The organism is Thermogemmatispora aurantia (genome assembly GCF_008974285.1).
GTDB lineage: Bacteria > Chloroflexota > Ktedonobacteria > Ktedonobacterales > Ktedonobacteraceae > Thermogemmatispora > Thermogemmatispora aurantia.
The window spans coordinates 401,961-459,631 of the sequence record NZ_BKZV01000003.1; the positions used below are offsets into that span (position 1 = coordinate 401,961).

At 60.8% G+C, this 57,671-nt stretch carries 40 protein-coding genes and 3 pseudogenes (1 of these 43 only partly in view); 17 read left to right on the forward strand and 26 right to left on the reverse strand.

Annotation, left to right across the window (positions count from 1 at the left end; genetic code table 11):
* Positions 1-81: 81 nt before the first annotated feature.
* The 7 genes from KTAU_RS11370 to KTAU_RS11400 form a co-directional block, all read right to left on the reverse strand.
* A complete protein-coding gene (locus KTAU_RS11370; protein WP_151728489.1) occupies positions 82-861 on the reverse strand; it encodes an SDR family NAD(P)-dependent oxidoreductase in 780 nt (259 codons plus the stop codon).
* A gap of 326 nt (positions 862-1,187) precedes the next feature.
* Positions 1,188-2,072: an ROK family protein gene (locus KTAU_RS11375; protein ID WP_151728490.1), complete on the reverse strand. Its 885-nt coding sequence runs from the start codon at positions 2,070-2,072 to the stop codon at positions 1,188-1,190.
* Between the two features lie 50 nt (positions 2,073-2,122).
* Entirely contained in the window at positions 2,123-2,989 is an 867-nt protein-coding gene (locus KTAU_RS11380) for a carbohydrate ABC transporter permease (protein WP_151728491.1), read from the reverse strand.
* Between the two features lie 108 nt (positions 2,990-3,097).
* Positions 3,098-3,988: a carbohydrate ABC transporter permease gene (locus KTAU_RS11385; protein WP_151728492.1), complete on the reverse strand. Its 891-nt coding sequence runs from the start codon at positions 3,986-3,988 to the stop codon at positions 3,098-3,100.
* Between the two features lie 255 nt (positions 3,989-4,243).
* Entirely contained in the window at positions 4,244-5,590 is a 1,347-nt protein-coding gene (locus KTAU_RS11390) for an ABC transporter substrate-binding protein (protein WP_151728493.1), read from the reverse strand.
* Positions 5,591-5,754: 164 nt separating this feature from the next.
* Complete coding sequence (locus KTAU_RS11395; protein ID WP_151728494.1) at positions 5,755-6,507, reverse strand: sugar isomerase domain-containing protein; 753 nt, start codon at positions 6,505-6,507, stop codon at positions 5,755-5,757.
* A 127-nt stretch (positions 6,508-6,634) separates the two neighbouring features.
* Entirely contained in the window at positions 6,635-7,348 is a 714-nt protein-coding gene (locus KTAU_RS11400) for a GntR family transcriptional regulator (RefSeq protein WP_170293229.1), read from the reverse strand.
* A gap of 138 nt (positions 7,349-7,486) precedes the next feature.
* Between KTAU_RS11400 and KTAU_RS11405 the strand changes: the two genes are divergently transcribed.
* On the forward strand, positions 7,487-7,669 hold the full coding sequence (locus KTAU_RS11405) for a hypothetical protein (protein ID WP_151728496.1): 183 nt from the start codon (positions 7,487-7,489) through the stop codon (positions 7,667-7,669).
* Positions 7,670-8,051: 382 nt separating this feature from the next.
* Here the strand turns inward: KTAU_RS11405 and KTAU_RS11410 are convergent, their stop codons facing one another.
* The 3 genes and pseudogenes from KTAU_RS11410 to KTAU_RS22370 all read right to left on the reverse strand — a co-directional run bounded on the left by KTAU_RS11410 (position 8,052) and on the right by KTAU_RS22370 (position 10,359).
* Positions 8,052-9,092, reverse strand: coding sequence for a zinc-dependent alcohol dehydrogenase family protein (locus KTAU_RS11410; RefSeq protein ID WP_151728497.1), 1,041 nt, complete (start codon positions 9,090-9,092; stop codon positions 8,052-8,054).
* A 296-nt stretch (positions 9,093-9,388) separates the two neighbouring features.
* Positions 9,389-9,951, reverse strand: a pseudogene (locus KTAU_RS22365) (SDR family oxidoreductase); the annotation flags it as partial.
* Between the two features lie 186 nt (positions 9,952-10,137).
* Positions 10,138-10,359, reverse strand: a complete 222-nt coding sequence (locus tag KTAU_RS22370) for a zinc ribbon domain-containing protein (RefSeq protein ID WP_151728731.1) — start codon at positions 10,357-10,359, stop codon at positions 10,138-10,140.
* Between the two features lie 412 nt (positions 10,360-10,771).
* Here KTAU_RS22370 and KTAU_RS11425 point away from each other — a divergent pair, with 412 nt between their 5' ends.
* From KTAU_RS11425 to KTAU_RS11450, 6 genes are all read left to right on the forward strand, one after another.
* Complete coding sequence (locus KTAU_RS11425) at positions 10,772-11,956, forward strand: TRM11 family methyltransferase (RefSeq protein WP_151728498.1); 1,185 nt, start codon at positions 10,772-10,774, stop codon at positions 11,954-11,956.
* A 115-nt stretch (positions 11,957-12,071) separates the two neighbouring features.
* Positions 12,072-12,722 (forward strand): RNA polymerase sigma factor, encoded by a 651-nt coding sequence (locus KTAU_RS11430; protein WP_151728499.1) that lies wholly within the window; start codon positions 12,072-12,074, stop codon positions 12,720-12,722.
* A complete protein-coding gene (locus KTAU_RS11435; RefSeq protein WP_151728500.1) occupies positions 12,712-13,089 on the forward strand; it encodes a hypothetical protein in 378 nt (125 codons plus the stop codon). Before KTAU_RS11430 ends, KTAU_RS11435 begins: the two co-directional genes overlap by 11 nt.
* A complete protein-coding gene (locus tag KTAU_RS11440; protein WP_151728501.1) occupies positions 13,086-13,847 on the forward strand; it encodes an ImmA/IrrE family metallo-endopeptidase in 762 nt (253 codons plus the stop codon). Before KTAU_RS11435 ends, KTAU_RS11440 begins: the two co-directional genes overlap by 4 nt.
* Before the next feature lie 98 nt (positions 13,848-13,945).
* Positions 13,946-15,130 (forward strand): hypothetical protein, encoded by a 1,185-nt coding sequence (locus tag KTAU_RS11445; protein ID WP_151728502.1) that lies wholly within the window; start codon positions 13,946-13,948, stop codon positions 15,128-15,130.
* Between the two features lie 11 nt (positions 15,131-15,141).
* On the forward strand, positions 15,142-17,181 hold the full coding sequence (locus KTAU_RS11450) for an ATP-binding protein (protein ID WP_151728503.1): 2,040 nt from the start codon (positions 15,142-15,144) through the stop codon (positions 17,179-17,181).
* A 400-nt stretch (positions 17,182-17,581) separates the two neighbouring features.
* On the opposite strand, the gene KTAU_RS11455 is transcribed toward KTAU_RS11450, so the two are convergent.
* The 9 genes from KTAU_RS11455 to KTAU_RS11490 form a co-directional block, all read right to left on the reverse strand.
* On the reverse strand, positions 17,582-18,526 hold the full coding sequence (locus KTAU_RS11455) for a class I SAM-dependent methyltransferase (protein ID WP_151728504.1): 945 nt from the start codon (positions 18,524-18,526) through the stop codon (positions 17,582-17,584).
* Positions 18,527-18,761: 235 nt separating this feature from the next.
* Entirely contained in the window at positions 18,762-20,375 is a 1,614-nt protein-coding gene (locus tag KTAU_RS11460; protein ID WP_151728505.1) for a prenyltransferase/squalene oxidase repeat-containing protein, read from the reverse strand.
* A 21-nt stretch (positions 20,376-20,396) separates the two neighbouring features.
* Positions 20,397-21,635 (reverse strand): zinc metalloprotease, encoded by a 1,239-nt coding sequence (locus tag KTAU_RS11465; RefSeq protein WP_151728506.1) that lies wholly within the window; start codon positions 21,633-21,635, stop codon positions 20,397-20,399.
* Positions 21,636-21,850: 215 nt separating this feature from the next.
* Entirely contained in the window at positions 21,851-22,006 is a 156-nt protein-coding gene (locus KTAU_RS21560; RefSeq protein ID WP_170293231.1) for a hypothetical protein, read from the reverse strand.
* Between the two features lie 341 nt (positions 22,007-22,347).
* Entirely contained in the window at positions 22,348-23,838 is a 1,491-nt protein-coding gene (locus tag KTAU_RS11470) for a radical SAM/SPASM domain-containing protein (protein ID WP_151728507.1), read from the reverse strand.
* A 90-nt stretch (positions 23,839-23,928) separates the two neighbouring features.
* Entirely contained in the window at positions 23,929-26,301 is a 2,373-nt protein-coding gene (locus tag KTAU_RS11475; protein WP_151728508.1) for a hypothetical protein, read from the reverse strand.
* A 281-nt stretch (positions 26,302-26,582) separates the two neighbouring features.
* On the reverse strand, positions 26,583-28,925 hold the full coding sequence (locus KTAU_RS11480) for an ABC transporter permease (RefSeq protein WP_151728509.1): 2,343 nt from the start codon (positions 28,923-28,925) through the stop codon (positions 26,583-26,585).
* A gap of 16 nt (positions 28,926-28,941) precedes the next feature.
* On the reverse strand, positions 28,942-29,679 hold the full coding sequence (locus KTAU_RS11485; RefSeq protein ID WP_151728510.1) for an ABC transporter ATP-binding protein: 738 nt from the start codon (positions 29,677-29,679) through the stop codon (positions 28,942-28,944).
* Positions 29,680-29,941: 262 nt separating this feature from the next.
* On the reverse strand, positions 29,942-31,057 hold the full coding sequence (locus tag KTAU_RS11490; protein WP_228026414.1) for an RNA polymerase subunit sigma-70: 1,116 nt from the start codon (positions 31,055-31,057) through the stop codon (positions 29,942-29,944).
* A 334-nt stretch (positions 31,058-31,391) separates the two neighbouring features.
* Here KTAU_RS11490 and KTAU_RS11495 point away from each other — a divergent pair, with 334 nt between their 5' ends.
* Positions 31,392-31,805 (forward strand): VOC family protein, encoded by a 414-nt coding sequence (locus KTAU_RS11495; RefSeq protein WP_151728511.1) that lies wholly within the window; start codon positions 31,392-31,394, stop codon positions 31,803-31,805.
* 368 nt (positions 31,806-32,173) lie between these two features.
* Here KTAU_RS11495 and KTAU_RS11500 read toward each other — a convergent pair whose 3' ends face one another.
* The 3 genes from KTAU_RS11500 to KTAU_RS11510 all read right to left on the reverse strand — a co-directional run bounded on the left by KTAU_RS11500 (position 32,174) and on the right by KTAU_RS11510 (position 44,517).
* A complete protein-coding gene (locus KTAU_RS11500) occupies positions 32,174-36,187 on the reverse strand; it encodes an Eco57I restriction-modification methylase domain-containing protein (RefSeq protein WP_151728512.1) in 4,014 nt (1,337 codons plus the stop codon).
* A gap of 96 nt (positions 36,188-36,283) precedes the next feature.
* Positions 36,284-39,223 carry a DUF8741 domain-containing protein gene (locus KTAU_RS11505; protein ID WP_228026415.1) on the reverse strand — a complete coding sequence of 980 codons (2,940 nt, stop codon included), beginning with the start codon at positions 39,221-39,223 and terminating at the stop codon, positions 36,284-36,286.
* On the reverse strand, positions 39,184-44,517 hold the full coding sequence (locus tag KTAU_RS11510; protein WP_151728513.1) for a DEAD/DEAH box helicase family protein: 5,334 nt from the start codon (positions 44,515-44,517) through the stop codon (positions 39,184-39,186). The genes KTAU_RS11505 and KTAU_RS11510 overlap by 40 nt, the downstream gene beginning before the upstream one ends.
* A gap of 187 nt (positions 44,518-44,704) precedes the next feature.
* On the opposite strand from KTAU_RS11510, the gene KTAU_RS11515 reads away from it, so the two are divergent.
* On the forward strand, positions 44,705-46,150 hold the full coding sequence (locus KTAU_RS11515; RefSeq protein ID WP_069802618.1) for an McrB family protein: 1,446 nt from the start codon (positions 44,705-44,707) through the stop codon (positions 46,148-46,150).
* Entirely contained in the window at positions 46,125-47,834 is a 1,710-nt protein-coding gene (locus KTAU_RS11520) for a DUF2357 domain-containing protein (RefSeq protein WP_069802616.1), read from the forward strand. Before KTAU_RS11515 ends, KTAU_RS11520 begins: the two co-directional genes overlap by 26 nt.
* Here the strand turns inward: KTAU_RS11520 and KTAU_RS11525 are convergent.
* Both KTAU_RS11525 and KTAU_RS11530 read right to left on the reverse strand, forming a co-directional pair.
* The gene (locus KTAU_RS11525) at positions 47,803-48,309 is read right to left on the reverse strand and encodes an alpha/beta hydrolase (protein WP_151728514.1); all 507 of its coding nucleotides are present in this window, start codon (positions 48,307-48,309) and stop codon (positions 47,803-47,805) included. The genes KTAU_RS11520 and KTAU_RS11525 overlap by 32 nt on opposite strands.
* 268 nt (positions 48,310-48,577) lie before the next feature.
* A complete protein-coding gene (locus KTAU_RS11530; RefSeq protein WP_151728515.1) occupies positions 48,578-48,829 on the reverse strand; it encodes a hypothetical protein in 252 nt (83 codons plus the stop codon).
* A 413-nt stretch (positions 48,830-49,242) separates the two neighbouring features.
* On the opposite strand from KTAU_RS11530, the gene KTAU_RS11535 reads away from it, so the two are divergent.
* Both KTAU_RS11535 and KTAU_RS11540 read left to right on the forward strand, forming a co-directional pair.
* Complete coding sequence (locus tag KTAU_RS11535; protein ID WP_151728516.1) at positions 49,243-50,415, forward strand: outer membrane protein assembly factor BamB family protein; 1,173 nt, start codon at positions 49,243-49,245, stop codon at positions 50,413-50,415.
* Positions 50,416-50,581: 166 nt separating this feature from the next.
* Positions 50,582-51,463, forward strand: coding sequence for a hypothetical protein (locus KTAU_RS11540; protein ID WP_151728517.1), 882 nt, complete (start codon positions 50,582-50,584; stop codon positions 51,461-51,463).
* Here KTAU_RS11540 and KTAU_RS11545 read toward each other — a convergent pair.
* Positions 51,460-52,155 (reverse strand): hypothetical protein, encoded by a 696-nt coding sequence (locus KTAU_RS11545; protein ID WP_151728518.1) that lies wholly within the window; start codon positions 52,153-52,155, stop codon positions 51,460-51,462. The two genes, KTAU_RS11540 and KTAU_RS11545, sit on opposite strands and share 4 nt — an antisense overlap.
* 10 nt (positions 52,156-52,165) lie before the next feature.
* Here KTAU_RS11545 and KTAU_RS11550 point away from each other — a divergent pair, with 10 nt between their 5' ends.
* Positions 52,166-52,369 carry a hypothetical protein gene (locus KTAU_RS11550; protein WP_151728519.1) on the forward strand — a complete coding sequence of 68 codons (204 nt, stop codon included), beginning with the start codon at positions 52,166-52,168 and terminating at the stop codon, positions 52,367-52,369.
* Between the two features lie 53 nt (positions 52,370-52,422).
* Entirely contained in the window at positions 52,423-53,778 is a 1,356-nt protein-coding gene (locus KTAU_RS11555) for an acyl-CoA thioesterase/bile acid-CoA:amino acid N-acyltransferase family protein (RefSeq protein ID WP_151728520.1), read from the forward strand.
* A gap of 287 nt (positions 53,779-54,065) precedes the next feature.
* Here KTAU_RS11555 and KTAU_RS11560 read toward each other — a convergent pair.
* Positions 54,066-54,884, reverse strand: a pseudogene (locus KTAU_RS11560) (zinc-binding dehydrogenase); the annotation flags it as partial.
* Positions 54,885-55,144: 260 nt separating this feature from the next.
* Here KTAU_RS11560 and KTAU_RS11565 point away from each other — a divergent pair.
* The 3 genes and pseudogenes from KTAU_RS11565 to KTAU_RS11575 all read left to right on the forward strand — a co-directional run.
* Positions 55,145-56,035, forward strand: a pseudogene (locus KTAU_RS11565) (sigma-70 family RNA polymerase sigma factor).
* A gap of 229 nt (positions 56,036-56,264) precedes the next feature.
* Complete coding sequence (locus KTAU_RS11570) at positions 56,265-56,993, forward strand: MarR family winged helix-turn-helix transcriptional regulator (RefSeq protein WP_170293232.1); 729 nt, start codon at positions 56,265-56,267, stop codon at positions 56,991-56,993.
* 30 nt (positions 56,994-57,023) lie between these two features.
* Positions 57,024-57,671 carry the start of an alpha-amylase family glycosyl hydrolase gene (locus tag KTAU_RS11575; protein WP_151728522.1) on the forward strand. 1,296 nt of this gene lie beyond the right edge of the window, so the window shows 648 of its 1,944 coding nt (coding positions 1-648); the start codon lies at positions 57,024-57,026; its stop codon lies beyond the right edge, outside the window.

A 57,671-nucleotide genomic window follows, 5' to 3' on the forward strand; every position in this document is an offset into this window, starting at 1 on the left:
GATGGCCGTCCACCTGGGCCAGGCAGCCACGACAATGCCCAAAGGAGAGCAGCCTTGATTAGGGGTCCTCACAGGCAGGCATTAGCCAGCAAGCGCACCGGCATCCACCAGCAGCGTGCTGCCGGTCATCAAGATTGACAAATCACTGGCGCAGAAGAGCGCCACCCGTGCCACGTCATCGGGCACGCCCGCCCGCCCCAGCGGCAGACTTTCGCCGAATGAGTCGCCGAGCACATCGGGCGCTCCGGCGACCGTCATCTCCTGACGCAGCTCGGAGATCCCCGGCGTGCGGATCAGGGTCGGAGCCAGGGCCAGCACGCGAATATTGTAGGGGCCAAACTCAATGGCCAGGCTCTTCGTCAGGCCCCGAACGGCATGCTTGGAGGCGACATAGTGCGCCAGGCCAGCCCCTCCCTGGTAGCCAGCAGTCGAGGCCAGATTGATAATTACGCCGCCACGTTGGGCCTGGATCATGCAACGCGCCGCCTCGCGCGCTCCCAGAAAGGTCCCGCGCAGATTGATCGCCAGCACCCGGTCCCATTGCTCATCGGACATCTCCAGCGCCGGACTGCTCGGATAGATGCCGGCGTTATTGACCCAGATATCCAGGCTGCCCAGCTCCTGCACGGCCCTCTGGGCCAGCTTGCGCACTGAATCGCTGTCTGTGACATCAACAGAGGCAAATAATGCCTGCACCTGATAGCGCGCGGCAAGGCGCTCAGCCGCAGCCTGACCCTCATCGGTCCGCACATCACCTAACAGCACCCCCGCTCCGGCCTCCGCCAGGCGCTGAGCGATGGCCAGGCCAATGCCACGAGCGCCACCGGTAATGACCGCATTGCGCCCGCGCAGCGAGATCAGCTCGCCAGCGTCTTTTGACTCACATCAGGAATCGCCATTGTTTCCGCTCCTTTCGACGGCTGTTTGTCTGGCCAGACAATAGGAACATAGTGAGACAACCTCGTCGTGCCCCGTCAGGAGAGAGGCTCACAGACAGCATATACCGAAGGAAAGGTCTGTTGCCAGCCTGCAAGCGCGCGCTCAGGTGCTCTCTCTTGCACTGGGCGCAGCAGTCTGGTCCTCCACCCTCGCTGGCGCTGGCGGTGAATTCCGTGCCGCAGCCTCTCGCTCGCTGAGCAGCAACCACCCCCATCAGCAGGCAAGCAGGCAAAGGGAAGACCAGGCCATCAGAGGAAATCAGCACCTGAGAGAGCGGCGCGCAGGGCGCCGTAGGCGGCGGCCTTGTCCCCAAGAAGCGCAGAGACAATCGGCGTCTCGCGCACCGCTGGCGCCCCATAGCGCGCGAGATCCTCGCGCCACCAGGGGGAGAAGAGATCAAACGCCTCACAAAGGCCACCCGTGATGATAATCAGCTCAGGATCAAACAGGCTCGCAATGCTTGCCAGGGCCAGCCCTAGCAGGTGGCCCATCTCTTTGACAAGGGCCAGACAGGCTGGCTGCCCTTGCCGGGCCTGAGCAATTACTTCATACGAGGTCAGAGGAGGATCAAGCTGCTGGCCGCGAGCAGCCAGGGCGCTGCCCGAAGCCACTAACTCCAGAAAGCCATGATCGGGATCAGGGAGATGAGTGCGATCGAGAGTGAGCCAGCCAAAGGCGCCGGCGCTCCCATGTGCCCCCCTGACCAGCCGCCCCCCCAGCATCAAGGCCCCGCCGACCCCCGTGCCGACACTCACCAGGGCGACCTGCTGGCGTCCGCGCGCCGCTCCCCGCCAGGCTTCACCCAGGAGCGCCAGCTGCGCATCATTGCTCAAGACCACCGCCGCCCCCAGGCGCTGCTCCAACTCCGCAGCCAGCTCGCGCTCATGCAAAAAGGGGAGATTCGGCACCCAGAGCGAGCGGCGCCGGGTGCAGGTACCTGGCAGCCCCAGACCAATGCGCATCACCGGCTCTCCCTGCTGCTGAGCCACCGTTTCAACCAGCTCTACCAGCGTGCTCAGAAACTCCTCATAGCTCGCCGGAGTTCTCATACGGGGCGTCAGAACCACCTCGTCGGTCCCGGTGAGGTAGGCACCCTGGATCTTCGTACCGCCGACATCGATGCCCAGCTCCATTGTCTCTGCAGACCTCCTGCTGCCATTGCGATGCTCAAAGCCAGACCAGCTTAGCCTTTAATGCCGGTCAGTGAGATCCCTTCGATAAAGTAGCGCTGCGCCCACAGCGTCAGCAGCACACTGGGCAGAATGCCGATCGCCGTGCCGGCCATGACAATATTGGTGAAGGTGACGCTCGATGTATAGGTCCGCAGCCCATTCAGCGAGAGGACCACCGTGCTCATCTCCGGCGAGTAGACCATCGAGAGAGGCCAGAGGAAATTGTTCCACTGGAAGACGAAGGCGAATAAGACCAGCGCCGCCGCCGCCGGACGCAGCAAAGGCACCACAACGCGCCAGAGGAGCGTCCACTCCGAGGCTCCATCCAGACGGGCGGCCTCCAGCAGCTCATCGGGAATCCCGGCAATAAACTGACGCATCAAGAAGATGCCGAAGCCGTTGGCCAGATTGGGCAGAATCAGGCCCGGATAGGTATTATCGAGATGCAGGGCCACCATCATGCGATAGAGGGGGATCAACATGACAAATTGGGGCACCATCATGGTCGCCAGGACGCCGACGAAGAGCGTATTTTTCCCCCGAAACTGATGTTTCGCAAAGACATAGCCGGCCATGATACTGGTGAGCAGAATGCCCGTCGTTGAGCAGACAGTCACGATCAGCGAATTAAGAATAGCGCGCGCAAAAGGCGTGACCTCGAAGACGGTCCGATACGAAGAAAAAGCCGGGTGCGCAGGCCACCAGACCGGCGGCAGCGCCTCCAGGTCCTCTGGTGACTTCAAACTGGAAGCAAGCAACCAGAAGAAGGGGAACAGCATCACCGCCAGGATGAGCGCCACACAGAGATACTGCAGCGCCAGCGAGAGCCAGCGCCGTGCCCGACCGTGGCGCCGATAGCTCTTGACATAGACCGACATCTTTGCTCTCCTTCGTCGTCTGGATTCATTCAAGCCCCTGGAGGGGTCCCGCGCGTCAGGTTGCCCCCGCCCTCGCGCGGTTGCTCCCCATCCCTTCCTTGCTGGCCGTCACAGGGAGCGGAAGAGACGCAGCTGGAGCAGGGAGAGCACCAGCACAATGGCCAGCATGACCATCGCCATCGCGCTCGCCAGTCCCGCCTGCCCATAGTTAAAGGCTGTGATGTACATCTCATAGGCAGCGACATCGGTTGAATTGACCGGCGAGCCTTGCGTCAGCACATAGACAGGATCGAAGACCTGCAGCGTATTGATGGTCAGAATCACAAAGACAAAGGCCAGCGTGCGCCGTAGCAGGGGAAGGGTAATAGACCAGTGACGGCGCCACCAGCCGGCCCCATCAAGAGCAGCGGCCTCGTAATACTCCTGGGGAATCTCTGTCAGGCCCGCCACCACCATGACCACATAGTAGCCCAGCGTCTGCCAGACATTCAAAATGACCAGCGAGAGCATGGCTTCATGGACGGAGCCTAGCCAGCCCTGCGCAGGCAAATGCAGCCAGCTCAGGATCTCATTGAGGGGGCCATACTGAGGCTCATAGAGATAGCCCCAAACAATGGCTACCGCCACCGTCGGTATCATATAGGGCAGAAAGAGTACCGTGCGCAAGACATTGCGCCCGTAAACCTGGGCCTGGTAGAGAAAAAGGCCGAGCAGAATAGAGAGCGGCAGAATGATTACGAGATTGGCCAGCGAATAGAGAAAGACATTGAGCAGAGCCGTGCGAAAAATCGGCTGTTCAAAGATGGTCGCGTAGTTACTGAAGCCGACCCAGCGCATGCGCGAGTAAGGAATGGCCATCGAGCCTTGATGCAAGCTGATCCAGGCCGTTAAGAGAATCGGCACTGCGACAAAGACGATCAGTAAGCCCAGGCCCGGGCTGAGAAAACCGAGCGTGGTCAGCGACCTGGAGCGGATCAGCGAGCGCTGCCGCTGTATCAATTGCAGACCCTCCCTTCACAGGAAGCTTTCAGCTCCCCCATTGGCAACCCTGGAGAACGCAAGAGAAAGGAGGTGCAGCCCTCCCGGGAGAGATGGAGCGTTCTCACTCTCTCCCGGGTATGCGCCGCCTGGGCGGCCTACACGAGGCCAGCGCGGCTGAGATCGAAGCGTCTGCCAGCAGCCCCGCAGGACCTCCTTTCTCAGGCTCTCCTTCCCCCAGTATCAGGAATCCTGTTCCGTCCCACCTACACCATATCAGGCATAGTAGCGACTGAGAATCTGGCTGAGGTTGTTCTGCGCCTGGGTCATCGCCTGCTGAGGCGAACTCTGGCCGTACATGAGCGCCTCCAGCGACTTCTGCAGGCTGGTCGTGAGTTCATCGCCACCCAGCACCGTCGGGAACGGAACGCTGTTCTTGAGCTGCTGGACATAGGTGCTGATGAACGGCTCGCTCAAGTCGGCCTGATGGGCCGTCAGATCCGAGGTGCGACTTGGCAGAATCCCCATCCCCATCAGGATATCACCCATTGCCGAGGAGCCATTTTTGCCACTCTGAGGGCCGTTGAGCCACTGCAAGAACTGCCAGGCCGCCTCTTGCTGGGACGGGTCAGCATTGGCGTTGACGACCGTGCTCCAGGAATACGACACGCTATGGGAGCCGCTGCCGTGCGGTCCCACCGGAATAGGAGCCGTGCCAACATCGCTAAAGCGCGCTCCCATGCCGGCCTTGAGGTTGCTCTCCCACCAGTTGGCCATAATAATCATCGCCGTCTTGCCCGCGACGAAATTCTCAAGATAGGGTCCGGTTGTCGAGGCGTTGGCCTGGCCCATCGCCGGATCGGTGACCTTCTTCTGGAAAATCAGCTGATAGTAGAGGTTCGCCGTATCAAGGGCCGCCTGGCTGGTCAGGAGGGGCTTGTGATCGGCAGACAGGAGCTGGCCGCCGTCCGAATCCACGAGCGAGAGCCACGGGTGGACGACGCCGCTATTCCAGCTGGTGATGACCCCAAAACCCTGTTGGAGAATTTTGCCGGAACTGTCGCGCTTGGTCAGTTTCACGGCATCGCTTACCAGTTCGTCCCAGGTGGCCGGAGGGTTGGCTATACCGGCTTCGCGGAAGAGGGCTTTGTTGTAATTGAGGGCGTAGAGATCAACTTCGTTGGGATAGCCATAGGTCTTGCCGTCGGCCTGAACGGCGGAAACGACGTTCTGTGGATAGGCCCGCTGGATATCCTGGACAAAGGTGGTCGGGGCCTGGGCTACCAGGCCGTCCTGCACGAGCTGAGGCAGCCAGAGATTGTAGATGCCCATGATCGTCGGCCCGCTGGCGCTGCTTCCCTGGGTGGTGATGGTTGTCAGCAGGTTGCCAAAGGGCACAGTGCGCACCTGGATCGTTACCTCAGGATGCAGCTTTTCGTAGGCGCTGATAGCCTGATTGAGCTGGTCAACCTGGGGACCCGACCAGTGGGTCAGATAGGTGATGGTTACCTTACCGGAGGACGAGCCGGTACTGCTACCGCCGCAGGCAGCAAGCAGGAGGGAGAACAAGACCAGCACGAGGGTGACTCTCAGTGTTGGGCGCGTAAGTGAAAAGCGTAGCATAGCTACCTCCAGAGAAGTATCTCATGCACGAGTTGGGCCGGGGGACAGCCTCCTTCGCAGGCCAGGCGGGCCAGGAGAGTGCTGGCCTCTGCCGTCGATCGCATGAGTGGGCGCTGTTGGGGATCAGCCAGAGAAGGCGGCAACAGCGCTGGCAGATAGCGCTTTCAAGCGCCATACAAACGACGACGGAACTCCTCGTAGACCTCCTCATTGTTGTTGGGGCTAACGCCCTCAGTGTTGGGAGAGGCAAAGGGACGGACCAGGTAGCCGCGACGGGCGAGGGCCAGGGCCGTTTCTGAGACGATGGCCTGCACCAGGGCGATCGCGGCCAGCGTCGAGACGCCGCCTACCTTGCCCGCTACTCCCGGGACAGCGACGACGGCATCCTCCGCGGGAACGCCGTTGAAGAGGATGACATCGGCAATGTCCCCCAGCTTCTTCCCGCTGGAGTGGGTGGCAGGCCGATGGCGATGGTTTTCTTCGGAGGTGATCGCCACCACGTAGAGACCGGCGGCTTTGGCAGCCAGGGCCATTTCTACGGGTGCGGCATTCTGCCCACCGTGCGAGATGACGATCAGCATGTCGGCAGGGTCCCAGCGCGTATGGCGCAAGAAGATGCGTATGTAGTCCTCCTGGCGCTCCAGCCAGAGCAGCTCTTCTGCTCCTCCTGGCCCGCTGACAGTGGTCCACATCAGGCGCGGGTCCATCATTGGGTAGAACCCAACATAGCCGCCATAGCGTGGGAAACAGTCCTGGACCGGGAGGACAGAATGCCCGCTGCCGAATAAACGCACCCAGTGATGAGCGGCAATCACGTCGGCGGCGCGTTCGGCGACCAGGCGGATCTGTTCGCTTTGCTCTTGAAGCTTGTCAATGGTGTGGGCGACTGCTGACAGATAGGTCACTTCGCGTTGCATGCTTACTCCTTGACTAGGGAAGAGATGGCCCGGAGCCTGGCTACGCTTGCCAAGTCTGGCAGAATCAGCTCGAAATAGAGAGGCTTGTCTGCGTTTGCTCTGGCACGGACACGGACGCAGCACGGATCTAGCGCTGCCGCCGCGAGGCGCGCAGGAAGAGCTGGACGCGGTAGCGGTCACCGCGCAGGATCGAGACGACAAATTCAAATGGTTGTTTGGCCTCATCAAAAGTCAGGCGCTCGACGTGGAAGCCACAGGTTCCTTCGCCAACTTGTAGGAGCTGGGCTTGCTGGCCACTAATGGAGGTCATCGAGAAAATTTCTACCGCCTCAGCCGGCACAACGCCGTAGCGTTCCTCCAGATACTGGTAGAGCGAGCGATCGTTGAGGTCAGCTCGCTCTAGTTCAGGGAAGCGGGCTGCCGGTAGATAGGCCGTCTGAATGCCGATCGGGGTGTCGTTGGCGTAACGCACGCGGCGAACGACCACCAGGGCTTCGCCAGCAGCCAGGCGCAGGCGCTGGGCCATTTCTGGCGTGGAGGGTTCGAGGCCAATGCTAAGAATGCGAGCACCAGCGTGCATACCTCGGGCGGCCATTTCATCGCTAAAAGAGGTCAGTCCTCGGGCGCCCGCGGTAATGGTGAGATCACGAACGAATGAGCCGCGTCCTCGCTCGCGCACGATCAGTCCCTCGTCGACGAGAACCGCCAGGGCCTGACGCACCGTCGTGCGGCTGACCCCGTAGAGGTTGCACAGTTCCATCTCTCCTGGAAGCTGTTGCCCCGGTTTCCAGGTGCCGTTAAGAATGCGTTCACGCATGTCCCGCTCAACCTGGAAGTGCATGGGAACCGGGCTGCTTTTGGATGCCGCTCGATAGCGGGGCTCGGCCATCTCTCTCTTTCCTCCACGCTCACTGAAATGTCATAACATAATGACATTTTACTGCCCCGGTCCGCCAAAATCAAGAGGGCCACCAAGACAGTGATCCCTCCGGAGGAAAATGTGGGCTGCGCGGGCAGTGATCTGGCCCGCGCTGGTCGGCTGGTCGCCAGTCAGGCCAGAACGGTCCAGGCAGCTAGCCAGACGATCGGACAAGAGAATTACGATCAGGGAACCGTTCCCTCCCGCACGCTCGCGGCGGAAACGTCCCTAGCCCTGCTATAGAGCGAGCGCTCCGGTCACCCCAGACGGTGCCCATCCCTATCTCGACAGCTACGCTCACAGGGCGCTCCTCCAGTCCCGCCCAGCACGATCATCTGGATAGAGAAGACTCTTTATCTCCCCCTGAACGAAGGCAGACAGCTGGCCCCCACGGCTATACAGGCAGTACCTACGATCGCCATGTCGTCAGCGACGGTCTGAACTACCCAGAAAGACAGACGGAGGATGGGGCAACAGCTTCCTTCTGCTGCCCCATCCTCTCGCTCAGGGGAAGATAGTTGGTTCATCATCTTAGACGCCCTCTTGTGGCCGGCCCGGACCCGGACCCGGCAAGATCAGGTTAGCACGCGATAATGCGGCTATCCTGAGACAAGGAGCACCTTCCTTAGTGGCCCACGATCAGCAGAGACTTGATGGCACGGCGCTGATCCATCGCGGCGTAGGCCTCAGCAGTATGATCGAGATCGGTCGTAAAATCAAAGACACGACCCGGATTGATCTTGCCGCTGAGAACAGCCTCTAACAGCTCGGGCAGGTAGGCCCGCACGGGCGCGGGACCGCCACGCATACCCACGTTGCGATAAAAGGTGGCCTCAGCCGGGATTTCGACCTCGTGCGGGACACCGACGCGCCCAACAATAGCGCCGGGGCGGGCACTGGCAAAGGCAGTCTGGTTGGCTTCGTTGGTGCCCACACATTCAAGAACAGCATCGGCGCCGATGCCGTCGGTCAGTTGCATGATCGCCTGCACCGCCGCCTCGCCACGCTCGGCCACGATATCTGTGGCCCCGAATTCGCGAGCCAGCTCCTGACGCCTGGGATGACGGCTGAGAATGATAACACGCTCAGCGCCCAGCAGTCGCGCAGAGAGCACGGCACAGAGGCCCACAGCACCATCGCCAACCACTGCCACGGTCTGGCCAGGCTTCACCCCCGCCGAGATAGCGGCATGATAGCCGGTCCCCATGACATCGGTCAGGGTCAGCAGCGAGGCCAAGACCTCGTCGGGAAACTGGCGCCCAGGAACAGCAACAAGGGTACCGTCGGCCAGTGGGACCCGCGCCAATTCGGCCTGTCCGGCAACGCCCTCAACGCCCTGACCAAAGAAGCCCCCTCGGACGCAGGCCGTATGGAAGCCAGCACGGCAGTGTGGACAGGTACCGTCGCTAATGGCAAATGGGGCAATGACGAAGTCGCCCCGCTTGATAGTCGTGACCTCGGGGCCAACCTCCTCGACGACACCGATGAATTCGTGACCAATGGACCCCTCAGAGTGGGGCGCAATGCCGCGATAATACCAGAGATCAGAACCGCAGACACAGGCCCGAACGATGCGGACGATCGCGTCCGTCGGCTCTTGAATAACTGGGTCTGGACGCTCTTCTACCGTGATATTGCCAGCTCCACGAAAGATCGCTGCTTTCATCTATTTTGCTCCATCTTCTGACTAGAAGGACTAACTGATCACCTTCCAAGGAGTGAGTCTTTCTTTGCTTTTTCATCCGCCGGGTATTATAGAGACGTTCGCAGGCAGGGCGATAGAATATTCTTCCTTAATAATTGGCCGATTCTGCAGAATGCCGCCGGCAGGCGCGCTGAAACGAGACGCAGCATGAGGCAAGCAGCATCTTTTTGCCGGAGCGCCACCTCAATGACTATAAGCAAGTAAAATTGCCAGGGGAAGGATACTACGGCGGCGAGGGATAGACTCCCTTGTGGTCGCTAGAGCGTTTGGCCCCCTTCGACGACCAGGGCGTGACCTGTGACAAAGGCAGCAGCGATTTCTTCGGGCGTGCCCATCCGTCCGATCGGTTCCTGGGCGAGGACCCTGGCCCGCTCCTCGGGAGTATCGCCGAAGACCCGCAGCCTCATGGGAGTATCGATGCTTCCCGGACAGACGGCATTGGCCCGGATATTCGAGCGTGCATAGTCGAGAGCCGCCACTTTCGTGAGGCCAATGGCGCCGTGCTTGGCAGCGCTATAGGCGGCTCCCCCCGGAAAGCCTTTGATTTGACGCCCGCTCCCGAAGAGATATTTACAATGACGCCTCCTCCATATTGGAGCAGCAACGGGATTTCATACTTCATGCAGAGAAAGACGCCTCGCAGATTGACGCTGAGAACGCGCTCCCTTTCCTCTTCTGGGATGTCGGCCAGGGCCGCCGTAGCCTGCTCAATACCAGCATTATTGAAAGCATAGCCCAGCTGCCCGAAAGCTTCGACAGCCTTGTCCAGGGCAGCCTTGACGTCCCCGGACCGGGTGACGTCGCACTTGAGGGCAAAGGAGGCTGGCCAGTCCCCTTCCTCCCTTTCTCAACCAGAACGCCCGACCCGTTCGCTAACTCTCTCGTGGAGAAGGGAGCGGAGGATACCCCTTTGGGGATCACTAGCTAGTCATGAGTCCCCCGGCTAAAGCACGGGGGCCTGCCCGGCCCGTGGCTTGACGTGCCAGAAGGGCGGTCTTCCTTCTGACTACCGGCCTAGAAGCAGAGGCTCCATGACCGAAGCCCTAGAGATCGTGATAGCAGCGTTGATGCCAGCGTTTATCAACATGCCGCACTTGACGCAACAAAAGGCAACCTGACTTTTGCGGTTCTCTTTGGCGCAGTGCCCGTAAGCAGAACACGTACGGCTCCTGTTGCGCGGGTCCACAAAGCGCAACGGCACGTCTGCAAGAGCAGCCTTGTAGGACAGGCAGCGTTGAAGGCATGCCTGGTGTCAAGCAGAGCTTGATATGGCTCAGCGATGAGGAAAAGCACCAAAGAGCATCGTTTGTTTCATGTTCCATTGTACATCCATTGAGGGAAGTTGTCAGTGCTTTCGTAGGACAGGTTGAGGAATGCACTCACTTCTGTGAGATTGAGAAGAACACTGAGCATTGAGTATGAGGATAGGATAAAGGCAACAAAGCTAGTCTAACGATCGGTAGATATTGTGATATAATACCATCAAGCGATCGATTCATCTTACTGCAATACATCAGCCAAGCGCGCCCGTTCTTCGCTATGGCAGGGCAGGAGATGACCTGAGACAGAGTCTTATGCGCTGCCTCTAGCTGGCGGACGATCATTCAGTGCCCCTACGACAAGGAAAGTCAGGAAGAGCGATGACAGACCTGAAGCCCGTGCATCCCTTTCCAGCGCGGATGGCCCCCGAGGTCGCGCTGAGCGAGCTGGCCCAGGTCCCGGCGGGCAGCACCGTCCTCGATCCCATGATGGGGTCGGGCACCGTCCTGAGAGCGGCCCTCAACCACGGCCTGCGCGCCATTGGCCGCGACATCGACCCGTTGGCCGTCCTGATGGCCCGGGTCTGGACCACCCCCCTGGATACAGATCAGCTGCGTCAACGGGCCCACCAGCTGGTGGCGCGCCTCAGCGGCGCTGCGACGCCGGTCCCGCTGCCCTGGATCGACGACGATCCCGAGACCGCCGCTTTCGTCCATTACTGGTTTGCCGAGCCGCAACAAGGAGCACTCCGCCTCCTCAGCGCCGCCCTGCGCGAGGAGGACGGCCCCCTCGGCGATGCCCTCCGGCTGGCCCTGAGCCGCATCATTATCACCAAAGATCTGGGCGCCTCCCTGGCTCGCGATGTCTCCCACAGCCGCCCGCACCGCACGCGCCTGAACACGCCCTTCTCCGTTCGGGACGGCTTCCTTCGCGCCGTGGAACTGATCGCCAGCCGATTGGAAGCGCAGCCACCCCAGGCCGGCGCAGCGGAGATCGCTTTAGAGGACGCCCGCCACCTGGCCTCGCTGGCCGATCACAGCGTCGACGTCGTGCTGACCTCTCCGCCCTATCTCAATGCCATCGACTATCTGCGCGGGCACCGTCTGGCCCTGGTCTGGCTCGGCTACCGCTTGCGGGAGCTGCGCGCCATCCGGGCGAACAGTATCGGGGCCGAGCGTGGGCCGCTCCCAGGCGCAGACCTGACGGCCCTGCAGGAGATCCCCGCTTGCCAGGAGACGCTCCTGCAGCTGCCCAGCCGCGAGCAGGGGATGCTGCTGCGCTACTTGCTGGATCTGGCGGCGCTGCTCGCAGAGATGCGGCGCGTGCTGCGCCCGGGCGGACGCGCTATCGTGGTGCTGGGCAATTCCTGCCTGCGAGGCGTCTTCCTGCAGAACGCCCGCTTGTTCTGGCTGCTGGCGCAGCGGCAGGGGTTCCGGCTAGAGCGCTGGGAAGAGCGGGAACTGCCTCCCAACCGTCGCTACCTGCCACCACCACGTACCGCTCGCCAGGCATTGCTGAAGAGGCGCATGCATACCGAAACGATCGTTACCCTTTACTCCCTCTGAGGCTGATAGCCGAGAGCAGCAGGAAGGAGGACAGGCCAGAAGTCACTCTTTCGCCCTCCCTGGCGAACGGGTGCGCTTCGTTTGTCCGGCGTTGTTCCCACCAAAGGAGGCCCCGATGGGTCTGCCAGTGTCACCCCCATCAACCCAGGAACTAGAGGCTGTCTATCAGCGTTTGCTCGCTCAAGATCCCACTGCACCGGACGATTTTGCGGAGCTGGTTCTTGATCCATTAACCGCTCAGCTGCGCCTGCGCTATGCCTCCGTTCCAGATCCTCAGTTGATTCAGGATGCCGTTACAGACTCAGTGCTGACGTTCCTTGAACACCCGAAGCGTTATCGGCCAGAGCGCGGCAGCCTGTGGCACTACCTCATGATGAATGCCGAAGGCGATCTTCGTAACGCCCTCAGCCGCTACCAACGCGAGCAGCAACGCCAGCTTCCTCTTTCTTCTGTCGCACTTCCCCTCTCAGCAGGGAATAGTTCCTTAGAAGAGGTGAGGCCCTGGCAGGAAGCGGAAGCAAGGCTTGCGCTGAGTGCCCCACCGCTGCAGGAGCTGCTTCAGCGCCTGCGCAGCGAGACATTTACACCCATCGAATGGCGCATTGTCGTCCTCATGCTCCAGGGGGAGAGGCGGACAAGTGCCTACGCGGCGGAACTGGGACTGACATACTTGTCCATTGAGGAGCAGCGCAAGCAAGTCAAGCGAGTGAAGGATCGCTTGCGTTCACGACTCAAGAGGCACGGAGTACGCTTTGATGAGAAGTAACCCTTCACCGGCGCTGGTCTATGCGGCCCAGCGGGCGGCTCAGAGAAGCTTTTTCCTGGCCAGCGCCCTGCGCCAGTATCAGGATCTGCATCAGCTTGATGAGCAAGGGCTGGCTCATGACCTTGGCTGTGCGCCAGAGGATCTGCCGCGTCTTGCCCTGTGTCGCCGGCCCGTGGGGACCTCAGCAACTTTCCTGGACGATGTAGAGCAACTGACTCGACACTTTCAGCTGAAGGATGGGCGCCTGCTGGCCTTGCTTCGCCAGGTCGAGGCGATGACGGCTTTGCAGACCCACATGGCGCGCGCTTCTCAGAGAGATAGCCTGCTGCAGGCAGCGCGCGATCGCGAGGAGGAGCAAGGGCCATGATGATTTCCCTGCCGGCCTGGGTAACGGAGGAGGCCGCCGCTTTCTGGCGCTCCGTTGCCTGCGCGCCAACCTATCCCTGTGATCTGGCCCCGATCGCTGGACGCGCCTATCCGGTCGCGATCTTCTCGCTCACGCGCTTGAGCGTGGAGCGGGTTGAGCGCTGGCTGCAGCAGCGGGGAATCGCTTACTGCTCCAGCTGTGCCGAACGCCCGCTTCACGGTTGCCTCATCGCAGTGCGAGGACATGGATTGATCTTTGTGGATCGCAGCGATCCGCCCGAAGAGCAGCGCTATACCCTGGCCCACGAGCTAGCTCATTTTCTGCACGACTACCTCCAGCCCCGGCAATGCGCTATCCGGCGCCTGGGACCTTCGATTCTTCCTGTGCTCGATGGCGAGCGCCCTCCTACCTTCGAGGAGCGGCTTAATGCCATCCTGGCCAGCTGCAAGCTCGGCTTCTATCTGAACCTGTTACCGCGGACAACCGAAGATATGGAGCGGATTAGTGCCCTGCTGCGCGCCGAGCGAGAGGCCGATCGCCTGGCCCTCGAACTGCTCGCACCCGCCAGGCGGCTGCTCTCGCAGGTCGACCAGCAGCTCCAGAAAGGCGCAGACCCGGCAGAGAGGAGGCACATCGCCCGGCGCCTGCTGGTTGTCACCTATGGCCTGCCGCCGGCCATTGCTCAGGGCTATGCCACGCTGCTCTTTCCGGCGACAACCCAGCGCTCTATCGCTCATCTACTCGGCTTTTATGATTGACGCCGGCTATTTGCAGAACCTGTCGCACTTTTCCGGGAGGAAGGGAATATGTAGTAGAAACGCCGCCGGATTGGTTGTTCAATGAAGGAGTGGATGAGATGCCTCCAGAAGATGAGCCATCGCTGGTGGATGCCCGTACCTATAAGGAGGCATATGGGGAGTCGCTTGAGGAAACGCTGGACATTGAGAGGTGGCAGGGAGGTAGTGATCTAGAGGCTCTCTATCGCAAACTAGAGGCCGAAATCGCGGAGGCGGTGGTCTTTGAGCGGGCTCAGCGCGAACCGATTCGCCGCGAGGTCTTTCCGCGCCTTGCCAGGCGCCCTGGCGCTGCGCGGGGCGCCGGGTGCTATCGGGTCTCGCTTGATGACCTGCGTTACGCTCACCGCGCCCTGCTCTTTAACGGAGCGGTCGAGGCCTGTGATGGCACGAGCCAGCGCTACGATAGCCTGCCCATCACGATCACGCAGTTAGGGGTCTGCCTGGTCTCCTATCAGGGTGACCAGGGGTCCTGGTCGCAGCGTCTCTTTCGCCGCGACCTGCGAGCGACGACCGGTAAGCCACTGGAGGATCTGCTGGCGCTGCTGGAAAAGCGTAGCCAGCGCGGCAGTATCGAGGTCGAGGAACAGAGCCGCTTGAGCATGCTGGCCCGCCGCGGCATCATGAGCTATGCTGAACGGGCGGTGCTCACCTGGAAGGCTCAGGCGCCCTGGCGCCTGGGCCACGGCCCTCCCGTCCCCTATGAGCTGCTTACTGGCTCGGGCAGCATGGAGCTGTTCACGCGCAGCCTGGCCATGCTGGAGGAGCTGCTCCTTGGTCACCGCAAGGTGGTCTTTGTCCAGAGCGACACTCAGCGGCGCCATTGGCTGACCATCGGCCAGGCCCTTGAGCCCCTGGAGTTTCTCGTTCTGGAGACCATCGAGGACCAGCTGCTTGAGATCGCCACCAGGGGACACTATCCCGCTCAATTCAAACAGCAGGCAGAGCACTTCAGCCACGAGGTCGGCTCGCAGGTGGTGATGGGTGTCTACCGCGCTTCGGCCTATGCCCAGCCTTACATCTTCTATAGTCACATCGACCATATCTTTGAGGCCGCGCTGATCGCTCTGGCAGATAGTGTCTTGCACAAGCACCGGGGCTTTCCCTTGCTCATCGATCTGGCAGACGCCATCTGCCGCGTGGTCTTCGGCAACGACATCTTTGAAGATGCCATTCACACGGCCTACGTCCATGCAGGTGAACCATTCCGCTTTGTGAGTGAGCGCCGGACACGCGCCAGAAAGTAGCAGGCCGCACAATGAAGAAGCAGCACGATGATTCCAACAATTCCCTCTGGCCCTTTGAGGAGCTGCCCCCGGCAAAACCCGCGCAGACGCAGCGTCATCGCAACGGCGCACCAGCAGAGGGCGCCGCGAAGCGGATTGAGGAGAAGGAAGACGGGAGAGGAGGAGGAGAAGAGACTATCAAGCCCTTCCCTCGCGAGGTCTTCGCGCGCCTCGCAAAGGATGCAGAGCACGCCGGCGGTGAATGGCAGGAGCGAGATTACGGCCCTGGCTATGTGGGTCAAACCCTGTTCGACACCCCGGCCAGCGAAGATAATACCGTGACTGTTGTCCTCCCGCAGGCCAATATCGGGAAAGTGCCTGCGCAGGCACCGGTCCGCATCGAGAGCACTGACGGGCGCTCCTACCTGGGGATCGTTGTCCGCGGGCCATTTGCCGAACCGGATGGCATCCGCGGCGACTCGCCAATCGTGGTCACGACTTCCGTCTACGGCACTGTTTTCCTGCCAGACTATCACGGGCGCGTCCAGGTCCTGCTCCTGGGCGAGGAGCTAGGAGGCAAAGGCGGCCAGCTGGTCCCGCAGCGCTTCCGCCCATTGCCCAAGAGTCCCGTCTACGTGCTCACCAGCGAAGAAATGGCCCGTGTGCTCAAATTGGACGGAGAAATCGAGCTGGGCCTGGCCATTGGCCATGAGGAGCTGGTCGTGCGCGTCCCCGCCAGGCGCAAGTCGCTCTGGTGTCGCCATGTCGGCATCCTCGGGACAACTGGCGGCGGCAAGTCAACAACCGTTTCCGGCCTGGTGAGTCAGCTCCAGCGCCAGGGCTTCGCCACGATACTCATCGATATCGAAGGAGAATATACCACCATCAACGAACCGACGGACGATGCAACGATGCTCGCCGCTCTGGAGCGGCGCCGAAAGGAGCCTGCTGGCGTGGGGCAGGTCACCATCTATCATCTGGTAGGGCGCCGCACCGCCAATCCGCAGACGAAGCAGGCCGCCGTCCAGCCCTTCTGTCTCCTGTTTGAGCAGCTCTCTCCGTATCTTGTGTGCGAGCTGCTGGAGATGACAGAGGCCCAGCAAGAACGCTATCTACGCGCCTACGATATTACTAAGCAAATTTTGCATGAATTAAAAATCTCGCCCAGAGCTGGAGAAGATGCCAGCTGGCTGTTGGAGCTGGATGAGCTAGAGGAGGGATATCGAGGCATGCGCCTGGAGCACATCTATGATGTGGTCCGCGCCTGCACTTCCCTCGTCGAGAAGGTCGAGGGGAACATCGAGTTCAGTAGCCCAGACTTGAAAGCAGCCTCCCAGACTGTCATTCAGAAGATTAAGTCTGCAGCCAAGGGACTGCCAGGAGCGCCCTCGAGCTGGCGAGCCCTGCAGGGGAAGCTCAGGCGCCTGCTGAATCTGCGCATTTTCGATAATCGCGAGGCCCAGCCGCTGCGGTATGACCAGATGCTGCGCCAAGGACAGGTTGCGATTATTGACCTCAGCGATACCGACTCGCCACAGATCAATAATCTGGTGATCGCCGAGCTGCTACGCGGAGTGCATCTCCATCAGGATGAGCGCTATGCCCAGCTCGAGCGACAGCCAGAGCGGCAGGCGACACCGTCGTCAGGAGCCGGTCAGACGCAGGCCGTCAAAGAGGGCAAGGGATTGGTCCCTGTCATGGTGATCATCGAAGAGGCGCACGAGTTCTTGTCGGCGGAGCGTGTACGCCAGATGCCAACCCTGTTCGAGCAGGTAGCTCGCATGGCCCGGCGTGGGCGTAAGCGCTGGCTGGGATTGGTCTTTGTGACTCAGCTACCGCAGCATCTGCCCGACGAGGTGCTGGGTCTCATTAACAATGTGATTCTCCATAAGATCACCGATGCCAACGTGATCAGCCGTCTGAAGCGGAGCATCGGCGGCATCGATGAAGGACTCTGGACACGGCTACCCAATCTGGCCCCAGGTCAGGCGATTGTTGCTCTGGATGGGATGATACAGCCTTTCCTGGTGGCCATCGATCCCACCCCTTGCAAGCTACGGATGGTCGATTAGCTTGCCCTGCGGCCAGCGAGCGGTCTCCTACTGGGGTGATGGGCTGATTGCTGGCGCTATGGCGCTGTCCGATTGGGCCTTATGCTGGGGCTCACGCCCCACATGCTCAGCCTGCTTTCTTGTATCACAGGAGAGGAAAAGCAGCGGCCTTCTTTCACTTTCTTGCGGAACGCTGTTACCAATCACAAGGTGAACGCGGGAGGATCAGGGGCGCGTGCCGGGAGAGCCGTTAACTCTGCCTGGAGAAGCCCGGCACGCGCCTGCAGTGAAGGAAGATAGCCAGGCGACCGGGTCCAGACCCAGATGACCTATCAGATGTCGATCAGATGCCACCATTGTCACAGGCGCATAGGCAAAGCACAGGGCAGGGTAGCTTCCAGGCTCGAAGCCGGCGCTCAGCTCAGGGCTTCTGCCCATAGGCCGCTACGAAGCGGTACATCGTCTTCAGCTGATTGCACTCCTGAAAGACGGCATCCAGTAGTGCCTGATACTCCGATGGCTCCATACGAAAGCGCATCGCGACCGCCCCACTCAGCGCTGCGCAGGCTTCACGAATATCCAGCGCCAACAGAGAGCCGATGCGTCCCCCCCAGTCTCCCAGAGGTACCTCGATTTCATGTCGTTGCACCTGTACCAGCCCGGCCTCCTTCAAATAGCGATCCAGTGAGCTGGCAACCTCACCTGAGCCATCCACTCCTTGAAGCGAGGCGAGTTCCTGAAGCATATTCTGTACACGCTGAGTCAGCGGTCCAGCTGGAGCAGATTGAGTATTACCTTCCAACAGCTCGACCCAGCCCCCACGAGCGGTCACCCGTACCAGCTCACGCACCACCCGGGGCCAGGCTGACAGCGGCAGCGCTGCCCACAAGAAGCGCTGGTGAACAAAATCAAAGGTATTGTCATTAAAGGGTAGGCCACTGAGCACGTCTCCTGGGACAAAGCGATAGTTGGGCGGTGGCGACACCGAGTTTTTGGCCTGCTCCACATCCAGACCGACCACGCTGGCCAGGGGGAACTCCTTCGCCAGTTCGTAGGCCCACTGACCAGTACCACAGCCAACATCGAGAATCAGGCGCGGTGCTTGAAGCGGGGCCAGATAGTTGCGGCGCAGGATGGCACGCAGCACGTAGTGCTGAAAGTCCAGACGGTTGACCTCCTTGAGGTCTTTGGGTAGCAGATAGGGCTGCTCCTCCAAGTAGCGCCGCTCTCCGGCATCAACCCGGCTGGGTAGGGTCATCTCTCCTGTCCCACTGCGAGGACGGGCCGGCAGAGGAGCGTCGGGAAGCGGCTGAGGGTGGCTGGTGGGAGCCGTCGCGCTCTTGCGTCTGAAGAACCACCAGGGCACGCTGGTACCTCCTCGTTCTTTCGTCTAGAAGAGCCTTTGGGGGTGGAGATATGAGAACACTCCTCAGTGTAGATAAGCTGATGATAGATGTCAATATAGAGGGGTGATAAGATCATCTGGCTGTTCGTTTTTCACGCATTTTTAATGGCTTGCAGTGACAGTAGCCGTCGACCGACCTGGAAAGCGCAGAGGGAGTCGCAGCACACGCTGTAGACCTGCCAGCTTACCTGGCCGCTTACCGTGGACGGGCAAGGGCCGCGGTCAGGGCCGCCGCGGCGGCCAGCTGCAATGGCTGGGCGGTATAGGAGAACTGGGCAATCCAGAGCGCTGGACTTTCCGGGATCTGCGGCGAGCTAGCCCTCACCAGGTGATGGAGGGCTGAAAGTCCCTGCAGAATCGCCTGATCGAACTGGGTTCTAGAACAGGGAAGCAGATCATCAGGGCCGCCTGCCAGCGCGGCCAGTCCCCAAAGACTCAGGCCCATTCCTTCGAGATGGCCTGTCCCGCCAGCAGCCTGCTCTTGTAGTTGCTTGAGCAAATAGGCGGCACCTCGCTGCAGAGCCGCATCGACAGCAGGATCACGGGGCCGCCGCGTCAGAGCGTGCAGCACCTGAGCGGTGCCGTAGAGCGGACTGCGATGCCAGGTGGCGCGCCAGGCCCCATCGGGCTGCTGAGAAGAGAGCAGGTAATGCAAGGCTCGCTGCACAGCCACGCCCTCGTATCCGGCGCAAGAGAGTGCATGCAGAACATGAGCTGTCACATCTGGGTCGCCAGCCAGCCCCGCCCAGCTCGGGAAGGAGCCATCTGGTAACTGGTGCTTCAACAGAGCCGTCAAGGCCCGCTTGACAGCCGGGTCATCCGGTAGAGCGCCGCCTCCCTCAAGCAGCCAGATCACAGCCCAGGCAGTGTCATCCAGATCGCCCCCCGGAAATGCTGGTGTGAAGCTCCATAAGCCCTCAACTTGCTGACAGGTGCGCAGCCACGGCTCCAGGCGGCGCAGTTCCTCGGGGAACCTGGCTTCCAGAGGCCGCACCAGTGCGGCGTAGGCGAAACCAACGTAGGCTGTGACAAAGAGTTCGCTATCATAGAATTGGGGGAGGCCTCCATCGCTATTCTGCGCCTCTTGCAGATAGCTCCACCCCTGCTGCCTGGCCAGCGGCTTGCCAGCGCCCAATTCGAGGGTCAGCAGCGCCATCGCCGTCAAATCGGTCACAGACCACCAGCTCCCATTGATAAGCTGGCGAGCCTCCACAGCCTCTAGCTCTCCAGCGCCACCGGCCTGCCAGAGTTGGGGAAGCAGATCGGCCAGCCCCGCCAGTTGCCAGCACATCTGGCCCGGCCCCGGCAGCTGAACCAGCCTGGGTAAGGGAAGTAGCTCAGGGAGAGGTTCAACCCAGTGCCTCTCTCCGCGGTGTTCGGCCAGCCAACAGAGGGGGCGAAAGCAGCGCAGCACCTCGGTCGGTAAGCGCGGATAGAGCGCCGCGGCAACCGTCCGCAGGAAGCTGCGTGCGCTCAGCAGAGCCTGGCGCAGCGCGCGACGGATCTCCCCAGCGCTGTGCCGGTAAGCCAGCTGGAGAGCCACATAGGCGTGAGGCGTGATGATAAGCTGCTCATGCAGTTCTCGTCCCCAGGAGCCGTCAGGCTGCTGCTGTTCCAGCAAGTAGCGCTGGCAGCGTGCGCGCAGGTCGCTGGTTTGAGCTTCTTGTGTAATCTCAGCCGCCAGTAGCGCCCAGGCAGTGGCGTAGGGACAGGACGAAGCCCGGTGCCAGCCTGTCGGCGTCAGCGAATGAAAGAGGGCTTCCTGCAGACTGCAGGCGAGTTCGTGAGCTAGAGGCGATGTTGTTACCATAGCAGCTGCTCACCCCCCTCCTCATGAGCTGGCACGCGTCCTGGCCAGCAACTGGCGTCGACGCCAGGAGATGAGGGCTACCAGCAGCCCGAAGGCCAGCGGACAGGCCAGGCCAGCCAGCCAGTGCACGAGCGGCGAACCTGGGGCACGCCCGGTAAGCTCCAGGCAGACATTCCACAGCCACCAGAGCCAATAGCCAGCCGCCGCCAGCATGGTAAGCAGGCTGACCAGGACATAGCCCCAGGCAAGCAAGCCCAGACGCACCGTCCCTCGCTGCCGCTCTCCTATGAACGCACACAGCTGCCGCCAGAGGCGCGTGCGCAGGTGAAATTGCCCCAGCAGATTACATAAGATAAAATAGCCATCGGTTGGCATAAAAGGCGAAAGGTTAGTAACCACAAACAACAGGTTCACCAGGACCAGCTTCCACAGTAGCTGCCGGGTCAGCAGAGGAAGAGGAAAGGTGGCCAGTACCACGACGAGGGCGGCAGCGGCACAGAGATTTCCCCAGGGACCCGCCAGCCAGATTGCCAGGCGACGGCGACGGGGAATGGTATAGAGGCCGTGCGTCTCCAGGTAGACCAGGGGAGCCAGGCCGGCGTAGAGCATGAGGTGCAAAGCGCGCGGCAGCAAGCCATAGCGAATGGCGGCCAGGCCATGCGCTATTTCATGCCAGAGAACGACGAAGCCCGAGAGCGCCAGAGAGAGCAAGAAGCCCAAGGTATAGGAATCGGCAAGCTGTACCACATGCAGGGAGAGCAGTTCGGGATGGAGCCACAGCATGGCCACAGCCCAAATCACCAGCCCGAGGCCGATGGCATTGAGCAGCCACCAGATGGGAGCCTTAAGGACCGGTCTTAGCCCAGCGGCGAGTCGGCCAAGCGGTAGACTGCCTATCTCGATAGAGAGCTGGCGCACCTCGCTCTGAGCCAGCCTTGCTGGCGTCGGAGAGAGCAAGAGACCATTGGAGAGCAACAGGCTATACAGACGCTGCACGTGGCCGGGCGTGACGCCCGGAAACAGGCGCCCAACTTCGTCTTCCACCTGTTCGAGGGTACGTGTACCATCGAGCAAGCCCACGATCGTCAGGGCCGCCTGGCAAAACCGACGAGGAATCTGCACGTAGCGATCAACCTCGGCACTGCCAAGGCACCAGCGGGAACCGGTCTCTGCGCCGAGCGGCCAGACGCCCAGATCATCCCTGGCCTTCGGGTAGCAGGCCGACAGCATCTCTGGCGCTCCCCCAACGTGGGTCGACATGGTTTCCGGTCTCTCCTCTCTTTTCAGTTCAGAATCGTGCCAGCCAGGGCCGCCAGTGATGTGGCGGCTTGTCAGCCTAAGTGAACAAGCGGGTAGCCGCAGAGCACCCACCAGCAGGGCAGAGGCTCACGCTCTCCCCACCATACCATCAGGCGGCTAGACCCGGCACCGGCAGCGCAGAGAGAGCGAGAGCACAGTCTGTACAGCTTAGGGAACTAACAAGATACGCCGCAGCCGAAGCCCCAGGCGGGGATAAAGGTTTCCTCGATCTGCTCGATCTCGTCGAGACTGACCTCGTGAATGCCCAGATCTTGCTCATCGGAGGCCATCATCTCGCACGCCTCAAGCTCAAGACGCTCCTCATATTGCATCGCTCACTTCACCTCCTTTCAGCACTGAAAGTAGCACACCAGTGCATGCTGGCGAGAAGGCTGACTGTCTTCCTTAGCCGGGCCGCTCCGGATGGCTACCCAGCCAGACAGTTCACCTAGACTGACAAGACGCCACACCGCCTGGCTCCAGTGCAGCGTGACCCGTCCTCAGCCCCTGTCTATCTTCCTCCAGAGATATTCTCACTTCATGCAAACAGAGTATTTCCTATTTGAGGAGATAGACAGGCTTGACAGGTATTTTTACGCACAGCGATCTCCCGTGGCTGGCTTATTCAGGGCGTTGCGCCCTTCTGGCAGGCACAGGGAAGGAAGAAACGCTCCTATTCAGAAAGATCCTCGGGGGCGGCGATCAGATTGGCCTTCAACTGGGACCAGGCGCTCGGATCTCGCCGCAGGCGGGCCAGACCAAGGATCACGCGTTCAATCAGTAGCCGATCGTACTGGCAACTATAGGGATAGCTCTCCTGGGTCCGCATGCCGGTAATGTATTGCCCGGCGCTGCAGTCGCCACAGACGCCATCGGCCCAGCACGTATTGCACAGGGAGGGATGGGCCAGCAAGGTTTGCACCAGTCGCCGCTGGCGAGCGCGATACTCTTCAGGCTGAGCCTTGCCCTGGACTCGCCCCAGCTGAAACTCGCGCTGGCCCGTGAACATGAAGCAGGCAGAAATATTGCCGGCCACATCGACCGCGATCGTATTAGTCCCAGCCGGGCAGAGATGTTTTTCGCGGTGGCGCGTACGCAGCGTCGTCAGGCGCCCCAGGACCGAGCGCAAATAGAGCGGCTCACGGGTACCGTAGCGATCCATGACCTCGTCAAAGAGGTCGCGCCATTGCTCCAGCATTTGCCGGACTTCGTCGGGAGTCAGCCAGTGGGGATGGTCGGGACTGACGCTTGCTGGGGCCATGTGAATCGTGGCCGCGCCCAGGCTTTTGAAGTGCAGAGCGAGCTCACGCAGGTCGACCCCCACGTGGGGCTTGCTGATCGTACATTCGATCGAGAAAGGACCAAGCTTACGCTGCTTGAGTCGCTCCAGCCCGGCGACCGCCGCGTCGTAGGCGCTGCGCCCGGGCGCCCAGGGACGGTTGGCATCGTTGATCTCGCGAGTTCCGTCCAGTGAGACGGTGACCCGGATGGCGAAGCGCTCGATCAGATCAAGCACCTCTTCGCTCAGACAGGTGCCGTTGGTGATCACTGTGTAGACCGGCGGCTCAATGCCGTGCTCAGCACAGTAGGCGTTGATGCGTTCGCAGGCACGTTGGATGCCGCGCGGATGGAGCAACGGCTCGCCCCCATGAAACTGGATGAGTTCCACGCCCTCGGGATAGTACTCCAGCATGCGTTTAAAGGCCTGCTCCGGGACACTGGGGATGACGAACCTGACATCCGAGCCATAGGTACCAGCCCCGAGCTGGTCGTCGGTGGCGTAGCACATCGGGCAGCGCAGATTGCAGACCTGAGTGACGTTGATAGCCAGTCGCCGCAGCCGCCGCGTGTTGATCTCCTCAGCATCCTCCTCTGCCGGCGGCCTGGCTGCGACGCGCTCGCCCAGGACCCGCAGCGCTCGCTCAGCCAGCGCTCGCTCTTCAGTGGCCAGGGGTCCAAGCTGTCTACCTGCCAGCTCCCAGGCCCGCACTGCCTCGGCTACAGGCCAAGCCACCTCATAAAAGGTCATTGTCGCTGGATGGTAGATCAGGGCTTGCTGGTAGCGCTCATCAAGAATGGCATGGAAGGTCTCCGGCAAACGTGAAAGGGGCTGGTAGCCAACGCTTCGTCTGGTAATCGTCGAGGCCGCAATCGGTGTGCTCATCGATATCTCACCTGCTTTCCGGTCGTCAAACCATGCCAGCGTGGAGTGGCACGGCACTTGTGCCGTTCTGCTGACGGGAGGCAAGCCCCTTCAGTGCCCTGCATCTCCTTCCCAGCCCAAAGCGATGGCATCAGCCAGGCCGCCGACAAAGTCCAGCAGCGGCGGCAAGCGCTTGCCCTCCCCCAGGAGCGCCAGAAAACGCTTGAGCCGCAAAACGATATATTCAAAATCATAAATAGATAGAGCCGCCAGCTGGCAGCGTGCGCGACAAAGCGGATCGCCCTGTGGATAGGCAGCACAGAGCTGGCGCGCCCAACAGGAGGGACCACCAGCGCAGTGGCTGCCAGGAGGTAGGTGAGGGGAGGCCATCTGTTCGCGGCGCAGCAAGCGGGCGAACATCAGGCAATAGTGATGGACGAGCAAGGCCCGCCTTCCGGGAGTAGGCAGCAGTTCTGAGCGGAGCAGGGGATAGAGGCGTGTCGCCAGCGGTAGGGGCAGTTCGAAGAAACGTGCTCCTTCATCGCGCCAGCGGCGCAGGAGAGCAGGCGCCTCGTCCAGCCGTGCATCGCGCAGGCGAATACTGACGCTTTTCCAGCCTGCCCCCAGAGCTGCCAGAGGGAAATACTCGTCATGCTGCGTGAGTCCTGCCGAGAGATGGTCGACTGTCGGCGCCGCTGCCGCCATCTCCGAGCAGAGGGCCGCATGAGCACGCAGCACAATGCGCAGGTCGGCATCGGTCTCCATTTGGATCTCATCCACCAGATCGCGTAACATTTGCAGTTCGACGCACCAGGCTTCAGGGTCGGCAGGAACATGTTCGGAGGCACTGATCAGGAGAACGCCATAGAGGCTTCCCTGCTGCCGCACCCGCTGACCAAGCTGGGTAATCCGTTCCGCCAGGTGCTGTCCCAGATATCCCAACTGGAGAGCCAGAGTCGGTGGACGAGTGACAGGAATGAGGCGATAGATGCTGGTCATACCCTCTCTGGTAGGGGAAGCGGCGGCAGCAGAAGGCAGGACGCGCGTACGGAAGAAGGTCTCCAACGCGCGTGGATCTTTGCCCTGACGGCGACAGCTCTCCTCCAGCCACGAGCGCGGAGTGCCGTGGGCTGCCTGCCTGATGAGAGAGGCAAGGTCGCCAGCGAGGGAAAAGACCTGTCCGTCCTCATGGCGGAAGAGGGCAGCCTGAGAGGCTCCAGGCGAGGCGATCAGACTGAAACCGAGGTCGGGGAAATGGGTCAGTGTGAGGCGGGGCATAGATTGTCCAGGGTCACGACGGTCCTCTTGCCCCACTGCGGCCTGATCAGCGCTGCCCGGGATCGCTGTCGGAGCGGCCCCTGGCTGCTTCCGCTCGGCTCGGGTCACCAGAGAGGGCCTATCCATCTGCTGGGAGAAGAGAGGGTAGCAGAGCAGATCGCGTTCGAAGACTTCCAGCGCGCTGAACTGCCCTGGCGCCAGCGCCTCCAGCTGCTCGAAGCCCTGCCGATAGCGCAGGCACATGCGCCGCGTGACCAGGGCAGGGATGCGCGCGATCAGCAGCTGCTCAAGAGCCTCTTGAGGAGCTTCACGCAGCGAGGCCGCCGTGAGAGGCAGCCCGTATTCGAGTACAGCCAGGAGTGTCACGCTATTCCAGCGCCCTTCTTTGATATCTACGAGAAGATCGCAGAGGTCTTCGCTGAGGACGACCGCCTCGCCCCAGGCCTCAACAGCTTCTCGATAGCATTGGCGCCGGTCTGCCTCGGGGGTATCTTCAGCCAGCCAGGCATTGATGAAATAGGACCAGAGGGTCGGCGCCGTACGTCCGATGGCTGTGGCCAGAGCCAAGGACGACGGCTCGCAGGTAGCAAAGGCGAGAGTAGCGCTGGCAAACTGATGCTCCATCAACTCGCTATAGATGGCGCAGAAATCACTCCAGAGGTGCTGGCGGCCAGACTGCCGCGCGAGGCGGGCTGCACGCGCCACATAGGCTTCGATGCCCGTCAGCAGGAGATCGAGACGGGCCACATCGCCAGCGTTGCTCTCCACGTCGAGCGACGGGCGCGGCAAGGGCAGCGGGCGCTCAAGCTGTAGGAGAGCCAGGAGCGTCTGGGGAGTGAGAGCAATGCGCAGGGCTGGAAGCAGCTGCGAGAATTCGTCAGTGCACTTATCGATCAAGCCGAGAAGGCTGTTGTAGAGGGAACCTAAGACGCTGAGTTCGTCATGGAGGCGGCGACCTCCTAAAGCGTGATAAATCAATTGCTGAAGGCTGGCACCAGCACCGGCGTCCTCGGGGGCAAAGGCGCTGAAGAGGAAGGGAGGAATAGCACCATAGATCTGCTGAGCAGCGTGCAGCAACAGGTGATAACCCCTCCAGAAGAGGGAGAGACGGCGCTCGTGATAGTGCAGGAGAGGATCAAGCGCGACGCCGTTGGCTTGCAGCTCAGCCTCTATCTGCTCCAGGAGTGCTCTTTCATGCTGCTGCATGATTCCTCCCACTGCGATCGTCTATAAGATTTTTAGTGGAAGAGAGTGTTTGTCACTCCTATTTGATAGTAATACCATAGAGAAGCCTCTGTGTAAAGTGCTTTGAAAGCCAATTTACTCTGACTACTCCTCTATAGCCCAAAATTACTATCCAGTATAGAGCAGCAGTTTCCTCTACCAGGTGAGCAAGAGGCGTTTCAGTCCGCCCGATAACCGGGCAGATAATCAAAACTAGATATCACCATTAAATTTTATATTCTTCCAGCTAGACAGGATATACACTACTCATAGCGTAACGCCTGCGCCGCGTTGAGACGAGCCGCGCCCCAGGCCGGGCCCAGGCTGGCCAGAGAGGCCAGCAGCAGGATCAAGAGCAGCATGCCTAGCAGGCTGAGCGGATTGAGCGTGAAGGGCACGGGCAAGAGCAGCTTCCCCAGAAGCTGGATAAAGCCGTAGCCCGCCGGCAGGCCCATTACCAGGGCCAGCAGCCAGGCCACGGTTGCGAGCGTTAGACCTTCGGTCCAGAAGGCCAGGGCGACCTTCCCCCCACTCGCGCCGAGGGCGCGCAGGATGCCGATCTCACGCCGTCGTTCCAGGATACTCATGGTCAGGATGTTGAAGAGACTGAGGACGCCGACCAGAGCGATGATGGCCACAGCACAGTAGAGCAAGGCGTATAAAATCAGGAACTGGTTCTGATTACGTTGGATCTCCTGCTGCGCTGTCTGAATGGTAACCTGTAGATTCGACTGGCTCAGGAGACCATCCAGGCGCCGGGCCAGGGCATCTATGGCGGACTGATCCCGACTGCTGGCGCGAATCATCAGGGCCGAGGTTTCTCCGGAAGGGAGACTCATAAACTGAGCGGCCTGGCGCAGGGGGACAAGCAAAGTGCCCACCTCGGCGAAATCGTTGTAGTCCTGCACAACGCCGATGATCTGCCAGCGAGCGCTATTCAGATCAGTGCTCACCGTGATACTGTCGCCCACGTGCAGACCAGTCTTCTGGGCGCAGACATTGCTGATGACCACCACATTCTCATCGGCAGAGCTGAACCAGCGACCGGCAAGGAGCTGTTTGCGATACAGCTGGGTGTCCGGGAGCAGACCGGTGAGGACACTGCTGCCCCAGGCGGTGCGCACGCTGACCTGATTGAGGGGTTCCACAGTGGCAACCCCCCCGACGTTGAGTAGCTCGGGCTGGAGCCTGCTGAATGGCTGAGGGGTGTCCAGGGAGACAAAGATATCGGCCTGGTAGCTGCTGAAGATCTGGCTCAGGACATTGCCCAGAGAGGTGCTGGTGATCTGTACGCAAAGGAAGGCGGAGCCGGTGATCGCCAGTGCCAGCAGCGTTAAAGCGGTGCGGAGACGCTTGCGGAAGAGGGTGCGTATTCCCAGATGCACTCGCTGAGGTAGGAAAGCCAACGTTCGTCCGACGAAGCGGCTCCAGAGCTGTCCAGCCTGGCTGTCCACCAGTCCATAGCCGCTGAGGGCCTGCCGAACGCTGACACGTGTGCCCAGCCAGATGGGTAGCAAGGCCGCCAGCAGGGGCACCCCAAGGCCCAAGGCGACGCTGATCAGGAAGAGGCTGGGGTTGAGGGCCAGCGGACCAATATCCAGTGTCATGAGGTCGGCGAGATAGTTGACAAGCAGGCTGCCGAGGGCAATCCCCAGCCCCAGGCCGATGAGGGTGCCCGCTAACCCATAGAGCAGGACGCTGAGGAGATAGCTGCGCATGATCTGACGGCGCCGCGCTCCCAGGGCTTTCATGGTGCCCATGATCGGGATCTGCTCGCTCAGCAGGGTGGTGATGGTGCTGAGCAACAGGCAGCTGCTGAGCAGGAGGGCAATGATCGAGAGTACTTGCATGATGGCAAAGAGACCATCTAGCAGCTGCTGGCCTTCGTTGGCTTCGTGCCCTATGGTGGCACTGAGGATACTGATGCCATGAGCGCGCAGTACTTGAGCCAGTTGCCTGGCTGTGGCTTGACGCTGGTCGTAGTGATCGAGACGAATTAAGAAAATATTGCTGCCAGACAGGTGAAACAGGCTCTGAAGATCTTGCTGGCGCATGTAGGCGACGGCGCTGCCAGTGAGACTGGGAGCGGGCAGGCCGCGGGTGCGCGAGAGGCCGACCACGGTAAGCGACTGCTCGCCTCCGGGTGTGCTGACGGTGATCTGGCCTCCTACTTGAAAGGGGGTGACGGTGCGATCGTTCGCCTCCATCAGGACCTGATCAGGCCCGTTCGGGAGGTGCCCGGCGACGAGTTCAAAAGGGTGAAAAACGGGATGCTGCAGATCGGGCAAACCGAGGATGGTGAGAGGCTGATGGCCACTGGGTATAGCCCAGCGGGTTGGAACGAAGGTTTGCGCTGCTACTTGCTGTACGTTCGGTTGTTGCTGGAGAAGGGTGGTGATCGTGGGGGCAGTCGGGGTGGTGAAGAACTGAATGTCGGGTTGAGTCGAAGTGTCCAGGCTGAATGTCAGGCTACGCCCTAGCTGGTCCGAAGCCAGCATGACGGCTGACAGTCCCATGACGCCGATGGCGATGCCCAAGATGGTCAGGGCGGTGCGCAGTTTGCGCCGGAGGAGATCCTGGACGGCTTTTTTGGTGGTCGGTTTCATGCCCGCCTCGCTCTCTCTAGGCTTGATGCTCCTTGACTGGTACTTTCAGGGCAGAGTGTTGGTGCACGAGGTGGCCATCGAGCAGCTCGATACGGTCACTGGCGCGAGCGGCCAGGTCACGATCATGGGTGACATAGATGATGGTTTTACCCGTGGCATTGAGCTGCTCAAAGAGGGTGAAGATCTCCAGGGCCGTGCGCGAGTCGAGGTTGCCAGTCGGTTCGTCGGCTACGAGGACGGGCGGATCGTTGGCCAGGGCACGTGCGATGGCAACGCGCTGCTGCTGGCCACCGGAGAGCTGGCTGGGAAGACGCCTGGCGTAATCGACCATGCCGACTTGCTGCAGACACTCGCTGGCTCGCTGGCGCCAGCGACGGTGAGGCAGGCTGCCACCAAGTTCCAGAGCCAGGAGAATGTTTTCTTCAGCGGTGAGAGTGGGAAGCAATTGGAAGAACTGAAAGACGATGCCCACATGCCTGCCGCGCCAGGCGGCCAGTTTGTTCTCGCTCAGCGTGTTTAAGGTCTTGCCTTCGAAGAGGATACGCCCGCTGCTGGGTCGATCAATACCTGTCAAAAGATTGAGTAAGGTCGATTTGCCACTGCCCGAGGGGCCGCTGATGGCAAAGAAGCTGCCTCGCGGGATGGTGAATGAGAGCTGCGCGAGGATGACGGTCTCTCCTGCTTTGCTGATCAGACGTTTGGAAACATCTTCTAGCTGGAAGAGTGGCTCGGCGACATGGGGCAGGTCTTCCATCGGACAGATTCACCACCTTATGCAGAGGATGTCACAGGTTCTGTGAGGGCGGAGAAGCGCGCAGAACCCCGTTGCTAATCATTGTACCGCCACTTCAACTTTTCTTGTTCAATCTTTCCTGATGCTTGCTCCGCTCTTAGAGAGCATAACAGAGAATCGGCTGCTATTCAAGGGGGCTGCCTATCCTTCAGGGCCGCTGATGAGGGGCTTTCTCAAAAAAGAGGGCAGGGGTCCAGTATGCGGAGGCGCTGCGACGGGCTGCTTAATGGCCCAAGCTCGTCGGGATAGGGAGCTGTTCCGGCAGGCCAAAGCGGGTGACGAGTGAGGCGGTGTGGAACATGATCACGCTGGTGACGAGGCGCGCGCGCTCCGTTGCGTCTCTCTGCAGGGAAATCACCTGGATACCGTAGGCCCGATAGGCCTGCTGGGCAGCATCGGCCCGATAGACGGCAAAGGCAGGCTGCCCGTTGGCGACGGTTGGTAGCAGGCGCCACTGTCGTCTTTTTGCCGGTTGCAGGGGACAGGCTGTCAGGATGGCACGAATGGCGGCGTGCCCCTGATACCAGGCGGCGTAAGGCGGCATGGAGAGGGTGGCATCTTCTTTGAGCAGGGCGACCAGTCCCTCGACGTCGTCGCTCTCCCAGGCCTGGAGGTAGCGCGTGAGGAGCTGGCGCGTCGTGTCGTCCAGGGCGCCCGGTTGTGCTGGCTCACTGGCGGGTGGGCGATAGTGCTTCTCCAGGGTGGCGCGCGCGCGGTGCAGGGCGGCGTTGATGGCGGCGGTGGAGCTGTTGAGCAATTGGGCGATCTCGCTGGCTCGCCAGTCCAGGACATCGGCGAGGATCAAGATGGCGCGTTGACGGGGGGAAAGCAGCTGCAGGGCAGTGAGGAAGGCGAGCGAGATGCTTTCTGTGCGCGTGTAACGTGTTTCAGGATTCTCTGCTGCTTCGGTGAGCCAGCTCGTGGGGAATGGTTCAAGCCATGTTGCTTCAGCGAGCGGGGAGGCAATGGGGTGGGCAGGATCAGCGGCAGGGAAGGCGGCCAGCGGCAGGGTCCTGGCCGGGCGTTGCTTGAGGGCGTCAAGACAGGCGTTGGTGGCGATTTTGTAGAGCCAGGCGCGCAGGGAGGTTGTGTCTTTGAGGCTCTGGAAGTGACGCCAGGCGCGCAGAAGTGTCTCTTGAACCTGGTCTTCGGCGTCATGCAGTGAGCCGAGCAGACGGTAACAGTAGGCAAGCAGTTCCTGGCGATGGGCTTCGAGGAGGAAGCCAATATCAGGGGGCTGGCTGGCTTGAGCTGGGCCGGTCATGGGAGAGGCAGGGGATGGTTGGAGACCGCTGGGGAAAGGCTGGGCCTGCGCTCGAGCCTGCTTATACCTGGTCATTGTTGCTCCTCTGCGGGTGAATATTGGGTATCCGTCTGGTCAGGGTGCTCGCTCAGGGTGAGGGAGCAGTCGCTCTTTCCATTGTAGCACATCCAGTCTGGTCCGCCTGTCCGCTTGCCGTGTAGCTGAGCAGCGGTGGTGGCGAGTTTTTTTGTAGGTGCACGGGCGCACACTTTTTGCTCTTGCGCCAGTCTTATTGGTAGGGACCCAGGCTGTGCGCTGTTCTTGCCGCCGTGACAGATGGCAGGGAGGAAGCGGGATGGTCAGCTCCTGAAGCCAGATGGGTCCATTACTGGTCTGCAATGTACAGAAGCTTGAGAAAAGAGAGGACGAAATGACCAACAATCCTGATTTGAAGGGACCGGCCTTTATCGGTCTGAAGGTTCGTGATGTGGAGGTCTCGGCGCGATTCTATGAAACTGTGCTGGGATTGCGCCGCGATCCTGAAGTGTTTCCCCGAGGGATCGCTTTTCTGACCTACCCTGTTCCCTTTGGCCTGATTCAGGCGCCGCCCGATACGAACTGGGAGGCTCTGCCTGCTCCGATCGAGACGCCGGCGATCTGGTTCAAGGCGGCTGATAGTCAGGCGGTTTACGATGCGCTGGTAGCTGCAGAGGTGCCTATTCTACGGCCCCTTGCGACCGGGCGTTTCGGTCGGCAGTTTACGTTTCTAGATCCCGACGGCTATGCGATCACGATCTATGATCGTGATGCGCCCGCTGCTGGCTGGCAGCAGGTTGGTCGTTAGCCGAAGGACGAGGGAGGAGGTAGCTTCTCATAGCTCTCTCCTCCTTCTGCTGGCAGGGGAGACGAAGGAAGATGCAGGGCGCTATCTTCTTTCTCTTCTGTGCCTGATGCGCGTGGCTCAGAGCAGGCAGGCAACGAGGACGGCCAGACCCGGCTTGATGGCTGCCGGGATGGCGGCGGGATCGCTGGTTTCCTTCCATGAGGTCGGTGAGGGCCAGGCGCGAGATGAGGGTTTTTATTGGAGCATTAGCCACTGGGGGCGGCCACACGGGTGCTGTTGGCCTGGCCGGCGTCTCCTCAACGCCCTGGCCGCTGAGGGGCGGGCGTCCGAAGGGAGATGAGGCGCTGGCCAGGCCAGGGTTGGCCGGGTTAGCTGGAGCGCGGCGGATGGGCGACGGCGGGATCGGCGGGCGGCGGTGTGAGGCGCGTGCGATAGGGCTGGCCCGTTGCGCTGGCGCGCTGCAGTTCGTCGTAGATCTCCAGGATGACCCGCTTGGTGCGATAGTCGTCGTAGCGCTTGAGGTCTTCGCTCCTGACGATGGGGAAGGTTTCCATGATGTAGTCGACGTCGTCGCGGGCGATGCCGTAGAGGTGGAAGTAGGCGGCGTCCAGCTCACAGCGCAAGAGGAAGCGCCGCTCTTCGTCCCAGCGGAAGGGCGGCCCGTCGTAGCCGCTGTCGCGGGCGAAGGCGGCCAGGTCCCAGGCGGTGTAGGTGAGTTCGAGCACTCGCCGGGTGATCCAGGAATGAAGTGGCTCATCAGCCCACGGCGCTTTCTCTAGAAAGATGGAAGGTGGCAGATAGGCAGATTCATACACTACACCCATGGGTAAAGACGGCTTGGCATGTTTTTGCCTGAGGATATAATCTCCTACGAAGCTGCACATACATGCAAGTAAACAACTTATAATACTCTGATTATCTAGATTGGCAGTTGTAATATAAAGTGTATAGCTTACTGCAGTTCGCGGAATAATGGTTCCGATAAGTGTCCGCTCATTGGTCGAGGCTGTTATTTGCTTAATCACCGGAAACCATGCCTGTTTCCATCTGCTAGGAATACGCCTATAGACTTCTTGCTCCGGGGCCCAAAGATAAGGCAGCGTCGCAAAGTATGGGTCCTGACGCTCCGCTATCGAGCTGGGATGAGGCTGCTGTTGGCGAAAAGGATTCTGAGGATGTATCTCAATGCTTGCAGCCCTGTGGTCGTACATGCCGGTCATCTTCCCCTCAAATATCGGCAGCCACCTCTTCCCATCTTTGTAGAATATATTCCCCTCCAGCCGCCAGCCCTCGCGCTCCAACTGCTCGCGCGTGCGGAAGAGATGCGAGTCGTTGGTCATATGAAACATCGTAGTAAACTTTACCCCCCACGGATTCTCTTCAGGAGGGCCCTCCTTGACGAGCACCGGCACGCGCTCATAGATGGCCTTCGTCAGCTGCAGATCGCGGCGCGAGCGAAAGACGGGGCAGGTGCGCGTATTGGGATTGATCAGAGCCACATCTTCGGCGGAAAGAGTAAAGCAGCGCTCCGCCTCCTGCAGCTCCTCCACCTTGTGCAGGAAAAAGGCGAAGGTCGCCCCCTGCGACACCGGCTCCGCGGAACCGGTCAGCGTCAGCAGGCAGAATTTCGTGCGGCTATCCACGTCAGGAAAGAGGCGCTCTCTGTTCTCAAAATCATAGAGGCTGAGCAGCGAGCGCGCAGTCATGATATCCTGGAAGAACGCTTTCGTCGTATCGTCCGTCGCAATCCCGGAGGGCACGATGCAGCCCAGACGCCCGCGCGGGGCGAGCAGCAGGCGCATCGTCTCAGTAAAGATCGAATAGGTATTGATATCGCCCCGTCCGCAGAGAGGAAAGCGCCCGCTGTTGCGCACGAAATGGCTCTCGTAGGCCACCCGCTGCAGCTCCTCCTCAAAAGCAGCGTACAAGGCAGGGTCCTCGTCCTGCAAAGCCACAATCATCTTCCGCCGCTGCGCCGCATTGCGCGCATTGGCAATGTCAGGCCGGCGCGAGGCAAACCACTCCTTCTCTTGCAGCTTGATGCGCTCCCAGGGCGGATTAGCCAGCACCACATCGAAGCCGCCCGACCAGCCAGTCTCGGGGTTCTCCGGCTCCTCGCCCAGCTCCGGCAGACGGAAGACCCCTGGAAAAGCCAGGTGCCAGTGAAAGAAACCGTACAGCTCGCGCAGGCGCGCAATCTCGGCCATCATCCAGCCCGGCACCTGCTCGGGCGCCTCCTCAAACTTGCGCCTGATCCCCTCCGTCACCGGATATGGCAACTCAGCCGTTCGTCGCTTGCGCCAGACAAAGGCCGCGCACCAGGCATCGGCCAGCCAGCGCGCCCGCTGATACTCCTGCGACCTCAGCAACTGACGATAGCGCTCCTGCTTACGATGCAACTGCTCAACATCATCATCACCAATCGCCTCCATGCGCGTCAGACTCTCCACAATCCGGCCCTGGTCCTGCCAGAGCTGCGCATCCAGCGTAAACAGACTGAGCTGGCCCGCCCGCTGGGCCCGATTGAGCTTCTTGTACTCCCCACACAGCGCGGAGTCATCGCCCTCGACCTTCTCAAAAGCGCTATCGGGAATGCCCTCGCGCAGCAGGGCCGGCGTCGCCCCGATCAGGCTATTGCCGCACTGAATATGCGCATCCAGGAAAGAAAAAGGCTTGCCCGGCTCCAGCGCCTCCAGCCAGAGATTCACCTTGCACAACTCCACCGCCATCGGATTCACATCGACCCCATAGAGGCAGCGCCCCACCACATCGCGCAAGGCTCGCCGCCGGGCCTCCAGTCCCGGCTCCTCGCTGCCCGTGCGCACCGCCGCCAGCCGGCGCGCAATGCGATGGGCTGCAGCAATCAGAAAATGGCCGCTCCCGCAGGCCGGATCGCAGACCTTCAGACTCAGAATAGCCTGCTCAGGATCAGGCTGCGCACAGGCCCGCTCCAGCACCGGCTCCAGCGCCGAATCAAGCAGGCACTCGATCAGGCTGGTCGGCGTATAGTAGGTCCCCGTCGTCTTGCGCTTACTGCCCGCGACCACCTCCAACGTAAAGTTCGTCTGCTCCACATTGATGGAAGGATGCATCTCCAACAGCGACTCATAGACGCTGCCCAGCTCCTCGGACCCCAGGTCTCTGTAGTTGACGACACGCAGGACCTTCTGCTCATCCTGGACCGTCGCCAAGGCCCGCACCGCCACCAGCAGCGCATAATTCGTCAGCTCGCAGTCAGCCAGATCGGGCAGGGCCTCACGCGAGAACAAAAAGCCATTGAGCGCCGGCAGCCCCAGCTCTGGACAGCCCTGCTCGCTCCCCAGCCGCTCCATCACCAGACGCAGCGCCCGATAGAGATCGCTATGGCGCGTCCCCAGCCGCGCGCGCGCCAGACGACGCAGCCGCGCCGTCGAATAATAGTTCACATAGCGCCTCCGCGCCTCCTTATCAGCATCGGGCCGCAGCAGCACATCGCGATCCTCCGCCACAAAGAGCACAATCAAACGATAGACCAGACGCAGCAACTGCTGATAATAATCATCCGCACTCAGCTCACCGGAGCGCAAGCGATCACGCAAAGCATGATTGGCCGGATGCGCCAGAAAGCCACGCCCCAATTCCTCGATAGCTGTGGTCACCCCCTGGCGCAAATGCTCCAGCGCCCGAACCCCATCCTCGTGCGCCTGCCGTGACCAGCGCTCCAGCCAGCACTCAGCGGGATTCTTGTCTTCACATTCAAAGCGTGACTGATGGCAGAGCAGCCAGAAGAGCACAAAATCGGCGTAGACCTCTCCGCGCAGCATGGCCTCCAGATCGAACTCCAGATAGGCCTGGCGCGTCAGGCTGACGTTGCGACGCAGCAGCCGCAAGCGCAGCCCATTCGAGACAATGCCCCACAAATGGCCAGACGAACGATTGAGCCACTCCTGCACCAGGCTAAAAGGACTGCTGCGGCCACCGCTGGCGAGACGCTGAGACTGATCGAGATCGGTCCGATAGCCCACCAGATGAATGGGCAGCTGCCCCCAGAAATAAGTGATCGGATAGCTCTTCTCCCCAATCACCTGCGGAGACGCCTTCACCAATCGCCCATAGCCCAGCTCATGGAAAAGCGGCAAGAGCCAATGCTCATGCGTCAGCTGCGTCTCATCCATCTGCGGATAGCGCACCAGCGCCTCCTGAAAGCGCAGCCAGCGCCGGCGGACGCGCGCCCAGGCATCGCTGATCACCTCGTTCAACTGCTCGCCTGGACAATGATACTCAGCAGAACTCAGCCCACCCAGCGCCTTATCCCCCTGATCGATGCGCGCCAGAAGATCCGGCGGCAGCAAAGCCCCCTCAGACTCGATCGTCGAGAAAGTGATCTCCTGCCGTTGCTGCATAGATGCCTCCGCCTTTCCTTGAGAGAATCGATGGTCGCCTGTCAGAGCAAGAACTTGCTCGTTCGTCTTCTTTTTTTCTCGCCCGGGCCTCCTACCTCAACGGGCCAGCAAAGGAAGATAGACATAGATACCCAGCACATCCGGCGGCAGCAGCGGCTCGACCGCCAGCTGCCGCAGGCTCAGCGACGCCACCTGACGCACGCGCCGATGCGACTCGCGCAAGGCTTCAGCCCGCCTGCGGGCCTGCTCCTCCAGGTACGGCAATAGATGCTGTGGATACCCATCGATGACTCGCTGCAGAAAATCCGTAATCTGCTCCGGCGCCAGATTGGCCTCGGCAGGCGCCTGGGCCAGCGCCTCAATCTCCTCAGCATCTTCAAGCCAGTCGGCCTGCGCCGGTGCCCCACGGAAGGCATAAAGCTGACACTCCTCCGCTAACAGCGCCTCCTCCTCGCCGCGCGTCGCCGTCCGCAGATGAAAGCGCAGACGCACCAGCAGCAGCGTCGTGCGCTTCTCGACATGGCTGGTGCGAAAAACCCCACAGCGTCGAGCAACGCGAGGATTATTCACATCATCGACCGGATCAAGGGCCGTATCCAGCACATAGGTCGCCAGCCCCTCAACGAATGGATGCGTACGACTCAGATAGAGCGTGCGCGGCAGGCCCAGGCGTCTGAAGCTCACCCGCAGATGCTGGCCGTTGGGACCAGCATAGCGCGGCAGATTGACAGCATCACGCAAAGGTGCAGGCGTCTCCCGCAGATCGACCTCCCAGACGTCTGGCTCGCTGCGAAGCTGTTTCAGAGAGGCCTTATAGGCTTGCAGCACCTCGGTCGTAAAGCGCTCCACATCCTCGCTCGACCCGATGGCCGCCTGCACCTCGCGCAGCTCCTGAGCGACCTCCTCCACTTTGATACTATGCTGCGCAAAGAGCGTGCGCGAGCGGCGCTCTCGATCAGAGGCCGCCTCCCACTCGCGGTAGAGATTCCTCTGCTCCCCCTTCAGCAGGTCCTCAAAGCCCGGCAGCAGCAGCTGCCCCGCATGCGCTCCGATCAGGCTCTCATGCAAGAGCAAGCCCTCAAAGATCGCCTCGATCACCTGCTCGGTATCCAGCGGCACCGGCACCGAAATTCCCAGCTTCGAGCGAATCTCCCGATGCTTCTCAAGCAAGACCCGCAGCACCACCCCATCGATCTGATTATCTTCCCCAAAGAGCGTTATGACTTTCACCAGTGGGCTGGCCTGCCCAAAGCGATCGACACGCCCTTCTCGCTGCTCGTGGCGCGTCGGATTCCAGGACAGGTCATAATGGAGCACGGCATTGAAATATTCCTGGAGATTGATACCCTCGCTCAGACAATCGGTGCAGACCAGGACCCGGCGCTCGTGCTGAGCCAGCTGCAGGACCCGGTTCTCGCGCTCCGCCGGCGGCAAGAGACCCGTAATGGCCGAGACCTCAATCTCTTCCGGCAAACGCTTCCGCAGCGCCTTCGCTACATACTCGGCAGTCGGGATGAAGCGACAGAAGACGATCGGCTGATAGCCTCCCTGCACCAACCCCTTGATCAGCTCAATCGCCTTTTGCAGCTTCATATCCTGCTCAGAGGTAATAGCCTCGGCCTCGCGCGCCATCGCCAGCAGACGGCGTCGAACCCGCTGCTCTTCGCTGATGTCCGCCCCTTCCTCGTCTCCCTCTTCGAAGTCGCTGCCCGGGACCAGATCGAGGCCCTCGGTCGCATCGCTGTCCAGCAGATCAAACACCGTCTGGCGTCCAATCTGATCGGCCTCCTCTACGCTCTCGGCTCCAGCCACCTGGGCGCGGCTCCGCAGCGTGGCCGCTGCCGCCGCCGGACTCGAAGCCAGCGAGCGCAGCAGGGCCAGCGCCGACCACCAGCGTACCCGACGCCGCGTCTGCCCGCCAGTGGGATCGCGCACCACCTCGCTGGCATAGCTGAGGGCTTTTTGCATCAATCGGCGATAACTATCGGAAAGCTTATAAGATTCCAGACGATCATCACGCTCTGGAAACGGCGTCTCACGCTCCAAATAGGAGCGGATATCGGCGCGCCGTCGCTGCACAAAATGCGCCGCCAGACGGATGCGGTGACGCTCGTTCTCCCGCCCGCTCAAGTCCTGCGGCAGCTCCTTGAACTCCTCCTTCAGGAAGCCCAACAGCGAGCGAAAGGCCTCCTCTTTGCCGCTATGGGGCGTAGCCGTGACCAGGATCAGGTGACGGCGCGGGTCAGCCGCCAGCCCGGCGACCAGCTGATAGCGCTGATGGCGCCCGCTCCGCTCGTGGCCAGGGAAAGCACAGGTATGGGCCTCATCGACAATCACCAGCTCGGGGCAGGTCCGCAAAAACTCGTCGCGCCGCCGGTCCGCCTTGATAAAGTCCAGCGACACAATGACGAAGGGATAGTACTCGAAGAGCGAGAGGTCCCGCTCAGGCAGCCTGCGCTCTAGCTGAGCCACCGTACTGGAGAGCACAAGCTCCGCCTCAATGTGAAACTTCTCGCGCAGCTCAGCCTGCCACTGCTCGGCCAGATGCGGCGGACAGAGCACCGCCAGGCGCCTGACTTCGCGTCGATCCAGCAGCTCGCGCGCGATTAAACCCGCCTCGATAGTCTTGCCAATCCCCACGTCGTCAGCGATCAGCAAGCGTACCGGATCGAGGCGCAAGGCCATCAATAGCGGTACGAGCTGATAGGGCCGCGGTTCAAACGCCAGATGGGCAAACGAGCGGAAAGGCCCCGTACTGGCACGGAAGCCGAAGCGCACGGCATCACGGAGCAAGGCACACGAGGGGTGGTTACCCCACTGACGCGGATCAGGCAGCGCAAACTGCGCCGGCTCAACCGGCTCCAGCGGCAGGTAGACCCCTGTGACCTCCTCATCGGTCCCGCCGAGGGGACGCAAGACCAGCAGATCGGCGCTCGACTCCGGCAATACCACCCACTCACGCCCTCGCACCTTGACCAGAGAACCGACGGCGTAATTCATGGCTCCCTCCCGAAAATGTGTGGATAACGGCGACATAGCTCACCCCACTGCTCCCGAGGGCCAAAACGCAGGACCAGATAGCCCTGATCGTACAGCTCCTCACTGCTCTCCACATCGCGGGCGGCGCGGGCAACGCCGGCAGGCCCGTCGCCGTCGACATAGATGGCTGCCGCATCAGCATCCCCATCGTAGAGGAAGTCAGGGGTAGCCGAGCAATACGGCGGCTGCCAATGGGCGCGGGTCGGCAGGCGATAGCCCTGCTCCTGCAGCCAGCGCAACCACTCGCGCTCGATCTCCTCGCGGGCCTCATCCAGCAGCGTGGCAGACACCTCCTCTGCCGCAGTCGCAGCGAGCGCGGGACCCGTCTCCTCAGCCAGCACGACGCGACACTCTCTTAGTTCGGCCAGCAGATCACGGATACGCGCGCGATCCAGCAAGCGATGGTCGCGCTGATTGGCGTAGGTCATCAGACAGTAGTAGCAGGCCGCCTCACAGTCCTCGCGGGCGCGCGAGGCCCGGCGCCGGTCCTCCAGGGTCTCGGGATCATAGTGGCAGAGCCGCAGAGCCTCGCATGCGACTCGCGCCAGCGCCTCCGGCACATCGATCAACTGGCGCAAGACGCCAGCCCCACCCTCGGCAGCCTCGTAGAAGAGCAGTAACTGACGCTGATCGGCGTGTGGCAATGGCTCCGCGGCCAGCTCGTTATCTTCAAGCTGGTAACAGAGCTGGATGGCGCTCTTGAGCGCCGACTGCAGCGAGGCCATCTGTGCCACATCCAGCTCCTGCTCCGGCTTGAAAAGCAGGCAGTTGCGCGTATCTTCGACGTAGGGAATGACGCGAATGGTGCCAGCCGGCAGGGCATCAGTTGGGTCACTGGCAATGGCATCCTCCTTGCCCCACTCGCCCGTCTCCTTGTTGAGGACAAAGCCGCGCCTGGCCTCGTTTCGCCGTCGCAGCCGCCCGAAGTTCATGCGCCAGAGCGTTGCCGACTGCCCGTAGATCAGAGAGCCTAGCGTCTGGCCCCTGCTCTCTATGCGTGCGACGACACGCAAGGAGCGCCCGCGGCTTTCGGAGAAGCGCAGGGCGGTGTAGATCTCATAGCCCTCGCGCAAACGCTCCTCTTCGTCGGAAGTGATTTTGTCACGGCGCCGCGTCGAGACGTTCTGCAGGCGGAAGAGCTGGTCCAGGCGCCGGCTCAGCGGACGCTGACAGGCATCGCAGACCTCCAGGCTACGCTCTGCCGTCAGCGGATGCAGGTAGCCACAATGGGAGCAGAGGTACGCCGAGGAGGTGATGATGCCCGAGCCATCAGCCTGCCGCGGCAGCAGCGAGCGATGAATGACATAGCGTGAGCCTTCGTGATAGATGATCGCCCGCGGCGCGAATTCGGCAATCGCCAGGAAGCGCGGACGCGAGAGATATTCATCGCGCTGCCTGGTACGGCGTGCCGGGATATAGGCCGAGAGCGGCAGGCGCGGGAAGTTGTAGCCCGGCAAGAAGCCCTCACTGGCAAAGTAGCGATAGCTATAGAAGTCGGACTGTTCGACATTGACATCGTTATCGTGATCGCCACTGGTCAGCAGCAGCAGTTGTGACTCGGCCTCGGCGCGCAGGCGCTGGGCACTCTCCTTATCCTGGTGACTGCGCGAAGGATCGGTGATAATGCGGTCCTGGGTATTGCGTTGGGCAAGCGCCGCACGGTAGAGGCCCCGCCAGCGTTCGCAGGCCTGATCGAAGCGCTGGGCGATATGGCCTAGCTCCTCATCGAGCCAGTTCTCGCTATACCAGCGTGCCTCTGCCAGGTCGCTGCGCAGGGTCTCCAAGACCCGCGCCGCCCGCGCCCGTGCTCTCTCTCGGGCCTGCCCATCTTCCAGCGACTGACGCACGTGAGCCTGAATGGTCAGGGCCGGCGGATCGCCGGAGAGGTCCAGCAGGTCTTTGAGCGATTGACCCAGTGAGAGGCCCGTCTCGGCAAGCCAGATAGCGTGTATATGGGCCCGAATCAGGTCTTCGTTGGTCAGGTCGATACGCGGCGGCGTCACCGCCCCCTTGACCATCTCCTCGGGATGGCGGAAAAAGTATTGATCGTGCGAGCTGCCAGTCGAGCAGTAGGAGATGATCAGAGCTGGCTGGCCGCTACGTCCGGCGCGCCCACTGCGCTGGGCGTAGTTGGCAGGCGTTGGTGGGATGTTGCGCAGATTGACAACGTTCAGATCAGCAATGTCGATCCCCAGCTCCATCGTGGGCGAGCAGTAGAGGATCGGCAGCTCGGCCCGGCGAAAGGCCTCCTCGCGCTCCTGGCGCCGCGCTGCTGGTACCTGGGCAGTGTGCTCCTGAGCCTGGATCTGCTGCAGGGCGCGAATATCTTCGGCACAGCGTTGATAGAAGTTGACAAAGAAGGAGTTGACAGGCATAGCCTGATCCTGCGGTAGCTCCAGAATGCGCAGCGGATCATGGTAGGGTATGCGACCATCGCCGGGGAGCCAGCGCATGGCTGCGGCGGAAAGCTGATAGCCGCGCCCCATCCCACGCTCGTCCTCCGTGACGGCCTCGACGAGGCCGGCCTTGCAGAGACCAGCCAGCAATTGGCGAATAATCTGCTGCCGGTCTTCGACTGTCAATTGCAGACTGGAACCCAGAGCCGATATTAACTCCTGTCGCACGTAGCGCCCGAAGCGACTCAGGCCAGACAGATAGCGATTGCTGACGGACTCACGTTCATGGGTCCGGCTGCGCGGGTGGGCAAAGACGCGGCTGGCATAGAGCAGCTCCTCATCTTCATCCAGTCCCCAGGGCGGGACCAGGTATTGACTGCTCTGCTGCTTGATCTTCTCCTGAAAATGGGGGTCCAGATAATTCACTTTGATGGCCAGGCCGCGGCGCAACTCGTCGAGCAGTGTACGACAGAGCCTCTGACGCACTTCGGATGAGGCAGCCTGCAAGGCTGGATGACTCTCTTGCCAGAGCGCTGTCTCCTTGCAGACATCGGGCAGATCGGGATAGTCGATGATCAGCAGGCCGCACTCCTCCAGGTTGGGAGAGGTAATACGCCAGCCGCGCTGGAGATCGCGATAGAGGCGGTAGCCGAGGACGTTACGCAGGGCCTCGTCGGTTTTGAGACGGATGCTGTAGGGGGTATAGGCCTCCTCGCTGCTGGCAGCATACTGCGTCCGTTGCAGTTCGAGGGCATCGAAGACGCGGAGGGTCAGGTCATCGTGCGGGAGACCTGCCTTACCAGCGCGCTTGACTGCTTTATAGAGCGCCGCCCGTAAGAGGACCATCTCGACGAAATCGTTGAAGTGCCCGGCCTGCAGTGAAGCGTCCTGACGATTATCAGTGAAACTGAGCAGTTTGGCGGGCATACGCCGGCCTTCGGGCTGGTTGCCAGCCTGACCCTGACGGTCACCTTCGCGCAGATGGAGAATGGTCGAGAGCGAGAGCAGGGTGGTCGCCGTGCTGCGCCCTTCCGAGCTGAGGGAGGCCAGCTTGAAAAAATCGTTGCGCTGAGAAGCGCTATAGGTGACCTTGCAGCGCAGGCAGAAGCGGAAGGGCGTCGGAATGAAGTGGCAGAGCAGGCCCTCGCCCTCATGCTGGGCCAGGGTGCCATCGGGCCGCAGATAAAGCGGCAGCGGAACCGAGCGACGGGCAGAGGAAATGACGCGCTCCCGACCATTGACCACTTCCTTCAGGTCCCCCGGCAGACGCTCCTCGATCTCACCCCTGTCAACAGGCCAGGCGCCTTCCTGGCTCAGATAGAGAAAGCCGATCTGACCACCACGCCCAGCCTTCCCCGCTTTGCGGCTGCGGCTGCCACCGCTATCCGTCTCGCTCCCGGCATCATCCTCTTCTTCGTATTGATCCTGGATATCGCGCGCGATCAGCGTCTGGTCATTCAGCCAGCGCACACAATAATACTCCTGGCCACACTGGCGGCAGAAGACCAGCGGAAAGAGCAGCTGATCACGGCTGCCAGGCACATATTGCTGGGGCTGGAGCGTCAGATGGCGCTCGTGGGGATAGGCGAGCGAGGCATAGACAGTATCGCCTTTGCTGATGAATTGATGCAGCCGGAAAGCGAAAGGAGGGATGCCAGTATTGGGATCGCGCACCTGCTCATAGCCCGCAAGCAGCCAGGCTTTGATTTTGGCGGCGCAGATCTCTGGTGAAGCACCGGTCAGCTGTGCCAGGAGGGCCGCCGCGCTCTCGCCCTCGCCGGCAATGCGGCGCGGTTGGGAGCGTACATAGCCGCGCTCGTGCTTCGTGATGCCAAACGTCTCTTCCAGCCAGATGGCCAGAGGATCGCGAAGAAATTCCTCATAGCGCTCAGGCGGCCTGCCTTCGGGATCACGGACACAGGCGCTCAGGCGCTCGCGGAAGGTCGGCGTAGAGGTATCGACCTCCTCGGTCACGCGCTCCAGAGTCTCGCCGATGACGTGCTCGGGCCGAATGGGGGTGCCGAAGATCAGAGAGGCCATCTCGGCGATCTTGCGCTGCTGATTCTCCTGCCCCTCGTCGCTGATGAGTGTGGCCGAGGTGCCGATGCATTGGAGGGTCTCGCCGGGCGGCGTCAGCCTATCGCGTACGCGGCGCACGAGCAGGGCGACGTCGGCCCCCTGGCGCCCGCGATAGGTATGCAGCTCATCGAGCACCAAAAAACGCAGCCTGGCGGCATCCAACAACGGGCGCTCGTGCAGGCGCGTCATGATCAGCTCTAGCATCACGTAGTTGGTTAGCAAGATGTCGGGGGGATTTGCAATAATTTCACGTCGCTCGTCGGCAGTCTCCTGGCCGGTATAGCGTCGAAAGCGTACTCCATGCTCGCCGGCGCCCAGGCCGAGGTATTTCTCTAGCTCTCCCTTCTGGCTGTTGGCCAGGGCGTTCATCGGGTAGACGACGATGGCCTTGATGCCCGGCTGGCCAGGATGCTGCAGGACATAGTTGACGATCGGAATGATGTAGGCCAGGCTTTTGCCAGAGCCTGTGCCCGTGGTGAGGACATAGCTGTGGCCCTGGATAGCCAGGCGGATCGCTTCGTCCTGGTGACGGTAGAGCTGCAGCGGATAACCCGCCGGCTCCTGGCTCGACTTGCCGCGGCGGAAAATACGGGCACAGTCGGGATGGAGTAGGCCCTCAGCAACCAGCTCGTCGATGGTGGCCCCAGGCTGGAAGCGCGGATTGAGCTGGATGAGCGGCTCCGGCCAGAGCAGTCCACGCTCAAATTCCTGCGTGACATAGTCGCGAATCTGGGGATCGCGAATCTGGAGAAAGCTTCGGACATAGGCAGCGTAGTCGCCGATCAGATGCTCGCGCAGCTCGAAGATGTTCATCATGGCCTCCCGGAGAGCTTGCCTGTAGCACCTATTATAAGCTGCAAGTCTCCTCGCAGCAAAGACTGCCTGGTATGACCGTTCCACTTGACGTTGACTCTAGCGCTGACCTAGAATAGGGCTAGCATGGTTCACTTAGTGTCGAAGGGGTCTAACGTTAACAGCTTCAGCCGGTGAGGCACTACACTGCATGGCCAGGTACTTCCTGCTTTCTTTGCCCAGGACAAGTAGCTATCTGCAGGCCATCACAGCCGGGCAGGCGCGCTTGACGATCCAGCTGACTCCACCTCCCAGCCTGCAGGTTGGCGATCGCTGCCTGGTGGCGCAGCAAGGTTCCTCACCGGGCGTGCTGCCTGTGGTCCTGAGCGTCATCTCCGTCAACAGCCCCGCGCAGACGGCCACGCTCGCCGTGACAGAACGCTATAACCACCCCGCTGACCTTGACGCATTGAACGGCACTACCTACCAGACCAGCTCACAGAGCAGGCCGCCCCGGAAGGCGTTAGTAGCGGAAGAAGCGCCGCAATACGATTACAGTCCTATTTTTCTCTTTCCATTATCAAAAGCAGATTGGGAGGCTATTACTGGATCGATGGGAGGATCAAGACTAGAAGAGCAGGCTCTGCTCAAGCATATCCACAGCTATATCTCGGCGCGAGGCTACTACTTCGATCAGGAAACGCTCTATAACTATCACATCTGCCTGAAGACGCGCCCTTTCGTGATCCTCGCCGGTCTTTCGGGGACGGGCAAATCGAAGCTGACGCAGCTCTATGCGGAGGCCCTGGGGGTACCGCGCGAGCGCTATCTACGGCTGGCCGTGCGCCCCAACTGGAACGATGACCGCTACTTGCTTGGGTATTTCAATACCTTGAGCGGCAGCTATATCAGTGAGCCGGCCCTTGACTTCCTGCTGGAGGCCAGTGAACACGAGCAGGAGCTCTATTTCTTCTGTCTGGATGAGATGAACCTGGCGCATGTCGAATACTACTTTTCGCAATTTCTCAGCGCCTTTGAAGAGGAGCGTCCCGCCGACCGACGCATCACCCTGGTCAGCCGGCGCCTCTACGAGGAGCTGAAGGGGCAGGGGCAGCCGCTGACGGTACCGGCAGAGCTGCAACTGGCGCCCAACTTGCTCTTTACTGGCACTGTCAACGTCGATGAGACCACCCAGCCCATCAGCGATAAGGTGCTGGACCGCGCCAACACCATCGAATTTTTCTCGATCGATCTGGACAAGATTCCGCAGCCCACGGTCCCGCCGGACCCCGTGCCGCTCTCAGCCCTCACCTGGCAGAGCTACAAAGCTCAGCAGCCGGACACCCGCTATCGTGAGCTGCTGCAGGCGATCAATGCCATTCTCAACCGAGTTGAGATCGGCATAGGCTACCGTGTTGTCCGTGAGATCGAGCTGTACCTGGCCAACAGCGCTGGTTTGTTGGAGCCAGAGGTGGCGCTGGATCTGCAGATCAAGCAGCGCATTTTGCCGCGCGTGCGGGGAACAGAGGTTATCGAGGGGGTGCTGGATGAGTTGCTGGCTCTGACGCGCGATCAGCGGTTGCCGCGCTCCCACCAGCGTTTGGGGGAGATGAAAAGCAGGTTGAAACGCGATGGCTACACCAGCTTCTGGCGTTGATGGCGCCTGGCTGACGATCAACGGTCAGCCCCTCAGCTTTGCCCCCGACAATGACAATGCAGCGCTCAATCTCTCTGAATATCGTGTCTGTTACATCAAGGTGACGTCCTCAGCGCCGCACCCCATCAGCATTGTGATCGACGAGGTGCCGTTACACACCGAGCATTATGGCCTCTGGCAGTGGCGTCCCGAGCATTACGCTGGCCTCTATCGCCTGACAGTCCACGCTCCCGGCGTTGCGCCGCGCACGGCCTGGCTGCGTGTCTTTCCCCAGAAGCTCACCCAGCGTCTGTATGAGCAGATGAAGAGCGAGCTGGCAGCGCTCTCACTGGATCTGTGGTTTCGCTTGCTCTCTCCCGCCGTTGAGCGGGCCGCCTTTGGGCGCCGCCTGGAGGAGACCTCACCTGTTCATGACTATAAGCAAATTCGTGGCCTGGTGGAGAAGCTAGGTCCCGTGCTGCTGCAGATCCGCCGTCGGCCACATTCCAGGTTGCAGCCGGCGGCGCGCTCTGGCGACTGGCAGGCTGTGGCGCGCTTGAGCGGTGAGGCCCAGCCGCTGCCGGGTCCCTGTCTGGAGCTGCCAGCGCTACGGCGTCCCTATGGGCACGTGCGCTATCTCCCGCAGGAGTGGCAGCTGCAGGAGAGTCAGCTCTCCTACGACGTGTATGAGAATCGCCTGCTCAAGCACTTTTTGCAGCGTCAACTGCCGGCCAGGCTCAGCCTGATCGAGGAGCGGGCCAAGGCCGAGGCCGAACGTCGAGCGGCCCTCTACCAGCGCTACCACAATGAGGAGGACCGCGCTCTGCTAGAGCGTCTACGGCGCGTGATCGCTGAGTGCCAGCAGATGCGACAGCGCTGTCTTTTCTGGAGCAGCGAGCCGTTTCTCAAGACGGTACAGGCAGCAGCCTTGCCCGGCAAAGCCACCCAGGTCCTCTTAAAGCATCCCGCCTACAGCCGCTTCTTTCAGCTCTATCTGCAGTTTCAGCAGCGTCTGATGGTTGTCAACACCGAGCGCTACGTCAACGAGCTGGGCCAGCGTAAAGTGAGCGAACTGTACGAGATGTGGAGCGTTTTTACGATCACCCACCTGGCTGTCGAGCTGCTGGAAGAGCGTGGCTATCGCCTGGTTTCGAATACGACCTTCTACGAGGTCGAGAAGCGCTATTTCGAATTCGAGGTTCGCAAGAACGTGGCCAGTATTGCGCTGGTCAAAGGCGATCGAGAGGTGGTCTTTAAGTACGAGCCGTACTATCCTCATGCCTCAACGGTGGGAACAGACCCGGCGCTGGTCTCGACGCTCTCCAGCGGCGGCCCGCTGACGCCCGATATGGCTATCGAAGTCTATCGCCAGGGCGAGCCGTGGCGTGTGCTGGTATTCGATGCGAAATATCGCTGGCAGCGCTCACCCAGCGGCCAGTACTATGCTAAGGAGCAAGATATCAATAAGATGCTCAGTTATCGCATCAATATCAGATACCAGTATTTGAGGCGTACTTCTGGCAATGTTCAGCTTCAGCGCAAACGGATTGTGACCAGTGCTTCTATCCTCTACCCGGGCACAGAATTGCAAGAGGAGGATGATGGACACATCAGGGCTTTTCCACTCATCCCGGGGCAGGCAGAGCGACGGGTAGCGGCCATTCGGGCCCGGCTTAACGAGTTGCTGACGGCTGCCCAGTTGTGAGAGGAGTCAGCGATCGGTCAGCAGAGAGGCGAGCCAGGGAGGGATCGCCGGTGATCAGCAACATGGGGCACTGGATACGGGGCAATACCTCGCGCCAGGGGAAGGCACCGATCGCCGCATGGGCCACATCCAGGATGGCAATCTGTACTTCGCCTTTGGAGGCAGCCCAGGGGTCGATCTCTGCTTCGGCCCAGGTCGGTTGCAGGACCCGGGCCTTGATCAGGCGCTCTTCGGGCGGTAAGGCTCGCAGTTCAAAGAGCCATTGCCAGGTCGAGGGGGACGCCGGGCCGTCAGGGGTGGCAATGAGGGCGTTGGTGACCTCAGTCTGCGAGGGCGAGGCGCCGAGGAGGGGAGGATCTTCGAGGACAATGGCCCGCACATGGTCGGGATAGCTGGCGGCGACCATTGCGGCGGTGACCGCCCTGAGTGAGCAGTTTTGCACTACTAGCGAGCGTACCTGAGATCTGATGCTCATATGCAGCAGGGAATCTGGAAGACCGCTGGGTTGATAATCTTGAAAAAAAATAGATAACTATATTAAAATTAAGAAAGGCAAGATGGTGTAGAGTCCGTAGTGTGCTCTATCTAGAGGCAAGGAAGAAAGAAAGGAACTTATGGCTCACAAAAACGCCTTCAAAGTTGTCCTCGCGTCTGTGATGGTTCTCACTAGCGTTTTCTTTGCGAGTAGTTCCGTATTTGCAGCTCCACATTCTTCTTCGCCCTACGTCCCTCCACCTCATGCACTACCCCCCCAGCAATGCCTGGTTGTGGCTTTCCAGATACAAAATATCACTTCGCAAACGTTTACCGTGGTAGCTCATACAACGAATAGCTGTGGCTTTACGTTTGACGTTACCACACGCATCAATAATGCCATCACCGATTGCCTTCCCTTTCCCAGTAGCAGCAATCCCTTTACCGTGACACTCAGGGACCGACAAACAGCAGCGATTCCCGTGAATGTGCAGGGGGGCTGTGTCGTATGTACCAATCATGTGCCTACAGCGTTTCCTCCATTCACAGTCAGAGTCACCGCTTTTGCTTTTGGCACCGTCCACACCCGTGGTGGTAACTTCCAAGCTTCATCCAATAATGCAGGCCCTGCTAACGTGAGGCTGTCAAATAACCCACATCCCTTTGTGCCACCTTGCCCCTAAGAACCCCGGTTTCTGTCCCGGGCAAGCCAGCTTGTAGTTCACGCCCTTCCTTTCCTACTCTTGTCAGGGAAAGTCGTGGAATCTCCTCAGCAACATCCTCGACTGATGGCTCACGCTGGTATCATTGATAGGGGAGAGGAAACAAGGGGAGCCGCAGGACGTTGCACGAGACAACAAAGGTGAATAGAGACCAGGAGTTCGCTCAGACACTCATGAGGCTGCTGTTCTGACCTGAATGAAGGAGAGAGAGCATGCAAACGCTTAGCACGACCTTGCCCCCACAACTGGTGCTCGCCGGTTCGACACTCTATGCGAGCCAGGGAAGCATCTACGGACTCGATACGACGACGGGCAAGGTGCGCCGTCAGTATGCAGTCTCAGGGACTGCTGCCCTTGCCTTCGCCAGAGGGACACTCTATCTCAATGTGAATCGTCATCCAGACTCGTCCGTCCAGGCCCTGCGAGCACGCGATGGCTCGACCTTGTGGAGCTACCAGGCCGCAGGCCAGCTTGCTCACGCTCCTTCCCTTGCTCGGAACGGCGTCTACGTCAGTACGGTCGAAGGGGTCCTCTACGCTCTGCAGGCAAGGATTGGGAGGCTCCTCTGGCGCTCCTCCCTTGCCCCTGATCCCGCTCCTTCATCATTGTTTGGAGCAATAGTTTACACTTCGCCTTTTATCATAAATGAAACACTTTATATAACATATATAACCAAAGAATCACCTAATTGTTTTATAACTGCTTTTCATACGAAGGATGGCAGGCGCCTGTGGCAGGCCCTCCTACCAGACAGCAGCTCCTTTCCACTGGCCGCCGCCGATGAACGCATCTTTTTGAGTACCACGCGGGGATGTCTCGCCATAGACAGGCACAACGGCTCTGTGCTCTGGCACCAAGAGCTTGGATCACAGGTGCAGATGTGGTCTGCCCCTGTAGTCACGGATGACAGGGTGTATGTCAGCTTTTCTGAGGAAGCTGCCCCTTCCGTTGCGCTCTCGGACGAGATGAAGCACGAGCAACAGGCTTTCATTTGTGCTCTGCGGGCACGGGATGGCGCGCTCCTCTGGCACCAAGCCGTCGGTGGGACCTCTGCGGTCCGATGGCCGACAGCAGCAGCGCTGATTGACGGGGTGCTTTGTGTTGGTGCGAAGAGCGGCCCGGACAGCATCCTCTCTGCTTACCAGCCTGCCGACGGGGCTCTTCTCTGGTCTTCTCACCTCAGTGGGACCTGGCTTTCATCGCCTGTTGGAGCGGCGGGGCAGGTCTATATCAGCGATAATAACGGCGTGGTGTCCGCCTTTCGCCTGCGAGATGGGCAGCTGCTCTGGCAAACGGTTGTTGCGACTGAAGCACAGTCAACCGCCCATCTCTCGGTGCGCTCCTCCCCAATTGTCTTGTTGCCGGCATCCCCTTCCGAGCCTTGAGGATTTCCTCGATGCCTACTGTCGCGCAAAATGTATCTATAGATTAATCAACAAAATACACAAAATTGCAAATAGATATTGCTATAAATATTTCATCGCAGTCACTACCCTCTATATAAAGCCTGACTGGCACCAGCCACTCTGGAAGGGGCGGCAGTCTGAGATCGTGACGGTCACCTTGCCTCCGTGGTCTGCCGAAGAGATCCGCCGTCTGCTCGCTCAGAAGGGTGCACTCCAGACCAGCGCGACCGGCGCCGCCGCAGCACGGCTCACAGCCGCCAGTGAGCGCCTGCACGAGCTGACTGGAGGTCATCCAGCTCTGGTGCAACTGGCCTGTAGACAGTTGCAGTCGAATCAGCTCCGCCTGGAGGAGCTGGCGCGTCTGGACCAGCGCACCTTTGACGAGCGCCTGGTTGCCTGGTTTTTCAGACAGGAGGGGCCGCTCACCTGGTGGCTGCTGGTCCTGGCCCACCTGCTGCCGGGGTCCAGCGAGCCAGGGCTGGCCCTTTCCTGGCTGGCTCACCTACTCAGCCACTTCTCGGCGCGGGCGCCAGGGCAGGAGTCCCTTCGTAAGGCATCGCTGCTGACGGTGCCAGGTGTCCGCCTGAGCTGCGACGGGAAGAGTGTGTCTTTACAAGAGGAGATCCGTCACCTGCTCGTGCAGGTCGGCTGGAGGCTCCTCGATCCTGACGAACGCTTCCGTCGCGAGCTGAGCCGCCTCGTACTCACCCACAGCCTCGCAGCCCTGGAGCTGGAAGCCGGCCAGGTGCTGCCCGAACCCGACTGGCAAGCCTGGCAGAGACTGCAGCTTCTTCATCACCTGATCATAGAGCATCAAGAAGGCTGGCGACATGGGAAGCTGTTGCTCACTCGGGCCCTGGCCCAGCGCCTTCCAGCGGAAGGTAGCCGTTTGCTTGCCATCCTCCAGCAGTTTGAGGGACAGCTTAGCCCGCCCCAGCGTCGAGAGCTGCACCTATGGGAAAGACAGATACAACAACTCGAGACCACAGAGTGGGGACGCAGGCCAGAGCAGGCCGAGCCGGCCTAGCCTGCAACGTCCCCACCCAGGCAGAGGGGAGCACACTGATGGCCTCCCTTGCGAGGAGACAAGCAAGAGAGCAGGCAGGCAATCATAGCCCTGGCGGGAATGCTCCTTCCCTTTAAGGCGGCATTCGCCGGAATAAGCTGCTGCAAGGGAATTCCATCGATGCTGAGAGGAATCACCCTGCGGTCAAGGCGACGCACGCTCTTCTGCCAACCGGGAAGGCTGGATAGGCCGGCAGCCAGCCTATCGGCCTCGCTCCCCTGCGCAATGGCAATAGCATTAAAGGTCATATTGTTCGCGACTGTCCGATTGATCAGATCGGTCAGGTCCTCACGCAGAACCAGAATCAGGCCAATGGCGACCACGCCGATGAAGAGCGCCAGCAGAGTGGTACTGGTGCGCGCACGCTGCTGATTGAGATGAGAGAGCGCCATTCTGAGACTGACCTTGAGCCGCACCAGGAGGAAGGCAACGATCGCCCCAGGCAGGGCCAGCAGCAGCACCAGCCCACCAAAGGCAGGCAAGTTGCGAATGAGCAGCACAGCAATGAGCAGGGCCAGGAACACAAGTCCCCCCTGCTTCAGGTTGCAGCGTTCGAGCACTGGGAGCTTGCTGACAGCGAAGAGCACAAGGCCAAAGAGGAGGACCAGCAGGCCAAGAGCGGGCAGCGAATCCTTGAGGAGGACCCCGGCCATCGCCTAGAAGATGATTACACCCCACCTGAGCCCGCCGGCAGCGCTGGTGTTGAGCCTGTCAGCTTTTCACGGGCGCGGCTTCATCGCCGGGGGCATCCCGCTGGATAGTCCCTTACCCCTGCTCGCTTCTCGTGAGGCTGTCATCGGCTTGCTCGTGGAAATCGCCTTTATCACAACCTTCACTCAACGCTTCTTGAATAGACTTGGCAACTGAGCTGTGCTGGCCTATACTATTGACAACTCGGCTCCTGAAAGGAGGGCCTCACTATGGCCACGGAAGATGTGCCTTCCCCCATTCGCCTGGTGGTTGAACCGCAGGAGAGCCTTGCCGACGCACCACTCTCTATCCAGCTACAGGGTCTGGAGCCAGGCCAGCAGGTCACGCTCCACGCTTCCACTCTCGACGGCTGGCGCTGCTCCTGGGCATCATGGGCCACCTTTGTCGCTGACGAGGAGGGAACGGTCGATGTCAACCAGCAGGCGCCGCTGGCAGGCAGCTACGAGGGAGTGGATGCACTGGGCCTGTTGTGGTCTATGACACTGCAAGATCCCGCCGAGAGTCACCTTTTTGTGAAGACCACAGCTACGCCCCTCACCATTACGCTCAATGCAACATGCGACGATCAGGTGGTCGCCTCGGCCCGCATCCAGCGTCTCTTTGCAGCACCAGGAGTGCAGCGGATCAACCTTGAGGGACCGGACATGGTGGGAACGCTCTTTCTTCCGTCAGGGCCAGGACCTCACCCTTGTGTGATTCTGCTCAATGGCTCAGATGGCGGCTTCCATGCCCATAGCGCCGCGCTCCTGGCCTCTCACGGCTTCGCAGCCTTTGCTCTGGCCTATTTCGGCGTCGAAAATTGTCCGCCTCATCTTCTTACCATCCCTCTTGAATATTTTGAACAGGCCTTCAGCTGGCTCGGAAATCAACCGGCTATTGACAGTACGCGCCTGGCAATCTGCGGCCTCTCCCGGGGGGCTGAGCTGGCCCTGCTCCTGGCATCTACTTTTCCAGCGGTGAAGGCTGTCATCGCTGGCTCCCCCAGCAGTCTTCTCTGGCCCGGCCTGAAAGGCTATCGCAGCGTCAATGAGCCGGCCTGGACATATTGCGGTGAGGCCCTCCCTTACCTGGCGGCCTCTTCTTCGGGCAAGTTCGCCGCTTTTTTGAGTGTGGTGAGCTTTCTGTGGGGTATGCTGCGGCGGAAGCCCTTCAGGCTCACCAGGATCTTTCTGAAGCAGCTGCAGCAGGCTGATCCCGAGGCCATCGCCAGAGCCAGTATCGCCGTAGAGCGTATCGCTGGCCCCATCCTGCTGGTGGCTGGAAGCGATGATCAGGTCTGGCCTTCCTGCCAGTTCGCAGAGCGGATTAGAGCACGCCTCGAGAAGCACGGTTTCAGCCACTCCTGCACCTATCTTCGCTATGAGGGCGCCGGTCACTTCATCTGCTGCCCCTACGGTGTACCTTCCCTCCCCCCTTGGGTCAGCCGCGGCTCGGCGGCAGACAGGGGGCCAATCGTGGCTTTTGGAGGCACCGCGCTCCTCAACGCTCATGCATCACAGGATTGCTGGTATAAGCTTCTGTCCTTTCTACAGGAGGCATTGGAGAGGGAGAGCCAGCAGGCATGAAAGCGGCAAAGTAGCCACACTGACTGGTGGCTGCCGATTCGCTTGAGACAGCTCTCTCCCTTAGCTCGCACCGCGCTCCGCCGACCTCTACACCGCCCGCCTGGCGAGTGCCCAGGGCCTGATCGACAAGGGCAAGCATGACCGCCCTCAGCGCCCGCCTGGCGAGATGGCGCGGCTTTTCATGCTTGCCCTTCTTCACCTGGATTGCATACCGGTGAGGCACCCTGCAGCTCTCCCCTGCCCAGCAGCGGATGCAGCAAGCGCGCCACAGACAGATCGTTCCAGACCTAGGGCTTCAAGATTACTTTGGTATAGCCCTCGACCCGCTTGTCAAACTTCTCATAAGCTACCGGGGCCTCGTCTAACGGCACCCGATGCGAGACAATGAAGCTGGGCTTGGCCCGTCCCGCGATAATCAGATCGCGCAGATAGCGATTATAGCGCTTGACGTTGCACTGGCCCGTGGCCAGGCGCAGCCCCTTTTCGAACAGCTTGCCAAAGGAGATGAGCAGGCGCCCCTCCCTGGCATGTGGATCAACGCCTCCCGGATCGGTCGGCACGTAGAGGCCAGGAATGCCCAGCATCCCAGTGGGATTCACGACTCGGATGAGCGCCTCCAAAACAGCAGAGGGGGCCTCGCTGTCCTGACCCGGCTGGATCGCCTGATAGCCAACGGCATCAATGCCCTTGTCCACTCCATCGCCGCCGCGCCGCTCGCGAATCTGCTCGACCGGGTCCCCTTTGCTGAAGTCAATCGGGATTGCACCAATCTCCTCGATCTTCTTTAAGCGCTCCGGCACCCGGTCGACGACATAGACCTCAGCAGCTCCACGCAGCAGGCAGCTATAAGCGGCCATCACTCCGACTGGGCCGGCCCCGAAGATGGCCACCGTCTCCCCAGGTGAGACCTGCGCCAGCTCGGCCCCGTGATAGCCCGTGGGGAAGATATCGGCCAGGAGGGCAAAATCATCCTCGTGCTCGGTCCCGGGTGGCAGCTTGAGCGCATTAAAGTCCGCATAGGGTACTCGCAAATATTCTGCCTGCCCACCAGGATAAGGCCCCATTGCCACATAACCATAGGCGCCACCAGCGAAGCCGGGATTGACGGCATCGTATGGATTCCCTATCTATAAAAGCCGGTATCCTGGATGCAAGTGGCACAAAGACGTGTTCGCGTTAACTCTCCATATTGCTCATCCTCCTGAAAAATATGATACCAATCAGAAATGTCTTACCCGATGGATGGTGCTTCATGCTGTCAAACTCACCGCAGAGAGGCGGATGCAGAAGTGCCTCTTCCTGTCACACTCGTCAGGCTTTCTGTGTCATACTTATGACACAAAGAAATCAGGAAATGTGACCGACGATGAACACCTCTAACTGGCTAGCCACCCAATTTGAGGCGGAGCGCCCTCGCTTGCGAGCACTAGCCTACCGCATGCTCGGCTCACTCTCTGAAGCGGAGGATGCCGTGCAGGAGTCCTGGCTTCATCTGAGCCGTTCCGACACGAGCACCATCTCAAATCTGGGAGGATGGCTAACGACAACGGTGGCGCGCATCTGCCTCAACATGCTGCGTGTCCGCAAGTCTCGGCCCTAGGACTCCCTGGAAGCCAAAGTCACGGATCTGGAAGCCATATTAGGCGGGCCCCAATCGAGCGACCCGGAGCAAGAGGTGGAACTGGCCGATGCGATTGGCTTAGCTCTGCTCGTGGTGCTCGATAGGCTCACGCCCGCCGAACGCCTCGCCTTCATGTTGCACGACATCTTCGCCGTTCCTTTCGATGAGATCGCACCACTGGTGGGACGCTCGGAGGCAGCGACCCGGCAGCTCGCCAGCCGTGCACGTCGTAGGGTGCGGGGAGGGGCCTCGGTGCAAGATGCGGAGTTGGTCGCACAACGAGAAGTGATAGAAGCCTTCCTCACCGCCGTCCGCGAGGGATCTCTTGATGAGCTTCTCACTGTGCTCGACCCGGATGTCGTCTTCCGTATCGAATCCCAGGCCCTGCCAGCGGGAGCGCGGAGAGAGCTGCACGGCTCGGCAGCGGCGGCCACACTGATTGTGAAGCATACTCAGCTTTTCTGGTCCTGCGGAACGGCACTGGTAAACGGCTCTGTGGGAATCATCGTGGCCCCCTATGGCAAGCTGCGCGCCGTTGGCATCCCTGTGATCAGTAAAGGCAAGATCATTGCCCCCACTACAATTACTGATCCTGTGCGCTTGCAAGAGATGCATCTTGCCATCCTTGACAACTGACATGCCCGCCTCCCTTGATGTAGGACAGGCCAGGCAAGCAACTGGAAGGCATGGTATACCACAACCAAGCTGTCTCTCTTTCTTACTGCAATATGTGAGCGAAGAGCGCCCTCCCTACCAGAGCGAGGTGCAGACAGCCGTAGTCAGGGCAGGACAGCCAGAGACCCAGCCGGCAAAGGACCTTTTGTGTTGCACTGGGCCGAGGAAAGGACCAGGCAGGGTTGTCATCATGACAGATTTGGAGCTTGCGCACCCATTTCCGGCACGTATAGCCCCCGAGGTGGCCCCGCGCGAACGGAGCGTGCATCGGCAGACCGTGCCCCCGAGGCTTGACAAAGGGCTGCCCCTCATATATACTTTCCATTGCAACAATATTTTTAGCAACAATTGCAATCGCAACAAATTGCGCTCTCGCCTGGTAAGGCACTGGACCAGCGAGCCGCGCTGCTGCGGAAAGGGGCACGCCAAGCGCATGGAGGACTACCAGGACTACCGTCTCTTTCAAGAGCTGAGCTTGCTGCTTGACCACGCCGACCGCCTGGTCCTTCGTCAGTTTCGTCTGAATACGCTGCAATACAATGCTCTGCTCCTGCTCGATGCCGACGAGGGCTGGCGGCTGACGGATCTCAGCGAACGTCTGCTGTGTGAGCGGAGCACGGTCACCCGCCTGGTAGATTATCTGGAAAGCGAGGGCTTGATTGCCCGCAGCCCCGACCCTGGCGATCGCCGCTCGCAGCGCGTCACGCTGACAGCAGCGGGCGTCGCTCGACGCCGCGAGGCCCAGGCCGCCATTGAGGAGGCCATTCGCCGCCGCTTCAGCGTCCTGAACGGCGAAGAGGAGCGGCAGCTCATCGCCATGCTCAAGCGCTTGCGCGCGGTCGTGAGCGCCGAGATCGAAGCAACCTCGGAAGCGCCCTCGCCCTCGCCCTCGCCCGAAGCGAGCGACACGCTGTCCTAGTTCGCACTACAGGTAGGTAGGAACGCCAAGATGCCAGAGATCTTTGAGTCAGCCACAGATGCTACCCCCGCGCCGTCGGAGCCGGACGCCGAGCAGATGGCGGCAGTGCCCGGCGACCTGCCCTTGAGCGAGATCCTCAGCCGCTGGACAGCACAACGTAGTCAATTTCGCCATGATAATACTATTCTTCCCCTGGCTCCTATCCCCGGCGAGCCAGTCGAAGTGTGGGCCACCAGCGGCGAGGAGCTGCCCATCGAGCGCGCCGTGCTCTACTACACCGTCGACGGCAGTCGCCCCGATCGCACGTCGACGGCCCTGCCGATGGAGCGCGCCTGCGTGACCTGGGACCCGCACGCTGGCTATATTACCCACTGGCTGGCTCGCATCCCCGGTCAGCCAGCCGGCACGCGCGTGCGCTACCGCATCGCCGGCTGGCTGACCCGTCCCGGCTCGCTTCCTGCCGAAGAGCCGGAGATCTGGGTCCAGGACGGCCAGGGCTTTGCCTTCCACTTTGTGGGTGAGCGCGCCTTCACAACCTTCGCCTACCTCGTCGAAGAGGAGCAGCAGCGTCGTCCGCCTTCGTGGGCGACAGAGGCCGTCATCTATCAGATTTTTCTCGACCGCTTCCGCAGCGATGCCGCCGATGGCCATTTTCCACCCGCGAGCGAGCCACACGCC

What these genes read in the sequence shown, in the direction of transcription:
- KTAU_RS11505 (WP_228026415.1), bottom strand. Translation starts at nt 39,223, where the DNA reads ATGTCGCCGTTATCCACACATTTTCGGGAGGGAGCCATGAATTACGCC.
- KTAU_RS11400 (WP_170293229.1), bottom strand. Translation starts at nt 7,348, where the DNA reads ATGCACTTCCAGGTTGAGCGGGACATGCGTGAACGCATTCTTAACGGC.
- KTAU_RS11425 (WP_151728498.1), top strand. Translation starts at nt 10,772, where the DNA reads ATGACAGACCTGAAGCCCGTGCATCCCTTTCCAGCGCGGATGGCCCCC.
- KTAU_RS11530 (WP_151728515.1), bottom strand. Translation starts at nt 48,829, where the DNA reads ATGATTGGTACATACGACACAGCCCCCCTGCACATTCACGGGAATCGC.
- KTAU_RS11570 (WP_170293232.1), top strand. Translation starts at nt 56,265, where the DNA reads ATGACAGATTTGGAGCTTGCGCACCCATTTCCGGCACGTATAGCCCCC.
- KTAU_RS11525 (WP_151728514.1), bottom strand. Translation starts at nt 48,309, where the DNA reads ATGAGCATCAGATCTCAGGTACGCTCGCTAGTAGTGCAAAACTGCTCA.
- KTAU_RS11450 (WP_151728503.1), top strand. Translation starts at nt 15,142, where the DNA reads ATGAAGAAGCAGCACGATGATTCCAACAATTCCCTCTGGCCCTTTGAG.
- KTAU_RS11395 (WP_151728494.1), bottom strand. Translation starts at nt 6,507, where the DNA reads ATGCAACGCGAAGTGACCTATCTGTCAGCAGTCGCCCACACCATTGAC.
- KTAU_RS11465 (WP_151728506.1), bottom strand. Translation starts at nt 21,635, where the DNA reads ATGTCGACCCACGTTGGGGGAGCGCCAGAGATGCTGTCGGCCTGCTAC.
- KTAU_RS11485 (WP_151728510.1), bottom strand. Translation starts at nt 29,679, where the DNA reads ATGGAAGACCTGCCCCATGTCGCCGAGCCACTCTTCCAGCTAGAAGAT.
- KTAU_RS11490 (WP_228026414.1), bottom strand. Translation starts at nt 31,057, where the DNA reads ATGACCAGGTATAAGCAGGCTCGAGCGCAGGCCCAGCCTTTCCCCAGC.
- KTAU_RS11460 (WP_151728505.1), bottom strand. Translation starts at nt 20,375, where the DNA reads ATGGTAACAACATCGCCTCTAGCTCACGAACTCGCCTGCAGTCTGCAG.
- KTAU_RS11555 (WP_151728520.1), top strand. Translation starts at nt 52,423, where the DNA reads ATGGCCACGGAAGATGTGCCTTCCCCCATTCGCCTGGTGGTTGAACCG.
- KTAU_RS21560 (WP_170293231.1), bottom strand. Translation starts at nt 22,006, where the DNA reads ATGCAATATGAGGAGCGTCTTGAGCTTGAGGCGTGCGAGATGATGGCC.
- KTAU_RS11495 (WP_151728511.1), top strand. Translation starts at nt 31,392, where the DNA reads ATGACCAACAATCCTGATTTGAAGGGACCGGCCTTTATCGGTCTGAAG.
- KTAU_RS11390 (WP_151728493.1), bottom strand. Translation starts at nt 5,590, where the DNA reads ATGCTACGCTTTTCACTTACGCGCCCAACACTGAGAGTCACCCTCGTG.
- KTAU_RS11480 (WP_151728509.1), bottom strand. Translation starts at nt 28,925, where the DNA reads ATGAAACCGACCACCAAAAAAGCCGTCCAGGATCTCCTCCGGCGCAAA.
- KTAU_RS11380 (WP_151728491.1), bottom strand. Translation starts at nt 2,989, where the DNA reads ATGTCGGTCTATGTCAAGAGCTATCGGCGCCACGGTCGGGCACGGCGC.
- KTAU_RS11435 (WP_151728500.1), top strand. Translation starts at nt 12,712, where the DNA reads ATGAGAAGTAACCCTTCACCGGCGCTGGTCTATGCGGCCCAGCGGGCG.
- KTAU_RS11500 (WP_151728512.1), bottom strand. Translation starts at nt 36,187, where the DNA reads ATGCAGCAACGGCAGGAGATCACTTTCTCGACGATCGAGTCTGAGGGG.
- KTAU_RS11550 (WP_151728519.1), top strand. Translation starts at nt 52,166, where the DNA reads ATGATTACACCCCACCTGAGCCCGCCGGCAGCGCTGGTGTTGAGCCTG.
- KTAU_RS11510 (WP_151728513.1), bottom strand. Translation starts at nt 44,517, where the DNA reads ATGATGAACATCTTCGAGCTGCGCGAGCATCTGATCGGCGACTACGCT.
- KTAU_RS11440 (WP_151728501.1), top strand. Translation starts at nt 13,086, where the DNA reads ATGATGATTTCCCTGCCGGCCTGGGTAACGGAGGAGGCCGCCGCTTTC.
- KTAU_RS11545 (WP_151728518.1), bottom strand. Translation starts at nt 52,155, where the DNA reads ATGGCCGGGGTCCTCCTCAAGGATTCGCTGCCCGCTCTTGGCCTGCTG.
- KTAU_RS11375 (WP_151728490.1), bottom strand. Translation starts at nt 2,072, where the DNA reads ATGGAGCTGGGCATCGATGTCGGCGGTACGAAGATCCAGGGTGCCTAC.
- KTAU_RS11520 (WP_069802616.1), top strand. Translation starts at nt 46,125, where the DNA reads ATGGCTACACCAGCTTCTGGCGTTGATGGCGCCTGGCTGACGATCAAC.
- KTAU_RS11535 (WP_151728516.1), top strand. Translation starts at nt 49,243, where the DNA reads ATGCAAACGCTTAGCACGACCTTGCCCCCACAACTGGTGCTCGCCGGT.
- KTAU_RS11470 (WP_151728507.1), bottom strand. Translation starts at nt 23,838, where the DNA reads ATGAGCACACCGATTGCGGCCTCGACGATTACCAGACGAAGCGTTGGC.
- KTAU_RS11410 (WP_151728497.1), bottom strand. Translation starts at nt 9,092, where the DNA reads ATGAAAGCAGCGATCTTTCGTGGAGCTGGCAATATCACGGTAGAAGAG.
- KTAU_RS11475 (WP_151728508.1), bottom strand. Translation starts at nt 26,301, where the DNA reads ATGCAGCAGCATGAAAGAGCACTCCTGGAGCAGATAGAGGCTGAGCTG.
- KTAU_RS11515 (WP_069802618.1), top strand. Translation starts at nt 44,705, where the DNA reads ATGGCCAGGTACTTCCTGCTTTCTTTGCCCAGGACAAGTAGCTATCTG.
- KTAU_RS11445 (WP_151728502.1), top strand. Translation starts at nt 13,946, where the DNA reads ATGCCTCCAGAAGATGAGCCATCGCTGGTGGATGCCCGTACCTATAAG.
- KTAU_RS11430 (WP_151728499.1), top strand. Translation starts at nt 12,072, where the DNA reads ATGGGTCTGCCAGTGTCACCCCCATCAACCCAGGAACTAGAGGCTGTC.